The following is a 55,418-nucleotide window of genomic DNA, read 5'->3' as shown; positions in this document are numbered from 1 at the left end:
GCGCGACGGGCGGCGTCGGCAACCAGGTCGTCCAGCTCGCCTCGCAGGCCGGCGCCCACGTCATCGCGACGGGGTCCACGGAGGCGGAGCAGCAGCTCGTCCGGCGGCTCGGGGCGAGCGAGGTCATCGACTACCGCGAGGACGTCACGGCGGGTCTGCGGGCCACGCACCCCGAGGGCGTCGACGTCGTCATCCACCTCGCCGGGGACGCGTCCGCCCTCGTGCCCACGCTCCGTCAGGGCGGCACCCTCGTGTCGACCCTCGTCTTCTCGACGGAGGGCTTCCCCGAGGTGCCCGACGTCTTCGTCCCCATCGCCGCGAACCCGACGCCGGAGCTGCTCGGCCGGCTCGCCGCGAACCAGGTCGACGGCCTGACGTCGGTGACGATCCAGCGCGCCTACTCGCTCACGGACACGCCCTCCGCCCTGGCCGACTTCGCGAACGGCACGCTCGGCAAGCTCGTCGTCGACCTCGACGGTGACGGGGCGCCCGACGGCCCGTGATACTGGCGGGATGAGCGATCCCCACGTGCTCGAACCGGGCACCGCGCCGACGCCGTTCACCGCCGACGAGATCCGCGCGGGGTGTCCCGACGGACGCACGATCACCCTCCTCGTGGAGCCCGCCGAGGGACCGTCGTGGCAGCGCGTCAACCGGTTCGTCGCCCCGGACGAGGACGGAGCGACCGTGCAGCGCTGGCGGATCGGGACCGACGGCCGGCGCGACGGGGAGATCGAGGAGGGGCGCACGACGTGGCTCCAGCTCCAGGGCCACGCGTCCTTCCCCGTGTCCGCGGTGACGGTCACGCCCGACACGGTGGAGCTCCCGCTCGGCACCGTCGACGCGCTGCGCTACGCCGTCGACGACGGCGCCGGCGGCGGCGTCGCGACCTTCTGGTTCGCGCCGGGGTTTCCCGGGATGCCGGTGCGCTACGAGACCCCGGCCGAGGGCGGCGGGACGGACCGCACGACGATGGTCAGCGACGAGCTGCCGTGAGCACCCCTTCCCACGGGGCGCCGGCGCTCGAGGCCGACTGCTCGCGGTGCTTCGGCCTGTGCTGCGTCGCCCTCCCCTTCGCCCGGTCGGCCGACTTCCCCGTCGACAAGGCCGGCGGTGAGCCCTGCCGCAACCTCCTCGCCGACCACCGGTGCGGCATCCACGACCGGCTCCTCGAGCGCGGGTGGCGCGGGTGCGTGACGTTCGACTGCTTCGGCGCCGGCCAGCAGGTCTCGCAGGTGACCTTCGGCGGCGTCTCGTGGCGCGAGGCCCCTGAGTCCGCCCCGACGATGTATGCCGTCCTGCCCGTCATGCGCCAGCTGCACGAGATGCTCGCCCACCTCGGTGACGCCCTCGCGCTCGAGCCGGACGAGGCGACGCGGACCGGCCTCGCCGCGTCCGCCGAGGAGGTCAGGACCTCGACGGCCGCCTCTCCGGACGAGCTGCTCGCGGTGGACCTCGTCGCCGTGCGGTCCCGGGTCGGTGGCCTGCTGCGGGCCGCCAGCGCGACGGCACGCGCACGGCGGAGGCGGCGTGACGGCATACGCCCTCCTCCCCGGCGGATGCGGGCCGGGGCCGACCTCGTCGCCGCCGACCTCCGCGGCCGTGACCTGCGCACGGCCGACCTCCGGGGCGCGCTGCTCATCGCGGCGGACCTGCGCGACGCCGACCTGCGGTGGGCCGACCTGCTCGGTGCGGACCTGCGCGACGCCGACCTGCGCGGGGCGCGGCTCGACGGCGCGCTCTTCCTCACGCGCCCGCAGCTCGCGGCGGCGCGCACCTGACCGGACGATTCGCGCATTCGGTCCCACGGCGGCGGCCCAACGATGACAATCGACCCACTGTCCACGTCGAGCACAGGAGCCGGTCGTGCGCCGAGCCAAGGTCGCCGCAGCCCTGGCGCTGTCGGCTGCCCTCGCCCTCGCCGGGTGCTCGTCCGGCAAGCCCGAGATCGACCTCAGCCAGGTGGCCGGCTCCACGGGCACGCCGGTGCCGACCGAGACGGTGACGGTGACGGAGATCGACACCCGGACCGTGACCGCGACGACGACGGTCGTGACGACGGCGACGGTGGTGGCCACCCCGACGGTCACCGTCACGGCGCTCCCGCGACCGAGCCTGACGACGAGCACCGTCTTCAACCGGCCCGCTGCGCTGGCTGACTACTCGAACCTCGTCGTCGACGTGCGGCTGCTCGACCGGATGTCGCTGTCCGGCAACGCCGCCGCGCTCCAGCTCGACCTCATGGCCCAGCACCTCGAGCGGCTCGGCGCGAACGGACCGCCGCCGGGGCTGGACGCGCCCAGCTACTACGGCCGACTGGCGTCGCTCGGACTCTTCGCCCGGGCCGCGTCCGACGAGGCGACGGCGGGCTCGCCGGTGGCCCAGAGCCGATACGCCGTCATCCGTCAGGAGACCGGCATCCTGCTCTCGCTCGTCAACGGTGCGCTGGCGACGACCTTCACGCTACCGACGCCCGCGCCCCGACCGACGACAACGACTCCGTGAAGCCGCCCCAGGCGATCTCGCCGTCGGCGTCGTCCGCGTGGGGCCGACCGAACCAGGCCGCATAGAGCGCGACCTCGGTGAGGTCCCACCGCAGCGCCTGAGCGCGGAGGTCGTCGGTCGTGACGGTCCGACCGGTCAGCGCGGCGTAGTCGGCGAGCACCTCGTCGGCGAGGACGCCCTCGGCGCCCGCGACGTGCCAGAGGTCGCGGGCCGCGGGCGCGAGCAGGGCGGTGTCCCAGTCGACGACGTGGAGACCGTCGGCGTCGGAGAGGACGTTGCGCCAGTGCGGCTCTCCGTGGGTGATGACCCAGGAGTCGCGCTCGGCGTGGTCCCGGACGGCCCGCTCGTCCCAGACGACGAGGGCCCGCCGCACCGCCTCCGCGTGCTGGGCCAGGGCGTCCCGGGCGCGGGCTCCGTAGGGGCCGGCGCCCGGAGGCAGGTCGGCCGCGAGAGCCCGGTCGAGGAGCGCTCGACCGGGCAGCGTCAGGTCGTCGGTGCCGGCGACGCCGACGGCACGAGGAGTGGCCGCGTGCAGCCGCGCGAGCACGTCGGTCACGGCGTGCCGGTCGGCCGTCGTCTGCTCGGACGGCGACGGCAGGCGCGGCGCATCGAGCCACGGGGTCATCGACACCCACCGGTGCCGGCTGAGCTCGAAGGGGACCGCCCCGTCGCGCGCCGGGACGGGAGCGACGACGAAGTCCAGCCCGGAGTCGGCGAGGGCCCGGGCGGTCCGGAACGCCGAGCTGAGGGCGGCGCCGCGCTCGACGTCGGCCCGGGCGCCGGAGTAGTCGTCGAGCGTCACGAACCAGCGACCGTCTTCGTGCGCGTCGACCCGCCAGTGGTGGCTGCCGAAACCGACTGGCACATATGTGATCTCACGGACTTCGAGGACCCACATCTCGCGCAGGGCCGCGGCGAGCAGGTCGGTCGAGAAGTCCGCGGGCGGCGTCATCACGGCGTCATCACGGACTCGACGCTAGCGGGGCGGTCGCGGCTCCGCATGGATCCGGCGGCTCAGCCTCGAGTGCGACCGCGGTGCCGGCACCCGCGACCACACGGCTTTCTGGAGCGCGAGGGTGAGCCAGCCGGCGAGCGCCATCCCGACGATGTTGACGACGAGCTGGAGGCCGCTGCCGCGCACCTCGCCCCACGCCCCGAAGGCGAGCCCGAGCGCGACGTTGCCGGCGGCCGGGATCGTCGTCACCGAGATGAACACGCCACTGAGGCCACCGAGCTTGGCCGACGTCAGCGACAGCACGCCGGCCGCAGCCGCGAGGACCGCGACGATGAACGACCACTTGTCGGGCGAGTAGATGAAGTCGGTGGCCGGTCGGTCGCCGGAGATGTCGTCGAGGGTGATCCACCCGAGGGCCCGGCCGGCGAGACCGGCGAGGCACGTGACGGCGATGGCCACGACGAAGCCGACGACGAGCGCGCGGGCCGCGACCGCGAGCAGGAGCGGGCGTCGCCGCACGAGCGCGACGCCGAGGGCTGCGATCGCCCCGAACTCGGGACCGAGCACCATCGCCCCGATGACGAGGATCTGCGAGTCGAGGACGATCGCGATGCCGGCGATGAGGGTGGCGAGCGACATGAAGGACAGGAAGGTCCAGTTCAGCTCGCTGTCGTCGTAGGAACGCTGGGCGACCTGGGCCCAGACGACGGCGTCGGCGCTGCTCCCGGGCGTCTCCTCGTCGGCCTCGAAGCCGGCGCGCGAGACCCACGTCGTGACCGGCTCGATCTGGAGGGTCCCACCCTCGTGGACCCCGAGGTCCCGGAGCCGGTCGACGAGGACGTTGGCCCCCTCCCGGGCGACGTCGGCGTGCACGACGTCGCCCACCGGGCGCACCGCCGCGCCGCGCAGGACGGACAGCGTGCTCACGGCGCTCGAGTCGGCGAGCACGGCGGTGACCTGCTCGGTCAGCTCGCTCGGGACGGTGACCGTCAGTCTCAACATGTCGGACAGTCTGCCGCCAGGTTGACGCCGGAGGGCAGATGGCACGACAGTGACATCTGATCATCCATTCAGATGAAAGGGACGACCATGAGCACCGTCACCGGACTCGACGGCTGCGCCGCCCCGTGCGTGCACCCCGAGAAGGTCGCCCTGGCCACCGACAACGCCCCGGGCGTCGAGGAGCTCGCGCGCGTCACGAGCGTCTTCAAGCTGCTCGGCGACCCGACCCGGGCCCGGATGCTCTACGCCCTCCTCGAGGCCGGCGAGCTCTGCGTCTGCGACCTCGCGGCCGCGACCGGCACCGCCGAGACCACGGTCTCGCAGGCCCTCCGGCTGCTCCGCGCCTCGGCCGTCGTCACCGGTCGGCGCGAGGGTCGCAACATCTACTACCGGCTCTCCGACGCCCACGTCCGCCTGCTCCTCGACGTGACGCGCGAGCACGCCCTCCACGACGGCGAGCGCCACCGGTGAGCCACGGGCACGGGCACGGGCACGGGCCGGCCCAGGGCGCCGCCGCGGTCCACGCCGGGGGGCGCCACCGGTGGCGACTCGCCGTCGCCTTCGGCCTCGTCGCGGCCTTCTTCTGCGTCGAGCTCGCGGCCGGTCTCGCGTCCGGCTCCCTCGCCCTCCTCTCCGACGCCGGCCACATGGCCGCCGACGTCGTGACCCTTGGCGCCGCGCTCGTCGCCACGCGCATCGCGACGCGCGCCGACACGACCGGTCGACGCACGTTCGGCTCCTACCGTGCCGAGGTGTTCGCGTCGGGGCTCGCCGTGCTGCTCATGCTCGGGGTCTCCGTCTACATCGCCGTCGAGGCGCTCGGGCGCATCGGCTCGAGCCCCGAGATCGCCTCGGGCACCATGCTCGTCGTCGGTGCGATCGGCCTCCTCGTCAACGTCGTCGCCCTCCTCCTGCTGCGCGGGGGCGCCGGGGAGAGCCTCAACGTCCGGGGCGCCTACCTCGAGGTCGTCGCCGACACCGTCGGCTCGGTCGGCGTCATCGCGGCTGCGATCCTCGTCGGGGCGACCGGGAGCGCGTGGTGGGACACCGCCGTCGCGCTCGCCATCGCCGTCTTCGTGGCGGTGCGTGCCGTCGGGCTCGGCCGCGAGGTCGTGGCCGTGCTCGGCCAGCACGCCCCGACGGGCCTCGAGCCCACCGACCTGCTGGCCGCGCTCGGCGAGGTGCCGGGCGTCACCGAGGTCCACGACCTCCACGTCTGGACGCTGACCTCCGGCATGGACGTCGCGACCGCGCACCTCGTGACGACCCGTGCCGATGCGGCGCCCGAGGTGCTCGAGGCCGCCAGCGCCATGCTGCGCGACCGCTTCCACGTTGCCCACGCGACGCTCCAGGTCGAGACGACCGACCGGTCCGAGTGCCGAGGGGCCGACTGGTGAGCACCCCGTCCCGGCCCGTCTTCTCGCTCCTGCCGCCGTCACGGCGGGCCGCGCTCGTGCGCCGGGCCCGGCTGCTGGCCGCGGCCTCGGTCGCCTACAACGTCGCCGAGGCGGTCGTCGCCATCACCTCCGGGCGCGTGGCCGACTCGACCGCGCTCGTCGGCTTCGGGCTCGACTCGACGGTCGAGGTGATGAGCGGGCTCGTCATCCTCTGGCAGTTCGGACACCCCGTGCCGGAGGAGCGCGAGCACCTGGCCCGCCGCCTCATCGCCGCCTCCTTCTTCGCCCTGGCCGCCTACGTCACCGTCGAGTCGGTGCGCGCCGTCGTGGCTCGCGAGCAGCCCGACACCTCGGTCGTCGGCATCGCGCTCGCCGCCCTGTCGCTCGCGGTGATGCCGCTGCTCTCGCGGTGGCAGCGGCGCACGGGCCGCGAGCTCGGGTCCGGAGCGGTCGTCGCCGACGGCACCCAGACGCTGCTCTGCACCTACCTCTCGGGCGTGCTCCTCGTCGGCCTCCTCGCCAACGCCCTCCTCGGCTGGTGGTGGCTCGACCCCGTCGCGGCGCTCGTCATCGCGGCCGTGGCGGTCCGCGAGGGTCGCTCGAACTGGCGAGGCGACGCCTGCTGCTGACTCGAGGAACCACGGCATGAGTCTTGACGGCGGGTCTGGCGACCGACAGTGTGACCCACCGTGACACTTCGGGCCGAGTCCTCCTCCCTGCTGCGGGCACGCCTCGCCGCCGGCACCGCCTTCTTCGTCCAGGGCCTGCTCTTCATCTCGCTCACCACGCGCCTGCCGCAGGTCCAGGAGAAGTGGTCGCTCGACGAGCTCGCCGTCAGCGGCCTGCTCCTCATGGTCGTGCTCCTCGCGGGCGTCGGCTCGGTCGTCGCCGAGCTCGTCGCCGCACGCTCGTCGAGCGCCATGGTCGTCCGCGTGGGGCTCGTCGTGGCCACGGCCGGCTTCGCGGTGCTGCTCGTCGCACCGGCCTTCGGGGTCTTCGTCGTCGGGCTCGCGACCTACGGGCTCGCGCTCGGCCTCGTCGACGCGTCGTCGAACATGCAGGCCGTCACCGTCGAGCACCTCTACCGCCGACCGATCCTGCCCTCCTTCCACGCCTTCTGGACCGCCGGTGGCATCCTCGGCACGCTCGTCACGCTGGCGACGTCGGGCGTCGACCTCGGCCCGGCCCTGCTCCCGCTGCTCGTCTTCCCCGTCGCGGCGCTGGCCGCGCCGTACGTCCGTCGCGACCGCCTCGCCGAGACCGACGCCACCGTCGACGTGCCGTGGCGGCGGATCGCCCTCCTCGGCGTCGCGATGGTCCTCTTCTACATGGTCGACACGGCCGCGACGACGTGGGGACCGGTCTACCTCGACGGCACGCTCGACGCCCCGACGGGGCTCACCGCGCTCGCCACGCTCCCCTACCTCGTCGCGACGCTCCTGGCCCGCACCGTCGGCGACCGTCTCGTCGACCGCCACGGCGCCGTGTGGCTGCTCCGGATCAGCGGCGTCGTCGCCGCCCTGGCGCTCGCCGTCATCGTCTTCGCGCCGACGTGGGTGGTCGCCGTCGTCGGCTTCACGATCCTCGGCGGCGCCGTCGCGACCATCGCGCCCCTCAGCTTCTCGGCGGCGGGTGCCATCGCCGCCGGCGACGCCGACTCCGCCGGCGAGCGCATCGACAAGACCGACCAGGTCGTCGCCCGCTTCAACCAGTTCAACTACGTCGGAGCGCTGCTCGGTGCCGTGCTGACCGGAGCCGTCGGCTCGGACAACCTGCGCCTCGGCTTCGCCGTGCCGATGGTCCTGATCCTCGGGATCATCCCGCTCGCGACGCAGTTCGCGATCATCCGCCGACGGGGCGTCCCGGCCGGCTCGAGCTGAGGACACCCCGCAGCGCGGTGAGCGCCGGGCCGATGCCCGTCAGGGGTATGCCGCCGACCCCGAAGGCGAACCCGTGGCGGGCCGGCTGCTCGAGGTGCCGCACCGACAGCGGCTCGACGAACACCCCCACGGCCAGGGCGGCCTCGGCGATCGCCACGTCGTCGAGGTCCGGGTCGCGCAGCAGGGCGCACAGGTGCAGGCCCGCCGCCGACGGGACGACCTCGAGCCAGTCGCCGAGGCCGTCGGGGCTCGTGAGCACCTCGAGCAGCGCCTCCCGCCGGGCGCGGTAGACCTTCGTCGCGCGCTTGACGTGGGCAGCGTGGTGCCCCTCGGCGAGGAAGTCCGCGAGCGCCCCCTGGGTCACGACGTCGCCGTCCCAGACGGTGACGCGCTTGGCCTCGCGCAGGGCGGGCGTCAGCGTCGCCGGGGCGATCGCGTAGCCGACGCGGAGCCCCGGGAGCAGCGACTTGGAGAACGACCCGACGTAGACGACCCGCCCGTCGCGGTCGAGGCTCTGCAGCGGCTCGAGGGGCCGGTCGGCGAAGCGGAACTCGCTGTCGTAGTCGTCCTCGACGATGACCGCTCCGTGCCGGACGGCCCACTCCAGCAGGGCGATCCGCCGGGCACGTAACATCGCGACCCCGGTCGGGTGCTGGTGCGACGGCGTGACGTAGACGAGTCGGGCCGCGTCCGGAAGGGCGTCGACGACGATCCCCTCACCGTCGACCGGGACGCCTCGGACGACGGCGCGGTGGGTCGCGAAGAGGCGGGCCGCGGCGCTGTAGCCCGGGTCCTCGACGGCCACGACGTCGCCGGGCTCGACGAGCACCCGCGCGACGAGGTCGAGCGCCTGCTGCGCCCCCGCAGTGGTCACCACGTCGGCACCGGACGCGACGACCGACCGGGACACGCCGGCATACCTCGCGATCTCGGCCTCGAGACGGCTCCCGCCACGGTTCGCGCCGGGGTCGTCGTAGGTGCCGGCGGACAGGCGGCCCCGGCGCAGCGTGCCGCTGACGAGACGTCGCCACGTCGCGAGGGGGAAGAGCGAGTCGTCGGGTACCCCGACGGAGAAGTCGTGGAGCGCGCCCCGCGGACCGGACGCAGGCCGCACGTCCGGCTCGGTCGCCCAGAGCGACGTGGCGGTGACGGCTCCCGCCCGGGCCCGTCGCCCGGTCATCCGAGCGGGCGGCACGCACCCGGTCGCGACGAAGGTCCCGGCCCCGCGACGGCTCTCGAGCAGCTCCTCGGCGAGGAGCCGGTCGTAGGCCGCCGTCACCGTGCCCCGCGAGACACTGAGGCTCGCCGCGAGGTCACGGGAGGCCGGCACCCGGTCGCCCCCGCTGAGGCGGCCGTCGAGGACCGCGGCGCGCAGCTGGGCGTAGATCTGGGCGGTGAGGTCGCCCGACCCGGTGAGGCTGAGGTGCAGGTCCATGCCACCAGTCTGGATTGGCCCAAACAGTCTGGCAAGAAGTGGCGCTTCTGACCGGTCCACTTGGGCGGGAGTCTGGAGCCATGGCGACGACCGCACGCATCCCCGGTGCCACCTCGACCCCCGGCCACTCCACGACCGGGGGCACGCTCACCGTCGCACAGGGGGCTGCCCTGTCGGTGGGCGCCGTGCTCGGCACCGGCGTCATCACGCTGCCCGCCCTCGCCGCCGAGGTCGCCGGCCCCGCCTCGCTGCTCGCGTGGGCGGCGCTCGTGCTCCTCTCGGTGCCGCTCGCGAGCACGTTCGCCGCACTGGGCGCCCGGCACCCGGACGGCGGTGGCGTGTCGACGTACGTCCGTCGGGCCTTCGGGGACCGCGCGGCGGGCGCGGTCGGCTGGTGCTTCTACTTCGCCGTGCCCGTCGGGGCCCCACCCGCCTCGATGATGGCCGGCGGCTACGTCGCCGACGTCGTGGGCGGCGGACGCACGACGACCGTCGTCGTCGCGGCGGCCCTCATCCTCGGCACCGGACTGATGAACCTCGCCGGCCTGCGCTTCTCGGGCCGCGTGCAGCTCGGCCTCGCGACCGTGCTCGCCCTGCTCATGACCGCGACGATGGCCGTCGCCCTGCCGCACGGGAGCACGGCGTCGCTGACCCCCTTCGCCCCGAACGGGTGGGCCGCCGTCGGCACCGCGGCTGCCGTGCTCGTCTGGGGCTTCGCGGGGTGGGAGGCCGTCGCCTCGCTCGCCGGGGACTACCGCGACCCGCGCCGCGACGTGCCGCGCGCGACGGGGATCGCCGTCGCGGTCGTCGGGGTGCTCTACCTCGGGCTCGCGACGACGAGCGTCCTCGTGCTGGGACCGGCGACGGGCCACAGCCAGGCGCCGCTCTCGGACCTCATGGCCATCGCCCTCGGCGAGCAGGCCCGCGTCGTGACCGCCGTCGTGGCGGTGCTGCTGACGGTCGGGGCGATGAACGCCTACTACGCCGGCGGCTCGCGGCTGGGCGCGGCGCTGGCCCGCGACGGGGCGCTGCCGCGATGGGTGGCGCGGGGCGGCGAGGCCGGACAGGTCCCACGCCGCAGCATCGCCCTCGTCACGGCCGGCTCGATGCTCTCGCTCGTCCTCGCGGTCGCGCTCGACCTCGGCCTCACCCCGCTCATGCTGCTCGCGACGGGCTGCTTCACGCTCGTCTACGTGCTCGGCACGGCCTCCGCCCTGCGCCTGCTGCCCCGCGGCACCCGCGGCTGGTGGACCGCGCTCGTCGCGCACGTGTCCGTCGTCGTCCTGCTCGTCGTCAACGGCGTCCATGCGTTGTGGGCCCTCGGGCTCGTCGTCCTCTCCCTCGCCTACCAGTCCCGGTCGCGCCGCCGGTAGGGCGCTCCCAGCGCCGACCCCTAGACTTCGCCGCCGTGATCACACAGCGCGCGGAGCGCACACCCCTGATGCGGTGGTTCCTCGACGCCGAGGAGGCCGACCCGGGCGGCTACTACGAGCGCGAGCGCGAGGCGACCGAGCAGCAGCATGTGCAGCCGTGGTGGCGCGTCATGTGCCTGACGGGTGTCGACTACTTCTCGACGCTGGGCTACCAGCCCGGCATCGCGGCCCTCGCGGCCGGCGCGCTGTCGCCCGTCGCGACGCTCGTCCTCGTGCTCATCACGCTCTTCGGTGCCCTCCCGATGTACCGCCGCGTCGCGGCCGAGAGCCCTCACGGCGACGGCAGTCTCTCGATGCTCGAGCGGCTGCTGTCCTACTGGCCGAGCAAGATCCTCGTGCTGTGCCTCATCGGCTTCGTCGCGACCGGCTTCATCATCACGATCACCCTGTCGGCGGCCGACGCGAGCGCCCACCTCATCGAGAACCCGTACCTCAAGAGCACCCTGACCGGCCACCAGGTCGGTGTGACGCTGACGCTGCTCGTCTTCCTCGCCGGCATCTTCCTCAAGGGCTTCAAGGAGGCCATCGGGATCGCCGTCGTCCTCGTCGTGGCCTACCTCGGCCTCAGCTTCGTCGTGCTCGTGCGCGGCGTCGTCGAGATCGGCGACCACCCGACGGCGTTCAGCGACTGGATCACGGCGATGACCTCGGCCCACTCGGCCCCGTTCGGGATCATCGGCGCGTCCCTGCTCGTCTTCCCGGCCCTGGCGCTCGGGCTCTCCGGCTTCGAGACGGGCGTCGTCGTCATGCCCCTCGTCAAGGGCGACCCGACCGACACGCCGGAGAAGCCCGAGGGCCGCATCCGCAACGCGCGCAAGCTGCTGACGACCGCCGCGCTCATCATGAGCGTCCTGCTCATCGGCTCCTCGCTCGTCACGACCCTGCTCATCCCGGCCGAGGCGTTCCAGCCGGGAGGGCCCGCCAACGGCCGCGCCCTGGCCTATCTCGCCCACGACCTGCTCGGTGAGGGCTTCGGCACGATATACGACATCTCGACGATCGGCATCCTGTGGTTCGCCGGCGCCTCAGCCATGGCGGGCCTGCTCAACATCGTCCCGCGCTACCTGCCGCGCTACGGCATGGCGCCGGACTGGGCCCGCTCGACGCGGCCACTCGTGCTGGTGCTGTCGTTCATCGCCGCCGTCGTGACCCTCGCCTTCGGGGCCAACGTCGACGAGCAGGCGGGGGCGTATGCCACCGGCGTGCTCGCGCTCATGACGTCAGCCGCGATCGCCGTGTTCCTCACCGAGCTGCGGCGCGGCCACCGCGCGGCAGCCGCCTTCTTCGCCGTCGTCAGCGCGATCTTCGTCTACACGATCACGATCACGATCGAGCAGCGCCCCGAGGGTCTCGTCATCGCCCTGATCTTCATCGCCCTCATCGTCGTCATCAGCGTCTGGTCGCGCATCGTGCGCTCGACCGAGCTGCGCGTGCAGCGGGTCGTCTACGACGACAGCGCGCGGGCGATCCTCGACGACGCCGCGCTCGGCCCCCAGCCGCTGCGTTTCATCGCCAACAAGATCAACGCCGGGGACCGCGACGAGTACCGCGCGAAGTCCCTCGACGTCCGCATGCACAACCACCTCAACGCCCGGCAGGGCGCGATCTTCCTCGAGGTGGAGATCAGCGACGCGAGCGACTTCGCGACCACCGTGCACGTCGGGTCCGCCGTCGTCGGCGGCCACTACATCCTGCGCGCGACCGGCCCGTCGGTGCCCAACGTCCTCGCTGCGGTCCTGCTCGACGTCCGCGACCGCGTCAGCAAGCCGCCCCACATCTACTTCGAGTGGAGCGAGAAGGCGCCGGGGCAGAACGTGCTGCGCTTCCTGCTCGCCGGCGAGGGCGACATCCCGCCCCTGACGCACGAGATCATCCGGCGGGCCGAGCCCGACGCCGACCGTCGTCCGCAGGTGCACGTCGGCGGCTGAGCCGGCCGGACGGCATACTCAGGCGCGGTTGGCCCAGCGCTCCGGGGTGGTGCGGTAGACGCGCGACTCGTCCGCGTACCACTTCTCCATGACCCCGAGGTCGTCGAGGCCGAGGCGGCGGCACACGGCCTGCGAGGGCTCGTTCGTCGTGTGGGTCAGGGCATAGACCTCGGGCAAGCCGCCGTCGAAACCGTGTTGGATCACCGCAGTCGCCGCCTCCGTCGCGTAGCCGTGGCCCCACGAGTCGGGGTGCAGGTGCCAGCCCACCTCGACCTCGCCGTCGTCGGCGTCCGGCAGGGTCAGCAGGATGACGGAGCCGGCGACGACCCCGGTCTCACGGACCTCGACGGCCCAGAAGCCGAGCGGCGGCGCCTCGCTGCGCTCGAGGTAGCGGTCGATGCGGGCGTGCGCCTCGTCGAGGTCCTTCATGAGGACCGGCTCGCCGTCGCCGAGCCACTTCACGACCTCGATGCGGCTCTGGATGTCGAGCAGCCGCTCGGCCTCGTCGTGCGACCAGGGACGGATGGTGAGGCGGGCGGTCTCGAGGTGCATGGGCGACACGCTCGCACCTACCCGCCCCGCCCGTCCACGCCATTCCCCCGCCCGGTCCGAGTCGACGCTTCCACGGCCACCGTGGGTGCCCCCTGTGCATTGGGTCATCACGTGACTCAGACGGCCGCGCCGGGCGGTTGAGTCACCGGGCAACCCAACGCACAGCGTCCGTGACGGCACTGCGGCCCGGTGGCCCCGTGGCGGTCGTCCACACCCTCCGGGCCGGGCGACCGCTCGTCCACAGTGCCGAGCTCAGCGCCGACGGCGCGGGTGCGGAGCGGGGACCGTGGACCGATGACCGTCCCCCTCGGCCACGGCCCCGATGCGTTCGGCAACGCGCTGCGGCACGTGCGCCGGACCTACCTGCTGAGCCAGCGCGCCCTCGCGGAGCGGCTCGACGTCCCGCACAGCCGCATCTCCCGGCTCGAGAGCGGCCACCACAGCATCACGCTCGAGTCCGCGATCTCGCTCTACCGCGCACTCGGCTTCGGCGTCGGCCTGACTCACCTGTTCCCGTGTCCGCAGAGTGACGACGTGAGGCCGCGATGCCACGACTGGGAGGACGACGGCGCGGTCGGGCTCGTCGACGCGGCCAGGCGCGCGTTCCCGGCACATGGGGCCGTGTGGACGCAGGCGCCGACGTGGTGGGGTGTGCGGCACGGGTGGGGCGCCTCGGAGCGCGAGGACCTCTGGTGGTTCCACGACTACCGGTCGCCGCCGGTCCTGCGAGCACGGCAGGATGGCGGCATGTCCGACAGCGATGGAGCAGGCGCGACCGACGGGGCGAGCACCCCGCCCACCGAGCCCGTCGAGCCCCCAGAGACCAGCGAGGTGGCGCAGGCGTACGCCGCGGTCCGCCCCGAGGTCGAGGCCGCGACGGCGCTCTTCGTCGAGATGGTCACCGGCCTCCTCGACGAGGCGGGCATCAACTACCTCAGCGTGAGCGGCCGCACGAAGTCCGTGGCGTCCTTCGCCGCCAAGGCCGAGCGACGCCGTGACGGCGAGCTGCTCTTCCCCGACCCGCTCGCCGACATCACCGACCAGATCGGCGTGCGCGTCATCACCTACGTCCACGACGACGTCGCCGCCGTGGCCGAGCTGCTGGCCGAGGAGCTCGCCGTCCTCGACGACCGCGACATGGGCCTCGAGACCGCACGATCGGGACGCTTCGGCTACGCGAGCCGGCACCTGCTCGTGGCCGTCGACGCGAGCCGCACCGTCCCGACGGCCTACGAGGCGCTCCGCCGACGCAGCGCGTCCGTGCAGATCCGGACGGTGCTCCAGCACGCGTGGGCCGAGTTCGAGCACGACATCCGCTACAAGGGCACCGTCCCCGAGGAGCACGCGCACGACCTCGACCGCCGCTTCACCCTGGCCGCCGGGCTCATCGAGCTCGCCGACCGCGAGTTCTCGGCCATCCGCGACCGGCTCCAGATGGCCCTGCCGGCGAGTCCGCCCGACGCGGTCGCGCAGGACTCCCGCATCAGCACGCAGGACCTCGCGAAGTTCCTCGCCGCGAAGTACGCCGACGCCGGCTGGTCGCGCACCGACCACTACACGTGGGTGTCGGGCCTGCTGCTCGAGCTCGGCATCACGTCGGTCGACGCCCTTGCCGAGGTCATCGCCCCCGTCGACGGCACCGCCCTCATCGAGCGGATGGGCTACAAGTACCCGCCCGGCGCGGTGCGCCGACTCGACGACGCGCTGCTCGCGACCTTCGGCACGCGCTACCTCGACCTCGAGGGCAACGCCCACCGCCGGGCCTCGCTCGAGGGCCGCCTCGAGCGTCTCGGGGGGAGCTGACCGAACCGGCCCGAGATTCTCGGGACCGCGTGTCGATTCCCATCCGGCGAGTTCGTCAGGATGATGTGGCGAGAGTCGCCACCCGCGCAGATCTCACGGCTGCGCGCCTGTTCGAGAAGGAGCCGGCCATGGCCGACACATACGTCTACCTGATCCACGAGGGCGACTGGGACTCCGACGCCTACCTCGGTGGCGAGCCCACGACCGACGCCGGCCCCGCCGGCAAGGACCCCAGCGCCGCTGCGGCGTCCGACATGGACGCGTCGTTCCCCGAGCACAAGGCCTTCCAGCAGGCCGTCGCCGACCTCGGGGCCCGCATCATGGGTGGCGCCGCCCTGCAGAACTCCCGCTACGGCGGCACGGTGACTCCCGGCTCCGGAGACCGCGCCGTCGAGGACGCGGTCTACACCGACGGGCCCTTCACGGACACCTCGGAGGTCATCACGGGCTTCTACCTCGTCGAGACCGACGACGAGGACACGGCCCGCCGGATCGCCGCCCTCGTGCCGACCACCAGTCGGATCGAGTGGCGCAAGGTCTTCCCGACGGGGATGTGAGTGCCGCTCGGGACGGGTGAGTTCGAGGAGGCGTGGCCGCGCATCGTGCGCGCCCTCGCCTCCTTCACCGGGAGCCTCGACGACGCCGAGGAGTATGCCGCCGAGGCCGTCGCACGAGCCGCCGCGCACGAGCGCGCCGGCGGGGCGCCGATCGAGTCGTATGCCGCGTGGTGCACCTCGGTGGCCCGGCGCGCCTGGCTCGACGACGCCCGACGGCGGACGACGCTGCGCCGGCTCGCCCCCGAGCTCGCCCGTCCCGAGGCGGACCACGCCGCCATGGATGCCGACGACCTGTCCCTGCACGGACACGAGGGGCTCGACGACCGCCTCGCCCTGCTCTTCGTCGCGTGCGACGAGGCCATCTCACCCGCTTCCCGCATGGTCCTGGCCCTGCGCGTCGTCTGCGGCCTGACGATCCCTGAGATCGCGGGCCACCTCGGCGTGCAGGACACCGCGGCCGCAGCCCGGCTCACGCGCGCCAAGCGGGCCCTCGCCGAAGCCCGGGGCACCTTCCACGTGCCGGACGCCACCGAGCGCGGTCGGCGGCTTCCTGTCGTCATCGCCTGCGTCTCAGGCATGTTCACGGTCGCGCACCGGACGGTCCTCGACCCTGCCGATGCCCTGGCCGACACCGGGCGCCAGACGCTGTCCATCGCCGACGCCCTCGTCGCGGCCTACCCCGATGACACCGAGGTGCGCGGGCTGCGAGCCGTCATCCGGCTCGGCCTGGCCCGTCGGCCCGGCCGCGTCGACGACACCGGGACAGGGCTCGCGCTCGACGAGGTCGACCGCAGCCGGTGGGACGGCGCCCTGCTCCGGGCCGGGCTCGCCGACGCGACGGTCGCCGCGGCAGGAGACGGTCGCTTCGCCATCGAGGCGGCGATCGCCGGACTGCACTCGAGCGTGTCGTCGTTCGAGCGCACCGACTGGAGGCGCATCGTCCAGCTCTACGGCGCGCTCGAGCACCGGTGGCCCTCCCCTTCCGTCCGGGTCGCTCGACTCGTCGCCACGGCCCAGGGCATCCTCGCCGCCGACCCCGGTGGGTCCGTCGCCGAGGTGGAGGCCGAGCTGGCCGCGATCGAGGCCGGCTCACCGGCCTACGCCAGCCGCGACGCGAGCCTCGCCCTCGCCGACCTCGAGTGGCGCACGGGACGACGCGAGCACGCGGCGCAGCGCTACCGCGACCTCGCCGAGGTCATGCCGGCGGAGCCGCTCCGTCGCTTCTGCCTCCGGCGGGCCGTCACTCCCCGGTGACGCCGTCGACCGCCTCGCGGAGGAAGTCCGCGTGGCCGTTGTGGCGGGCGTACTCCTCGATCATGTGCAGCAGGATCCAGCGGAGGCTGAACGTCTGGTTCTCCTTGCGCGACAGCGTCGCCGAGCGGAACTCGAGCCCACCCGCGGCGAGCGCCGCGTCGATGTCGCGCCGGGCCTGCTCGACCGACTCGTCCATGATCCGGCGCAGCTCCTCGGGGCTGTCGTCGCGCGCCGACGTCATCTCCCAGTCGCGGTCGGCGTCCCAGTCCGCGCTCGCCCACGGCTCGGGCATCGGACGTCCGTGCAGCACCTCACCGAACCAGCTCGCCTCGTTGAGCGCGACGTGCTTGAGCAGGGCCCCGAGCGTCAGGGTCGACGGCGCGAGGGGCTGGGCGAGCTGCTCGGCCGTGAGGCCCTCGGTCTTCAGACGGAGGGTGTCGCGGTGGTAGTCGAGGAAGGCCACGAGGGTGGTGGCCTCGTCGGCCGCGAGGGGCGGGTCGGTGCGCTCGGTCCGAGCAGGTGTCGTCATCCCCCCGACGCTAGTGTCCGAGCCTCGAAAACCGCCTGCCCTTTGTCGGCCGCCGGGAGCACACTGGTCCGGTGCCGTCATCGAGCCAGTGGGTCGCGTTCCTCGTCGCGTCGATCCTCTTCATCCAGGTCCCGGGCCCCAGCCTGCTCTTCACCATCGGTCGTGCCCTGACCGTCGGGCGACGCGAGGCACTGCTCTCGGTCGTCGGCAACGCCGTCGGCGTCACGGCGCAGGCCGTCTTCGTCGCCGTCGGCCTCGGCGCGGTCGTCGCCGCGAGCATCACCGCGTACACCGTCATCAAGGTCGCGGGCGCCGCCTACGTCATCTACCTCGGCGTCCAGGCCATCCGCCACCGCCACGACGCCCGGGAGGCCATGGAGGCGCACGTGTCGGCGAAGCGCGGACACGCGCTGCGCATCGGTGCCGTCGTCGGCCTCACCAACCCGAAGACGATCCTCTTCTTCGTCGCCTTCCTCCCGCAGTTCGTCAACACCGGCGCGGGCCACGTGGGCGTCCAGATGGCCGTGCTCGGCGGGGTCTTCGGTCTCATGGCCATCTGCAGCGACAGCATGTGGGCGCTGCTCGCCGCGCGGGCCCGGGAGTGGTTCGCCCGCAAGCCCGCCCGGCTCGACACGCTCGGCGCCACCGGCGGGGTCATGATGGTCGGGCTCGGCGCCGCGATGCTCGCTCGCGAGTAGTCGCACATCCCGAGCGCACCCGATCCGGATCTGTTTGACTGACATGGTGGCAACCCCTCAGGTCACGTCTCCTGCGGATCGGCACGATCCCCTCCAGCGGGTCCGCGAGCACGAGCGTGCACTCGAACAGGTGGGGAGGGCGTATGCCGCCCTGCCGCCCGACCGGCCCGTCCGGCTCGCGAAGCGCACGTCCAACCTCTTCCGCGACCGCAGCGCCACCGACTCCCCCGGGCTCGACCTCTCGGCCATGACCGGCGTCGTCGAGGTCCGTCGCGGCGTCGACGGCGGTCCGGCGACCGCGCTCGTCGGGGGTCTGACGACGTACGAGCAGCTCGTCGACGAGCTCCTGCCACACGGCTTCGTGCCGCTCGTCGTGCCGCAGCTGCGCACCATCACGATCGGCGGGGCCGTCACGGGTCTCGGCATCGAGGCGGCGTCGTTCCGCAACGGCCTGCCGCACGAGTCGGTGCACGCGATGCGGATCCTCACCGGGGACGGCGCGGTCGTGACGGCGACGCCCGACGGCGACCACGCCGACCTCTTCCACACCTTCCCCAACTCCTACGGCTCGCTCGGCTACGCGCTCGACCTCGTCATCGAGCTCGAGCCCGCCCGGCCGTACGTCGCCCTGCGGCACGTGCGGTTCGACTCGGTGCGCGCACTCACCGACGCGGTCGACGTCGTGCTGTCGTCCCAGACGTGGGACGGCGACCGGGTCGACTTCGTCGACGGCGTCGTCTTCGGCGCCACCGAGGCCTACCTCTGCCTCGGACGCTGGACCGACCACCTCGAGGGCCAGGCCCGGCCGAGCGACTACACGGGCGAGCACGTCTTCTACCGCTCGATCCAGCAGCGGCGCACCGACGTGCTGACCGCCCACGACTACCTCTGGCGCTGGGACACCGACTGGTTCTGGTGCAGCCGGGCCTTCGGCGCCCAGGTCCCGGCGATCCGCCGGCTCTGGCCGCGGCACCTGCTGCGCAGCGACGTCTACTGGCGGATCGTCGCCTTCGAGAACCGGCACCGCGTCATGGGCCGGCTCGACCGGCTGCGCGGACTGCCCGACCGCGAGCGCGTCGTGCAGGACGTCGAGATCCCGCTCGCGCGCACGGCCGAGTTCGTCGACTGGTTCCTGCGCGAGGTGCCGATCGAACCGGTCTGGCTGTGCCCGATCCAGCTGCGCCCGGCTCCGGGCGCGGCCCCCGACGAGACGCCGTGGCCGCTCTACCCGATGCGCCGGGACGAGCGCTACGTCAACGTCGGCTTCTGGTCGACGGTCGCCATCGAGCCGGGCGCGGCCGACGGCGACGTCAACCGCCGCATCGAGGCCGAGGTGACCCGGCTCGGCGGCCACAAGTCGCTCTACTCCGACGCGTACTACGACGAGGGGACCTTCGCCGCCCTCTACGGCGGCACGGCATACGCCCCCGTCAAGCGCAGGTACGACCCGGGGGGACGGTTCCCGACGCTCTACGAGAAGGCGGTGCAGGCTCGATGACCTTGACAGTGGGACAGGCATTCGACCAGGTGTTCGGCCCCGGGGCCCCGGTGCGGGTCGTCGCGTGGGACGGCTCGGAGGGCGGCAGCCCCGACGGGCTCGTGCTGCGCCTGACCAACCCCGACGCGCTCAACCACCTCCTGACCGCGCCCGGCGAGCTCGGCCTCGCCCGCGCGTACCTGCTCGGTGACCTCGTCATCGACGGGATCGACGAGGCCGACCCCTACGACGTGCTGCGCGTCGTCGGCGACGGGCTCACCCCGCGCCGCCCCTCGCGGCACGAGGCGACGGAGCTGGCGCGCTTCGTCGCCCACCACCGGCCGCACGCCCCGACCCTGCCGCCGGAGGAGACGCCGGGGCAGCTGCGTCGGCTGGCACACGGGTTGCGGCACGCCCGGACACGCGACGCCGAAGCCATCAGCCACCACTACGACGTGTCGAACGCCTTCTACGAGAAGGTCCTCGGCCCCTCGATGACCTACACCTGCGCGTGCTTCCCCACCGACGAGGCCTCGCTCGAGGACGCCCAGGCGTACAAGTACGACCTCGTCGCCCGGAAGCTCGGCCTGCGGCCGGGCATGCGCCTGCTCGACGTCGGGTGCGGCTGGGGCGGCATGGTGCGCCACGCGGTGCGGCACTACGGCGTCACGGCGCTCGGGGTGACGCTCTCGCGCGAGCAGGCGACGTGGGCGCAGGCCGCGATCGAGGCCGAGGGCCTGGCCGATCGGGCCGAGGTCCGGCACGGCGACTACCGGGACGTCTCCGAGCGCGGCTTCGACGCGATCAGCTCGATCGGGCTGACCGAGCACATCGGGGTCGGCAACTACCCCGCCTACTTCCGCTTCCTGCGCGAGCGGCTGCGGGACGAGGGCCGCCTGCTCAACCACTGCATCACCCGCCCCGACAACCAGCACCCGGGACTGCCGCCCCGCGGCTTCATCAACCGCTACGTCTTCCCCGACGGCGAACTGACCGGCAGCGGCGACATCGTGCGGGTCATGGAGGACGAGGGCTTCGAGGTGCGCCACCACGAGAACCTCCGCGAGCACTACGCCCGCACGTGCGCGGCGTGGAACGCCAACCTCGCCAAGAGCTGGGAGGACTGCGTCGAGATCGCCGGTCTCGGCACCGCTCGGGTCTGGGGCCTCTACCTCGCGGGGTCGCGGCTGGCCTTCGAACGCAACGAGATCCAGCTGCACCAGGTGCTGGCCTCGCGCACGAGCACGGAGGGGATGTCGGGCTTCACGCTGCGGCCGCGGTTCGAGCCCAGCGCCTGACCGACAGCCCTAGCCCGAACCACCGAGGTCGACGTCGTAGGCCTCGTAGACGAGGTCGCCGCCCTTCTGGCGGTGGCGCACGAGCCGGCCGACGAGGACCGTCAGCTCCTCCCGGAAGACGGGCAGGTCGGCCATCGTGCCGCCGTGCTCGAGCACCGCGAGGTAGCCGTGCAGGGCCTCGCGCAGGTCGCGGTGCTCCTCGAGCAGCCGCTCGACGCGGACCGAGAGCCGCGGCGCGCTGCGCCGGGCCCGGTCGTAGATGCCGCCCGGGCTCTCGGTCAGCGCGACGTGGTCGTCGAAGTCGTGCGCCAGCTCGGCGAGGGCCGCCCGCACCCGCTCGCGCCACATCCCGCCGCGGGCGATCGGCGCCTCGAGCGCGAGGTCGACGGCGGCGACGGAGTCACGCAGCTCGGACCGGTGTCGCCGCACTCGTTCGAGATGGACGGCGAGGTCGGCGGCGGTCTCGACCCGACCACGATCGAAACCCTGCGCATCGAGCTGGCCCGCCGGGGCGAGGGGCGGGATGGCGGCATTCGGCTGGACGTTCATGGCGCGACCTCCGTGCCCTCCATGGTCGCGCCGCAGTGCCCGGTTCGTCCAGAGTCCAGCAGGCCACGATTCGAGATCGGATACCCCCTGGGGTATTATCAGGGGCATGGAACACATCATCATCGGCGGCGTCGCGGGCGGCATGAGTGCCGCCACGCGCCTGCGCCGGCTCGACGAGGACGCCCACATCACCGTCGTCGAGCGCAGCGGGCACGTGTCCTTCGCCAACTGCGGCCTGCCGTACCACGTCGGCGGCGTCATCGAGGACCGCGGGTCCCTGCTGCTCCAGACGCCGACGTCCCTCGGGCGCCGCTTCGGGCTCGACGTACGCGTCGGCACCGAGGCCGTGCAGATCGACCGCGAGCGCCGGATCGTCGTCGTGCGCGAGCTCGCCACCGACACCGTGTCCGAGCTGCCCTACGACCACGTGCTCCTCTCCCCCGGCGCGCGGCCGGTCCGGCCGCCGATCCCGGGCATCGAGCGCGCCCTCTCGCTGCGCGACATCGAGGACACCGACGCCCTCGTCGCGGCCAGCACTCCGGCCCGCACCGCCGCGATCATCGGCGGCGGATTCATCGGGCTGGAGCTCGCCGAGAACCTCACCCGCCGCGGCATCGCCGTCACGGTCGTCGAAGCCGCCGACCAGGTCATGACGCCACTCGACGCCGAGATGGTCGCCCCCGTCCACGACCACCTCCGCGCCTCCGGCGTGGTCCTGCGGCTCGGTGCATCCGTCACGGCCGTCGGACCCGACACGGTGACGCTCGCGACCGGCGAGCACGTCCCCGCCGACCTCGTCGTCTCGGCCGTCGGCGTCCGGCCCGACACGCGCCTGGCCGACGACGCCGGACTCGAGACGGGCCGCCTCGGCGGCATCCTCGTCGACAGCAGGTTCCGCACGAGCGACCCGCGGATCCTCGCCGTCGGTGATGCCGTCGAGAAGCGCGACGCCCTCGACGGGGAGCCCGTCCTCGTGCCGCTCGCCAACACCGCGAACCGACAGGGCCGCATGGCTGCCGACGTCATGGCCGGCCTCCCGGCCCACGACCGGCCCGTGCTCGGCACCGCGATCGTCGGCGTCTTCGGCCTGCAGGTCGCGACGACCGGCTGGAGCGAGAAGCGCCTCGTCGCCGCCGGGCGCCCGCACCGCGTCGTCCACACGCACCCGGCGTCGCACGCGACGTACTACCCCGGCGCCGAGGGGATGAGCCTCAAGCTCCTCGTCGACCGCGACACCGACGCGATCCTCGGCGCGCAGGGCGTCGGCCGCGAGGGCGTCGACAAGCGCATCGACGTCATCGCGACCGCCATGACCGGCGGTCTGACGGCGTCAGCCCTCGCCGACCTCGAGCTGGCCTACGCCCCTGCGTTCGCCTCGGCCAAGGACCCCGTCAACATGCTCGGCTACGTCGCCGACAACCTCCGCACGGGCGTCAGCCGCTCGGTCCAGTGGCACGAGCTGGCGGACGCCGTGGCGGACGGCGCGGTCCTCGTCGACGTGCGCACCCACGAGGAGCACGAGTCCGGGGCCATCCCGGGCGCGGTCCTCATCCCGGTCGACGAGCTCCGCGGACGCCTCGACGAGATCCCGCCCGGCCCGGTCGTCGTGCACTGCGCGGTCGGCCAGCGCGGCCACACCGCCGCCCGGGTGCTCGCGCACGCCGGTCGCGAGGTGCGCAACCTCGACGGCGGCTACCGCACCTGGCTCGCCGGCACGGGCCTCCGCCACCCGGTGCTGGCCCACTGACCTCAGGCCAGGGAGAGGAAGAGCTTCTCCATCTGGGCGACGTCCATCGTCTCGCCGTCCGGGTTGGTGATGCACTCGCGCAGGCCGGTGGCGATGACGGCGAAGCCGGCCCGGTCGAGCGCCTTGGAGACGGCGGCGAGCTGGGTGACGATGTCCTTGCAGTCGCGCCCCTCCTCGATCATCTTGACGATGCCGCCGATCTGGCCGCGGGCGCGGTTGAGGCGACGGATGACCGACTGCATCTCGTCGAGGTCGAGCTCCACGGCATCCTCCTGGGGTCGTTGCGGGAACGCCCCATGATACCCCCGGCCGTATGCCGTCACGAGCATCCAAGAGGCACCGCTCAGCCCGAACGGGGTGCGTACATGATGAGTGCGACGCCGACGAGGCACACGAGGGCGCCGGCGACGTCCCACCGGTCGGGTCGGAAGCCGTCGGCGACCATGCCCCACACGAGCGAGCCGACGACGAAGACGCCACCGTAGGCGGCGAGGATGCGCCCGAAGTTCGCGTCGGGCTGGAGCGTGGCGACGAAGCCGTAGAGGCCGAGAGCGACGACTCCCGCGCCGGCCCAGATCCAGCCCCGGTGCTCCCGCACCCCCTGCCAGATGAGCCAGGCGCCGCCGATCTCGGCGAAGGCGGCGAGCACGAAGAGCAGGATCGAGCGGGTGACGGTCATGCTCAGAGGTCCCCGGCCGCGCGCCGCTCGTCGTCGCTGCGCAGGATGCAGAACTCGTTGCCCTCCGGGTCGGACATGACGACCCAGCCACGACCGTCGTCCGTGCGGCAGTCCTGCACGACGGCCGCCCCCAGCCCCGTGACGCGCTCGACCTCCTCGTCCCGCGGTCGGTCGGTGGGGCGCAGGTCGAGGTGGACGCGGTTGCGCACCTGCTTGGCGTCCTCCACCTCGATGAAGAGCAGCCGGTGCGACTCGTCGGGCGAGAAGATCATGCACTCCTCGTGCCCCGGCTCATTGGGGTCGGCGGGGTCCTCGTGGTAGCCGAGGAGGTCGGCCCACCACACGGACTGCGCGTGCGCGTCGAGGGCGTTGACGGTCGTGTGCGAGAGCTCGAGTGCCATGCCGCCATCCTGCTGGGCGCGCACCGGTCGGGCCACTCCTGCGCAGGCGGCCCCCCGTCAACATTGGTTGACGGACCCGGCCACGCGACCTACGCTGTCAACAGAAGTTGACACGGCACGGGAGGTGACCGCGATGACGAAGGAGGTCGACGACATGCTCCAGCTGGCTCGGGCCACCGGTGACGACGACCCGCGCGCCGCCCTCGCCGCGGCGCGCGAGCTGCGGCGCACCGCCGACCGCACCGAGGCCGCCGTGGTCCGGCGCGCCCGCAACCAGGGCCTGGCCTGGGCCGAGATCGCCGAGCAGCTCGGCGTCAGCCGCCAGGCCGTCCACCAGAAGTACGGCAAGCGCTAGGGCAGGGCGCTCAGCCCTCGCGGTGCAGCACGACCACGGTGTCGAGCGCGACGCGCTCACCGTCGTCGGTCGCGACCGGACGCTCCCGGATGCCCGACTGCAGGGCCGCGACCGGAAGCCCCTCGGCCCGGTCGAGCACCTCCTCGGGGTCGTAGAGCACGGCGCGGTCGCTCGGGCCGCCCCAGCCCTCGGCGAGGTTGCGACCGGCGTGGCCGACGACGACGACCAGGCCGCCCGGGCGCACCGCCTCGACGGCCGAGCGCAGCGCCTGCCGCCACTGCTCGGCCGGCAGCTGGAGGTAGCAGAGCAACGCGAGGTCGTAGGCGGCCGGGCCGCCGGGCGTCGACAGCGTCGCGTCGGCGACGACCGCGGTCAGCCGGCCTAGGTCGTCGCCGAGACGGTCGGCCGCGAGCGACCGCATCCGCTCCACGGCCACCGGCGAGTAGTCCGACGCCGTGACCACCCAGCCCTGCTCGACCATCCAGATCGCGTTGCGCCCCTCGCCCGCGGCGAGGTCGACCGCGTGACCCGGCGTCAGCGGGCCGATGATCTCGGCGACGAAGCGGTTCGGCTCGGCCGACCACACGAGGTCGTGGGCGGCATACCGCTCGTCCCAGTCCTTGGCGTCCACGGTGACTCTCCTCGTCGTCGGCTGGCGACCCGGTGGAGGCCGCGAATCCCATTGTGTCGCGGCACGTCTCGTGCGTCACGATTCGGACGCGCCCACGCACGCCGCGCGTAGCGTGGATGGCGGAAGGGATCCATGATGAACGTCCTCATCGTCCACGAGTCCATGTTCGGCAACACCCGCGAGATCGCCTCGGCCATCGCCGACGGGCTGCGCCGTGGCAGACCGGTCGAGGACGGTGACGTCCGGCTCGTCCACGTCGACGACGCCCCGACCGTCATCCCCGACGACGTCGACCTGCTGCTCGTCGGCGGACCCACGCACGCCCTCGGCATGACCCGCCCGAAGACGCGCGAGGACGCGACGACGAAGGGCGGCACCGCCGCACACGAGGGCGTCCGCGAGTGGATCGAGTCCGTGACACCGCGGCCCGAGCTCCCCGTCGTCACCTTCGACACGCGCGTGCACGTCAAGATGCTGCCGGGGTCGGCCGCGAGCGCCGCGGCGAAGTCCTTGCGGCACCACGGATTCGGTCGCGCCGAGCGCGGCGAGACCTTCTGGGTCCAGGGCACCCCCGGACCCATCGAGGCGGGCGAGCTCGACCGCGCCCGCGAGTGGGGCACCGAGCTGGCCTCACGCGTCACCCACGGCGTCGCCTGACGCCGGCGGGTCCCTTCAGACGAGGGAGTCGAGCCAGGGCTCGAGGTGCCCGAGCACGTCATCGGGCGCCTCGAGCTGAGGCGTGTGGCCCATCCCGTCGAGCCAGGCCGTGCGCCAGGCCGGATTGAGCCGCGCGGCGCGGCGGGCGGCCGAGACGGGCACGAGGCGGTCGCTGGTGCCGTGGATGAGCAGCACCGGGCGGTCGAGGTCACGCATGATCCGGTCGTACTCGCGGCGCCCGCGGAGCACGCGCAGCAGCGACCGCGCGGCACCGAGGAACTCGCCCTCGGGGTCCGGGAGCGACCGGCGCCAGGCGGCGAGCTCGATCCCGGCCTCGACGACGTCGTCGTCGGCACGTGACGGGTCGGCGAAGCACAGTGCCACAGTGCCGAGCACGCGCTGCCGGTCCGAGACGCTCTTGTTGTAGCGGGTGAGCACGAGCTCGCCGACGCGCGGCACGGCGTACATCGCGAAGGTGGCGGCGACCTGGGGGTCGGGCCGCGCACCGGGGTTGGGCAGCGCGGGGTCGACGAGCGCGAGACCCACGACCTGCTCGGGGCGACGGTCGGCGAGCAGCAGGCTCACCATGCCGCCCATCGAGTTGCCGACGAGGACGACGGGGCGGCCGAGCACCTCGTGGACGAAGCGGCTGAGCAGGGCCGCGTTGTGGTTGACGCTCGTCGCACGACCGAGGGCCGGGCTCAGCCCGAAGCCCGGCAGGTCGATCGCGACGACCCGGCGACGGGCGGCGAGCGCCGGGGCGATGCCGACCCAGTTGAGGTGCGAACCGCCCAGACCGTGGACGAGGACGACCGGCGGCGCCTCGGGCACCTCCGGATCCGCGTCGGGGCCGCCGAAGTCGACCCAGTGGACGGGGCCGTCGAGGTCGATGGTGCGGCCGACCCCTCCCCACGGGGACGCGATGTCGGTCGGAGCGGTGGACGGCGGGGTCGTCATGACCGCAGGTTACCGCCGGTCACCTGTCCGCGCCGCAGCTCCGGCAGCTCTGGCGGCACGGGCCAGCAAGTGGCGCGACTCGGGCCCGTTGTCGCTGAGCCCGGCGGCCCGGTCCCACTCGGCGGCCGACTCCGGCCACCGCGCGAGACGACCGAGCAGCTCGGCCCGCACGACGTGGAGGGCGACGTAGCCGTCGAGGTCCAGACGGTCGAGGAGGGCGAGCGCGGCCTGTGGACCGTCGAGCTCGGCGACGGCGACGGCCCGGTTGAGCCGCACGACGTCGGTCGGCGCGAGGCGCAGCAGGTGGTCGTAGAGCGCGACGACCTGGGACCAGTCGGTCTCCGCCGCGGTGCGGGCATCCGTGTGCACGGCGTTGATCGCGGCCTGGAGCTGGTACGGGCCGGGGGCGCCGCGCCGCAGGCACCGGTGCACCAGCGCCTGGCCCTCGTCGACGAGCGCGCGGTCCCAGCGGGAGCGGTCCTGCTCCGCCAGGACGACGAGCTCGCCCGCGGCGTCCGTGCGCGCCGGGCGCCGGGCCTCGGTCAGCAGCATGAGGGCCAGCAGGCCCGCGGCCTCCGGCTCGTCCGGCATCAGCTCGACGAGCAGCCGGGCCAGCCGGATCGCCTCGGCGGCGAGGTCCGGTCGGCCGAGGTCGGCGCCGGCGGTGGCCGTGTGACCCTCGGTGAAGACGAGGTAGAGCACGGCGAGGACCGAGGCGAGCCGGGCGGGCAGGTCCTCGTCGCGCGGCACCCGGTAGGGGATGCCGGCCGAGCGGATCTTGCTCTTGGCCCGGACGATCCGCTGGGCCATCGTCGACTCCGGCACGAGGAAGGCGTGCGCGATCTCGGGTGTCGTCAGGCCGCCCAGCAGCCGGAGCGTCAGCGCGATCTGGGCCTCCCGCGAGAGGGCGGGGTGGCAGCAGGTGAAGACCAGGCGCAGTCGTTCGTCCCTCACGGGTCCCTCCTCCGGGAGTCCAGAGCCGTCGTCCGGCGCGTGCAGGGCGAGCGCCTCCGTGTGGCGGGCCTCCCGCGTCGCCTCCCGGCGCAGCCGGTCGATGGCCCGGCGCCGCGCGGTCGTGATGATCCAGCCGGCGGGACTCGGCGGCATACCGTCGCGGGGCCAGCGCTCCACGGCCACGGTGAATGCGTCCTGGACGGCGTCCTCGGCGAGGTCGATGTCACCGAGCGCGCGGATGAGCACGGACACCGCGCGGCCGTGCTCGGCGCGGAAGACCCGCGCGATGTCCGCGCCCGAGACCGTCATGACGTGCGCGCCGTCACTGGTCGGTCGGCGCCTGGCCGGGGTCGCCGTCGCCCTGGAACGGGCGGACCTCGACGGGCAGGCCCGTGGCTCCGGCGATCCGCTCGGCCCAGCCGAGGACGACGTCGTAGTCGTCGGAGCGCAGGATCGTCAGGCCGCCCAGGTGCTCCTTCGCCTCGGCGAACGGCCCGTCGGTGAGGACGGCGTCGGCCACCCCGTCGCGCGGTCTGCGGATCGTCGTGGCGCTGGCCTGGTCGGCGAGGCCGCCGGCGAACACCCAACCCCCGGCCGCGCGGATGTCGGCGTTGACGACCTCGAGGTCGGCCATGACCGTCGTGAGGTCGAGGTCCTCCGGCGGCGGCCCGTCGGGCGAGAAGAGGCTGATGAGGTAGGTCTTCACGATGATCTCCTCCTGCCGGCGCTGCCGGCTGGTCGGTGGTGCACCCGGTGTGCACCCTGCACCACCTACACGAAAGGGGTCACCCGGAATCGACAGATCGCCCGGTCACGCGTCGGTCAGCCGCGCGGTCGCTGCTCGACGAGTCCGACGAGGTTGCCCTCGGAGTCGACGACGAACGCCATCCACTCGTCGGTGCCGGCCGGCCCCAGGATGTCGTCGTCGTGCCCGAAGATGACGTGCGGCTCGGCGCGCACCCCGACGCCGGCCGCTCGCAGACGCTCGACCGTGGCGTCGATGTCGTCGACCCGCAGGTAGTGCAGGGCGCTCGGCGCGCCCTGGTCGAGGAGCAGTCGCACGCCGCCGACGTCGAAGAAGACGAGCCCCGGAGGGTCGAACGTCGCGAGCGGTTCGGACCCGAGCAGGTCGCGGTAGAAGGCGGTGGCCCGGCCGAGGTCGTCGGCGTGCTGGGCGATCTGGACGAGTCCCATGCCCCGACGGTAGACCCGCGGGGGCCGCGTGCGTCAGTCCTTCGAGCTGCTGAAGGCCGCGTCGAAGGAGGCGGTCGGGCGCTCGAAGTTGAGGCCCCGGACGTACTCGAGTGCCCCGGGCGCACCGACGAGACGGTCCATGCCGGCGTCCTCCCACTCGATCGAGATCGGGCCGTCGTAGCCGATCGCGTTGAGCGTGCGGAAGCAGTCCTCCCACGGCACGTCGCCGTGACCCGTCGACACGAAGTCCCAGCCGCGGCGCGGGTCGCCCCACGGCAGGTGCGAGCCGAGACGACCGTTGCGGCCGTTGCCGATCCGCTTGCGGGTGTCCTTGCAGTCGACGTGGTAGATCCGGTCCTTGAAGTCCCAGATGAAGCCGGCCGGGTCGAGGTCCTGCCACACCATGTGGCTCGGGTCCCAGTTGAGGCCGAACGCCTCGCGGTGCCCGATCGCCTCGAGCGTCGCGACGGTGCTCCAGTAGTCGTAGGCGATCTCGCTCGGGTGCACCTCGTGGGCGAACCTCACTCCCACCTCGTCGAAGACGTCGAGGATCGGGTTCCAGCGGCGGGCGAAGTCGGCATAGCCCGCCTGGATGACGTCGTCACCCACGGGCGGGAACATCGCGACGTACTTCCAGATCGCCGACCCCGTGAAGCCGATGACGGTGTCGACGCCGAGCCGTGCCGCGGCGCGGGCCGTGTCGGCCATCCGCTCGGCCGCGCGCTGCCGCACGCCCTCGGGGTCGCCGTCGCCCCAGACGGCCGACGGCAGGATGTCCTGGTGCCGCTGGTCGATGGGGTCGTCGCAGACGGCCTGGCCGACGAGGTGGTTCGAGATGGCCCAGACCTTCAGGCCGTGGCGCTCGAGGATCTCGTGACGTGACTCGATGTAGCCGTCCTCGGAGAGGGCCCGGTCGACCTCGAAGTGGTCGCCCCAGCAGGCGATCTCGAGACCGTCGTAGCCCCACTCCCCCGCGAGGCGGCACACCTCCTCGAAGGGCAGGTCGGCCCACTGTCCGGTGAAGAGCGTGATCGGTCGGGCCATCGTGGATCTCCTTGCTGCTGCTGTGAGGGCTGCTGTGAGGGCTGCGGTGAGGTGCTGGGTCAGTGGTGGGTGGCTGCGGCGACGGGGACGCCGGCGGCCTCGAGGACGAGGTCGTGGACGTCCGCTGCCGCCACCGTCTCACGGCGCAGGCTCGCGTCCGAGGTGAGGACGACGGGTCCGTCCGCGGGGTCCGCGGGCAGCCGTCCGTGGCTGCCGCGCACCCACCGCGGATCGAGCGGGACGACCTTCATGGCATACCGCAGGCCGAGCTTCTTGCGCACGAGGCCGAGCCCGGCGCGCGCCTTGGCGGAGCGGTCGGCGGGGTCGAAGAAGAGCTCGGCGGGGTCGTAGCCGGGCTTGCGGTGGATCTCGACGCCGCGCGCGAAGTCGGGTGCGCGCTCGTCGTCGAGCCAGTAGTAGTAGGTGAACCAGGCGCGTGGCTCGGCGACGAGGACGAGGTCGCCGCTGCGCTCGTGGTCGAGGCCGTATGCCGCCTGGCCGGCCCGGTCGAGCACCTGGTCGACGCCGGGGGTCGCCTCGAGCAGCGCGCGCACCTCCTCGAGCCGGTCGGCGTCCTTGACGTAGACGTGGGCGACCTGGTGGTCGGCGACGGCGAAGGCCGCCGACGCCCACGGGTCGAGGTACTCCATCCCGGCCTGGGTGTGGACCTCGAGCAGCCCGGCTCGGCGCAGCACCCGGTTGACGTCGACGGGCTGGTCGACGGCGGTGATGCCGTACTCGCTGACGACGACGACACTGACGCCGAGGCGCTCCGCGTCGTCGAGGAGCGGCGCCAGGGTGGCGTCGAGCTCGCGCGCCGCGGCGCGGGCCTCGGGCGACTCCGGGCCGAAGCGCTGGAGGTCGTAGTCGAGGTGCGGCACGTAGGAGAGCGTCAGGTCGTGCTCGGGCAGCAGGATGCGGGTCGCCTCGACGATCCAGCGGGACGAGGCGATCGACGCGGTGGGGCCCCAGTAGTGGAAGAGCGGGAAGGCACCGAGCCGGTCGGTGAGCCGGTCGTGGAGGGCCGCCGGTCGCGTGTAGCAGTCGGGCGACTTGCGGCCGTCGGCGTGGTAGACCGGGCGCGGCGTGACGATCGAGTCGACGTCCATGCCCATGGCGTACCACCAGCAGACGTTGGCGACCCGCGCGCCGGGGTGCGCGCGGCGCAGGGCGTCCCAGACCTTCTCGCCCTCGACGAGGGCGTGGTGCTGGCGCCAGAGGAAGACCTCGCCGAGGTCGCGGAAGTACCAGCCGTTGCCGACGGCCCCGTGGTCGGCGACGGGGCGACCGGTGAGCATCGTCGACTGCACCGAGCACGTGACGGCGGGCAGCACGGTCCCGAGCGACGACTGCCAGCCGGAGGCGGCGAGCCGGGAAAGGCGTGGCATGTCCGCGAGGGCGCGCGGCGTCAGGCCGACGACGTCGAGGAGCAGCACCTTCGTGGGCTGCGTGGTCGGGGTGGGCTGCGTGGTCGGGGTGGTCATGCGGACTCCTTGAGGCCGAGATCGATGAGGGTGTCGCGCAGCCAGGCGAGCTCGCCGGCGATGCTCACGGCGAGGGCCGCGTCGTCGGTCGGGCGCACCGCCTCGGGCACGACGGTCCACGTGTAGGTCTCCACCTCGAGGTGGTCGGTCAGGGCGGTGTCACCGCCGACGAGGACGTCGAGCGAGTGCCGCAGGTCGCCGGTCGTCGCGGAGAGCGGTGGCTCGGGGGCGTGGTCGAGCGGCACGTGGAAGTGGACCCGCCACGGACGCTCGGTGCCACCCGGGCACGGGTCGAGGGGGCGCGGGCCGCCGAGCGCGTCGCCGAGGTCGTCCCGGGCCCGCAGCTGGTGGCCCTCGCCCGGCTGGCCCGGCGAGCGGGTCTGGTGCAGGAAGCGGTTCTCGTCGAAGGCGGCGAGGGCGCTGCGGGTGGCGTCGTCGCCGGGGTGCTCGACGTGCAGCGCAGCGGAGACCTGCGCCTTGACGACGCGACGGCCGGCGGCGGCGAGCCGAGGCACGGCGACGGCCGCGTCCTCGAAGCCGACCGCGAGGTGGCAGAGGTCGAGGCAGACCCCGAGCACCTCCTGATCCCACCCCGCCATCCGGTCGACGAGCTCGGTCGTCGTCTCGATGACGCAGCCCGGCTCGGGCTCGAGGCCGACGCGGATCTCGCGGCCGGTGCGGCCGCGCAGGGCGTGGAGGTGGTCGGCCAGCCGGTCGAGCTGCTCGGCGGCGAGGACCTGCCGGTCGCCGAACCACGGGTGCCGCCACCCGAGGGGAAGCGTCGAGATGCTGCCCCGGGCGGCGTCGTCGGGCAGCAGGCGGGCGAGCACCTCGGTGAGGTCGGTCGTGTAGGCGAGGCGGGCCGGCTCGGTCCAGTCCGGGTGGTAGACGCGGTGCTTGACGACCTCGTCCTGGAAGCCGCGGTAGGGGAAGCCGTTGAGGGTGACGACCTCGAGACCCCGCGCGTCGAGGGCTGCGCGCAGTCGGTCGGCCTGCCGGGGGTCGTCGGCGAGGCCACGGGCGACCGGCGCGCTGAGCCAGAGACCCAGGCCGAGGAGGTCGGCGCCGAGGTGGTGACGCACGGGCAGGGCGAAGCGGTCGAGCTGCCCGATGATCGTGTCGAGGTCCTCACCCGGGTGGACGTTGGTGCAGTAGGCGACGTGGACGGTCTGGCCGTCGGCGTGGAGCAGGCGCACGACTCACTCCCTCGCGCCGCGGAGCACGGAGTTGCCCATGAACGTCGCGCCGGCGCCGACGAGCTCGGTCTCCGGCGCCTCGGTCTCGGGCAGCTCGAGCCGCCCGCTCTGGGCGTAGAACTCGACGGGGTTGCGCCACAGCACCCGGTCGACGTCGTCGGCCGTGTAGCCCGCGGCGAGCATCGTCTCGCCGACGCGACGGGTCTTGAGCGGGTCGCTGTTGCCCCAGTCCGCGGCCGAGTTGACGATCATCCGCTCGAGGCCGTGGTGGCGGAGGATCTCGACCATGCGGTGCTCGTCCATCTTCGTGTCCGGGTAGACGGAGAAGCCCATCCAGCAACCGGACTCGGCGACGACGCCGACCGTCATCTCGTTGAGGTGGTCGACGAGGACGGCCCCCGGCTCGAGCGCCGACTCGCGCACGACGTCGAGCGTGCGGCGCGTCCCGGCGAGCTTGTCGCGGTGCGGCGTGTGCACGAGGGCCGGCAGCTCGTGCTCGGCGGCGAGCGCGAGCTGCGCGGCGAAGACGTCGTCCTCCTCCGGAGTCATCGAGTCGTAGCCGAGCTCGCCGACGGCCACGACGCGGTCCTTGGCGAGGTAGCGCGGCAGGACGTCGAGCACCTCGCGGCAGCGGGCGTCGTTGGCCTCCTTGGGGTTGAGGCCGATCGTCGCGTGGTGCGCGATGCCGTACTGCGACGCGCGGAACGGCTCCCACCCGAGGAGCGCGTCGAAGTAGTCGGTGAAGGAGCCGACGCTCGTGCGCGGCTGGCCGAGCCAGAAGGAGGGCTCGACGACGGCCCGGACGCCGGCGGCATGCATGCGCCGGTAGTCGTCGGTGGTGCGCGACGTCATGTGGGTGTGGGGGTCGAAGATGCGCACGGCTGCTCCTCAGTCGGCTCGGTGGGCAGGGGACAGGTCGAGGACCGTTCGGGCGTCCGGCGGCACGACGCGCCCGGCGGCCTCGCGCTCGGCGGCGTAGTCGCGCACCATCCGGGCCAACTCGTCGTCGGCGCGGTCGGCCAGGCCGGCGACCTGCTCGACGGGGATGCCGGTGAAGAGGACCTTGAGCACCGCCTGACGCCAGGCGTCGTCGTCGAGGTGCGCGGCGGCATACGGACCCAGCGCAGCTGCGACGAGGCGGGTGTCGTTGGTGCGCAGGGCATCCCGGACGATCGGGAGCGCGCCGTCACCGATGGCGTTCGCGCGGTCGGGTGCGTCGAGCGCGGGCAGAGCGAGCAGCACCGCACGCCGCTCGGCCGCGTCGCCGTGGTCGTAGACCCGACGCACGACGTCGACGACGTATGCCGCCGCGCCGGGCACAGCGAGCAGCAGCGCCTCGCGTGCCGCGTCGCCGTCGAGGCCCTCACGGGCCGCGGTGCGTGCAGCGGCCGGGAAGTACCGGTCGATGGCGTCGGGGTCGGACGCCACCTGGGCGATCGCGTCCTGAGTGGTCACCGGGCTCATCGGCCCACCTCCTGGGGTCGTCGGGCGGCGTCGCGGAGGAACGTGAGGCTCGAGGCGGCCAGCGACGGGGCGGCGTGCGAGTGGCGGGGCAGCTCGACGGCGACGAGGCCGGCGAACTCGATGGCCTCCAGCGCGGCGAGCACCGGGGGGACGTCCACCTCGCCCTCCCCGAAGGGCAGGTGCTCGTGGACGCCGTGCCGCATGTCGTCGATCTGGACGTTGGCGACGAGGTCACCCGCACCGAGGATGCAGGCTGCCGGTTCGGCGTCCTCGGAGCAGCGCAGGTGACCGACGTCGATCGTCAGGCGCAGCCGGTCGGGTGAGTCGAGGCGACGTCGCAGCTCGAGCACGTCGGCGATGCGCTCGACGAACATGCCCGGCTCCGGCTCGAGGGCCAGGTCGACACCGTGGGACTCGGCGACGGGCAGCAGGGCGGCGACGCCGGACTCGACGCGGGCCCAGAGCTCCTCCCGGCTCGTGCCACGCGGGGCGATGCCGCTCCAGAAGGACACGACGGGCGAGCCGACCTCGGCGGCGACGCGGATCGCTCGCTCCAGCAGGTCGATCCGTCTGTCGCGGCCTGTCTGGGACACGAGGGTGGGCTCGTGCTTGTGACGCGGGTCGAGCACGTAGCGGGCCCCGGTCTCGACGACGACCGCCAGCCCATGACGCTCCAGCAGGGCCCCGGCCCGGGCCGCGCGGCCGGCCAGGTCGGGCGCGAAGGGGTCGAGGTGGGCGTGGTCGAGGGTCAGGGCGACGCCGTCGTAGCCGAGGTCGGCGAGGAGCGCGAGCGCATCGCCGAGCCGGTGGTCGGTGAAGCCGTTGAGGCCGTAGCCGAAGCGCAGGCTCATGTCGCCGACACCCGCCTCATCGCGGCCGCACCGACCGGCGCCGATGCGGCGAGGGTGAGGGCGGCCGCGTGGTGGCCGGTCGCCGCGAGAGCCGCGCCCTGGAGCGGCACGAGGCCACGGATGCCGGCACCCGTGGCCCGGCGGACCGTGCCGGCGTCGGGGGTGCGCGCGGCGGCGAGCTGGGCGCGGAGGACGCCCACGGCATACGCCCCCGTGAGGGCGACGGAGACCGCGGCGCCCAGCGCTCCCCCGGCGCGTCCGCGTCCGGCGACCGGGACCTGGCGCAGCGCCGAGGCGGTGGCGACGGCCGCCGTCGCGACGACGCAGGCACGGGCGAGACCGGTCGAGCCGCCGTGGACCTCGCCGCGGCTCAGGGCCGTGACGCCGGCGGTGTGGACGGCGACGAGGGCGGCCGGGACGGCCGCGGCGCGCAGGCCGGACAGGCCGCCGGCACTGGCGCCGAGGAGGACGTCGAGCCCGCGGGTCGAGGCCATCGTCGCGACGCTGAGCGGACCCTGCTTCGGGGAGAGGTCGTAGGCCCAGACCGCGGCGGCGAGGACCGCGGCGGTGGCGGCCGAACGACGCCCGCCGGCAGCCGCCGCGACGGCGACACCGGTGACGGTGAGCCCGGTGGCGACGGCGAGGGCCGTCCGCGCCGGCACGCGACCGGACGGGATGGGTCGCTCCGGACGCTCGACCGCGTCGGTGCGCCGGTCGGCCCAGTCGTTGAGCGCCATCCCCGCCCAGTAGAGGCACGTCGACGCGACCGGCAGCGCCGCCGAGCGCGCGCCGGCCGGCCAGCCCGCGCTCGCCGCACCCGCGAGGGTGTCGCCGGGCACGGTGAGGGCGGCCGGTGCGCGCACCAGCTCCACGAGGTCGCGCAGGGTCGTCACGACGCGGTCGCCCAGGCGGTCAGCACCCGCTGCTGCTCGAAGAGGCGGTGCTCCTCGGAGCCGACGGGGTCCTTGAAGAAGAAGCCGAGGGCCGGCAGCGGGCCCACCTCGCCGCGACGCAGGGCCAGGTCGACGAGGCGCGCGAGGTCGATGACGAGCGGCGCGGCGAGGGCCGAGTCGCAGCCCTGCCACGTGAACTGCATCGACATCCGCGTGCCGAGGAAGCCGGAGAACGTCAGGTGGTCCCAGGCCGTCTTCCAGTCGCCGAGGTCGGCGATGTTGTCGATGTGGACCGGGCCGTCGACGGGGTGGCCGAGCATCGCCTCGAGGCCGCGGGCCTTGCTGCGGGCCTTGCTCTCCATCGCCTCGGGGTCGGCGAGCGTGGCACCGTCACCGCCGCCGAGGAGGTTGGTGCCGGCCCAGGAGCGGACCCGGAGCGCGCGGGCGGCGAACATCGGCGCGAGGACCGACTTGACGAGCGTCTCGCCCGTCTTGCCGTCGCTGCCGCCCCACGGCACGCCGTGGCGCCGGGCGAGCTCCTCGAGCGCGGGCAGGCGCGCACCCGTCGAGGGGGTGAAGTCGACGAACGCGGCTCCCGCCGTGAACGCGGCCGCCGCGTAGACGGCGCTCGGTGGGAGCGGGGACTCCCCTGCGGCCCAGGCCTGCTCGAGCGCGTCGAGCGAGGCGTGCGCGGGGTCGTCGCTGACGACCGGCTCGGTGGAGCTGACGTTGACGACGACGACGCGTGCCAGCGACTCGGCCTGCGCGAACGCGCGGATGTCGGCCGCCAGCCGCTCGACGGCGTCCGCCTGACGCTCCTCGGCGTCCCGGTGTCCGTGGCGGATCCGGCTGCAGGTGCGGTCGAGCTCGTCGGACACCAGCGCGAGAGCTGTGTGCGGGATGACGCCGGCGTCGGCGAGCTGTGCCGCGCGCTTGACGAGCGGCACGTCGGCGACGTCGTGGCCGCCGACGACGAGGTGGTCGAGCGGGACGAGGCCGGCGCCGGCCAGGTCGGGTTGCTCGGTGACGAGCCCGTCGGGTCCGGCACCGCCGGCGGTGATGAGGGCGAGGCCGGTGGCGACGGTCGTGGCGACCGAGCCGCGTGCGCCGACGAGCCAGAGTCCGGTTCGTGCGTCCGTCATGGTCGTTCTCCTCTACGTGGTGGGGCCGGTGGCCCGGCGGCGGGGGCGTGTGCCCGCCGCCGGGCCACCGGGATGGGTCAGCGCAGCGATGCGATGACCGCGTTGGCGTCGCGCTGCAGGGCGGCCGAGGCCGCCGCGTCGCGGACGTTGGAGCTGGACTTCGCTGCCGCGACGAAGCCCTCGAGCTGCGAGATCGCTGCCGCGGTGCGACCACCGGCGACGTGCTTCTCGGCCTGCTGGAGACGCTTCTCGAGCTCCTTCTCACCCGTCGGGGTGACGAGTCCCTCGCGGGACAGCCGCTCCGTCAGGGCGGTGAGCGTCAGCAGCGACGTGCGGGTCGTGAAGGTCACCGTCGTGCTGCGCTCGAGACCGGCCTTGTCCTTCGCCGTGACGACGAGGGTGTGGCTGCCCAGCGAGAGCGTCCACAGGGCGAGCGGCTTGTCGGCCGCGACCGGGGTGCCGTCGACCGTGGCGGTCACGGTGTCGATGCCACTCGTCGCGTCCGTCGCCGTCCACGTCACGTCACCGGAGTTGCCGACGGTGGCGCCGTCGGTCACCCCGGACACCGCGACCGCAGGCTGGGTCTTGTCGAGCCTGACCGTCACCGAGCCGACCTGCGAGACGTTGCCGCCGTTGTCGGTGGCGCGGTAGAGCACGGTCGTCGTGCCCTCGGTCGAGATCGTCAGCGCCGTGTTGGCGTTGACCCACGTGGCCCCGCCGTCGGTGGAGCGCTGGCGCGAGGCGACGGTGCCGTTGTCGGTCGCGTTGACCGTCACGGTGACGTTGCTCGTGTACCAACCGTTCGCACCGTTCGGCGTCGCCGGGTTCAGCGTCGCCGAGACGACCGGGGGCCTGACGTCGGCGACGCCGTTGCCCACGAAGGTGAGGGAGTCGAGGACGACCCCGCCCGACGAGGTGACGTAGAGCTTGCCGGTGCCGGTGGGCTTCGACGACAGCGTCGCTGCCGCGTCGCTCCAGCCGGAGCCGTTCACCGCGATGGTCCCGAAGGGAGCCGCCGTCGGCGAGTCCCACCGGAGCGACAGGGTGCCGCTGCCGGAGGCGCGGGCCGTCACACCGGTGACGCCGACGAGGTTCGCCGGGTCCCAGGCCAGCCAGTCACCGGCGTCGAACGAGGTGACCTTGCGCAGGCCGCTCGCCGAGTCGTCGTTCGTGATCTCGACGCCCTGGGTCGCGTCGGCCCACTCGGCCTCCTGCTTCTTGGGATTGAGGATCAGCTGCTCGGTGGTGGTCGCACCGGGCAGGCCGTTGGCGCCGTTGTCGGTGTAGGTGATGACGACGACGCCGAAGATGTTCTCCGTCTCGCCGTGCTGGGTCGCGTCGGCGGGGGTCGGGATCGCGAACTGGCAGCCCGTGCCCTGGCTCAGCGGGTGGGCGTGCGCGTCGTGGCCCAGGCCGAAGGTCCAGGTCACGCGGGAGCACACCGTCGCCGTCCCGTCCTCGGGGTCGGCGGTCGTGACGGTGAACGGCACGGCCTGGCCCCAGTCGAAGAAGGCACCGTTGGGCGGCGTGGCGATGGTGACGGTCGGGGCGACGTTGCCGACGCTGATCGACGTGCTCGTCAGCCCACGACGGCCCTCGGGGTCGGTGACACGCAGTCGTGCCGTGTACTTCCCGAGCTGGGTGTACGTGTAGCTCGCCGTGGCGCCGGTCGCGTCGAACGTGCCGTTGCCGTCGAAGTCCCACTCGTAGGTCAGGGCCCCACCCTCGGGGTCGACCGAGCCGGACGCGTCGAACCGGACCGTCAGCGGCGCGCTGCTGCTGCTGATCGGGTTCGCCGCGATCTTCGCCTGGGGCGCCTTGTTGCCGGGCGAGTAGTCGATCCGGTAGAGGCCGGCGTCGGGGTTGGCCCGGAAGAAGCCGTCGCCGTAGTCGAGGACGTAGAGCGACCCGTCCGGACCGAACTCGATGTCGATCGGGCTGTCGGTGATCGGCTGGCCGTTCGTCTCGAGGTCCCGGTTCGGCAGGAAGTGCGTGATGTGGTCGACGGGTCCGTTGGGCCACTGCACGTCGAACACCGCGAGGTAGTCCTGCGAGAACTCGGCGAAGAACGCCTTCTTGTCCCAGTAGGCCGGGAACTTCGTCGTCGACGGGTTGGTCGCGTCGTAGTGGTAGACCGGGCCGCCCATCGGGCCCTGGCCGCCCTGCGGGTCGAAGTCGGTCAGCTCGGGCCAGGGCTGGTGCGTGTTGTTGTCGCCGTAGTAGAGCGTCGGCGCGGTCGCCGGGGGCACCTGGGCGAGACCGGTGTTCCACGTCGAGTTGTTCAGGGCGCCGGCGCTGCAGTCGAACCACGGACCGGGCGTCGCCGTCGCGAAGTTCCACTCGTTGTAGTTCGCGTTGGGCCCGTGGCAGTAGGGCCACCCGCCGTTGACCGGCTTGGTGATGGCCGTCGACTGCCACTCGACGTAGCCCATCGGGCCGCGCTGCGCGTCGGGGGCTCCGGCGTCGGGACCGTAGTCGCCCCACGACACGGAGTTCGTGATCGGGTCGACGTCCATCCGGAACGGGTTGCGCACGCCCATGACGAAGATCTCGGGCCGCGTCTTGGCCGTGCCCGGCGCAAAGAGGTTGCCCGGCGGGATCGTGTAGGACCCGTCGGCCTCCGGGTGGATGCGCAGGATCTTGCCGCGCAGGTCGTTCGTGTTGCCGGCGCCGCGACGCGAGTCGAAGCCGGGGTTGAAGCCGGGCGCGTTGTTGTTCGGCGCGAAGCCGTTGGCGCCCGGCGCGCTCGCCGGCGTGTTGTCGCCGGTCGAGAGGTAGAGGTTGCCGTCGGCGTCGAAGTCGACGTCACCGGCGACGTGGCAGCACTGGCCGCGCTGGGTCTCCACCTTGAGGATGACCTGCTCGCTCGCGAGGTCGAGCTTGTCGGCGGCGTCGTCCCAGCGGAAGCGGCTCAGCTGGTTGTAGCCCTTCCACTGGTCCCAGTAGGAGGCGTCCGCACCCGCGGGCAGGCTGTTCGGCGCCGACCCGGTCGGGGTCGTCGTCACGTACGGCGCCGTCATGGTGCGCGGTGCGTAGTAGAGGTAGACCCACTTGTTCGTGTCGAAGTCGGGGTCGATGGTGACGGTCTGGAGACCGTCCTCCGAGTTGTTGTAGACCGGGAGGGTGTTGACCACCTTGGTGACGCCGGTGTCGGGGTCGACCAGGCGGACGTCGCCGTTGCGGGCGGTCGTCAGCACGCGGCGGTCCGGCAGCACGGCCATGTCGATCGGCTCACCGGTGTCCTTGGTGAGCGTGATCTTCTCGTAGTTCGACCAGTCGAGCGCCGGCTCGGAGCCGTGGTCGACCCCGTCGTGCGCCTGGGCGGGGAGGGTGGCCACGGCGCCGAGCGCCGTGCAGGCGAGGACGGCTGCCGCAGTTGTGGCAACCAGCCTCCTCGCCCTGGATCGCGAAGTAGCATTCATCGGTACGTCCTTCTTGACAGAGACGGGCGAAGCCGGTCCCCGGGGAGCGCGCCGCTGCAACGGCACTGCACTCCCCGGGGGTCGGCGTTTCGTGCTTCAGGCCCCGTGGGGAACGGGACGGCGTCAGCCGCGAAGGGCGGCCATGTTGTCGTAGCTGACCTTCGAGAGCTCCATCGACTGGTTCGGTGCCGTCGTGGCGTTGCCCGGTGCGGTGTCCATCTCCCACATCGGGTTGTGCGAGCCCTTGGCACCGACGCGACGCAGGAACGTCGAGTAGTCGATGTCGCCCTGGCCGAAGGGGGCCATGACGTAGCCGTTCGCCTGCGTCGTGTCGATCTTGCCGTCCTTGGCGTGGAAGAGCGGGAAGCGGTTCGTCTGGGCGGCGACGACGGCGGCCGGGTCGAAGAGTGACGTGACGACCGATCCGTCCGGAGCGGTGTACGCCTTGTGCTTGTACTGCGCGACGTGCGCCCAGTAGATGTCCATCTCGAGGTAGACGTGCTTCGGGTCGGTGTTCGCGAGGAAGTGCTCGAGGCGACGGATGCCGGACGAGCGCGTCGGCCGGCCGGTCGCGTCGAGCGGCCCGCTGTCGAGCAGGAAGCTGTAGGCGATGTCGTGGTTGTGCGTGTAGAGCTTGAGGCCGTGGCGCGATGCCCGCTCGCCGTAGAAGTCCCAGCGTGCTGCGGCGGCCTCCCAGTCGGCGACGTAGGCGCTGCTCGTCGGGTCGCTGCCCGTGCCGATGTGGCCCATGCCGAGGATGTTGGCGATCTCGCAGGCCGTGTCGAACGCCGCGATGTTGGCGTCCGTGATCGTCGACGGGACGGAGCCGTGGTTGCCCTCGGCCTGGAGGCCGAGGTCGTCGAGCCACGAGCGGAGCAGGGTCGCACCCTCGACGGTGTTGAGGTTGGCACCACCCTCCGAGTTGGCGTTCTGGGTGAGGCCGGCGAACTCGATCTGGCGGTAGCCGATCGAGGACAGCTCGGTGAGCACCTCCTTGAAGCCGGAGGCGTACGGCGAGGTCAGCGGGTTGCGGCTGACGGCATCGCGCACGGTGTAGAGGATGATGCCGCGGCGGGGCGCCGGGATGAGGACCCCGTTGGCGCCGGGGGCGGCCTGGGCCGCGGCGGCCCCGGTCACGGCGACGGCGGCCGCCATGCCGGTCGTGGCTGCGAAGAACTGGCGACGGTTGAGGCCGAGCTTGCTGACGAGCTTGAGCGGGTTGACGTCATTGTCGTGCATGTGAGCTTGCTCCTTCAGGGGGTGACAGAGACGAGACGTGCGGTTGAGCCGAATCTCCTTGTCTTTGGGCGAGGTCGGGTGCACCACCGCAGCGTTCAGGACATGGCCGGTGACGTCGCGTGGGCCCCGTCGATCGGGGTCCAGGACCCCTCCCGCTCCACGCTCGTCTCGACCGCCGACAGGATCCGCTGCACCTGGAGCCCGTCGGAGAAGGAAGGCCGGGGGTCGGTGCCCTCGGCGATGGCGGTCAGCAGGTCGACCGCCTGGTGGGTGAAGCCGTGCTCGTAGCCGAGCACGTGACCGGGTGGCCACCAGGACGCCACGTAGGGGTGGCTGGACTCGGTGACGAGCACCCGGGTGAAGCCGGCGTCTCGGCTGGGGACACGTCCGTCGAAGACGTGCAGGACGTTCATGTCCTCGAAGTCGAAGGCGAGCGAGCCCTCGGTCCCGTTGATCTCCAGCCGGATCGCGTTCTTGCGGCCGTTGGCGAAGCGGGTCGCCTCGAACGTGGCGAGGGCGCCGCCGCTCATCCGCGAGACGAGGACGGCGGCGTCGTCGACGGTCACCGGACCGGTGGTGGCCGAGCCGTTCTGGGCGGCCGAGGCACTGATCCCGCCGGTGCCGACCGTCGTCGGGTCGGCGACCGGCCGCTCGCGCACGAACGTCTCGGTGAGCGCGCTGACGCCGGTGAGGTGCTCACCCGTCACGAACTGGGCGAGGTCGACGATGTGCGCGCCGATGTCGCCGAGCGCCCCGGAGCCGGCGCGCTCCTTCTGGAGCCGCCAGGTGAGCGGCGACTGGGGGTCGACGAGCCAGTCCTGGAGGTAGGCGCCTCGGACGTGGAGGATGCGACCGAGGCGTCCCTCCGCGACGAGGCGACGCGCGTACGCGATGGCCGGGACCCTGCGGTAGGTGAAGCCCACCATCGAGCGGACCCCCCGCGACCGGGCCGCCTCGGCCGCCACGACCATCGCCTCGGCCTCCCCGACCGAGTTGGCGAGGGGCTTCTCGCAGAGCACGTGCTTGCCGGCCTCGAGCGCGGCGACCGCGATCTCGGCGTGGGTGTCGCCCGGCGTGCAGATGTCGATGATGTCGATGTCGTCACGCTCGAGCAGGCGTCGCCAGTCGGTCTCGACCCCGGCCCAGCCGAAGCGGTCGGCCGTGTCGCGCGCAGCCGCCTCGTTGCGCCCGGCCACGGCGACGAGACCCGGCGCGGCCGGCACGTCGAAGTAGCTGCGCGCGTTGCGCCAGGCCTGGGAGTGGGCCCGCCCCATGAAGGCGTAGCCGATCATCCCGACCCCGAGGGTGGGCTTGGTGGGTGTGCTCATGACGTCCTCACATCCGACGTGGGGTGGTACCGCTGACGGTTCGGTCCTGCGTGCGGTGCGGTGCCCGCGTCACCGGTGCGGCGGCGCGGGCACCGACCGGTCAGGACTCGAAGCCGAGAGGCAGGTACTGCTCGACGTTCTCCTTGGTCACGACGGGCGCGTTGAGGACGACGCGGTTGGGCACCTCGACCTGGACGAGGTCGCTCAGACCCTTGTTCTGGGCGATGAGGCGCGCGAGCTTGATGCCGTCAGCAGCCTGGGTCGGCGGGTAGATGACCGTGGCCTCCATCTTGCCCTCCTGGATCCAGCGCATCGCGTTGGCCGAACCGGCACCGCCGATGAAGGCCATCTCGTGGCGGTTGGCCTGGTCGAGGGCAGCCATGACGCCGACACCCTGGTCGTCGTCGTGGTTCCAGAGGACGTCGATCTTCGGTGCGGCCTGGAGCAGGTTGGATGCCTGCTTCTCACCGGACTCGACCGTGAACTCGGCCGCGACCCGGTTGTCGACGGTCTGGTTGCACGCCTTGAGCGCGTCGGCGAAGCCCTTGCTGCGGTCCTGGGTCAGGGGCAGGGCGTCGATGCCGGCGATCTCGGCGATGACCGGGTTGGTGAGGTTCTTGTCCTTGACGATCTTGCAGGCGTAGGTGCCGGCCGAGACGCCCATGCCGTAGTTGTCACCGAGGATCGTCGCGCGGGCGGCGAACGGGCTCGAGAACTCACGGTCGACGTTGATGACGGGGATGCCGGCCTGCATCGCCTTGGTCGCGATCTCGGTGAGCGCAGCGCCGTCCGTCGGGAGCAGCACGATGGCGTCGACCTTGTCGTTGATGAAGGTCTCGATCTGGGCGATCTGGGCGCTGGCGTCGTTGGTGCCCTCGGCGGCCTTGAGCTCGATGTCGCTGTACTTCTTCGCCTCGGCGAGGGCCGAGTTGTTGACGGCGGCGAGCCAGCCGTGGTCGGCGGCCGGTCCGGAGAAGCCGATGACGACCTTCTTGCCGGGGGCGTCGTTGTCGCTCACGGCGTTGCTGGCCTGCTGGGTCGAGGCCGCGGGAGTCGTGGCCGGGTCGTTGCTCGTGCACCCGGCGGCGACGAGTGCCGAGCTCAGGGCGACCGCCAGGACGGCGATGCGCTTGGTCGAACGGGAGAGTGATGCGGACACGCTGACTCCTATGTGAGCGAAGAGGGGTGGTGCGGTGTGAGTGGTGCTCTGCCGTGCTGGTGGTGCTGTCGACCGGGCCGTTCGGCTAGCCCGACCTGGTGCGGGAGACCCGCTGCTGGAGCAGGACTGCGGCGACGATGATCGCCCCCTTGGCCACCGCCTGCGTCGACGTGTCGAGGTTGTTGAGGGTGAAGACGTTGGTGAGCGTCGTGAAGATGAGGACGCCGAGGACGGTGCCGACGATCGTGCCGCGACCGCCGCTGAGGAGCGTGCCTCCGATGACGACGGCCGCGATCGCGTCGAGCTCGTAGAGGGTGCCGTGCGTCGAGGTGCCGGTCGTCGTGCGGGCCATGATCATCACCGCCGCGATGCCGCAGGCGACACCGAGCAGGATGTAGAGGTACATCGTCTGGCGCTGCACCCGGATGCCCGCGAGGCGAGCCGCTTCGGGGTTGCCCCCGATGGCCAGCGTGCGTCGGCCGAAGGTCGTGCGGTTGAGCAGGACCCAGCCGACGACGGCGACGATCGCGAACATGATCACGAGGACGGGGATGCCGAGGACGCTGCCGCCGAAGAAGTCGATGAAGCCTCGCTCGCGGATGATCTGGGTGCGGCGCTTGGCGATGATCTCGGCGAGCCCTCGGGCGGCCGCGAGCATCGCGAGGGTGGCGATGAACGGCGCCATCCGCCCGTACGCGATGAGCACCCCGTTGACGAGACCGCAGACCGCACCGACGACGAGCGCCGCGAAGACCAGGACGATCCAGTGGTAGTTCGCGGCCATCGTCTGCGTCGCCACCGTCGTGGCCCAGACGGACGAGAGGGCGACGATGGCGCCGACCGAGAGGTCGATGCCGCCTCCGGAGATGACGAACGTCATGCCGACGCTGACGACACCGATGACCGAGCCGAGGCGCAGGATCGTCAGGGCGTTCTCGGGGCTGGCGAAGCGGTCGCCCGCCGTGATGATGCCGACGACGATGAGGAGCAGGAGGGCGAGCACGAGGCCCGCGTTGCGCCCGGCCGGTCCGCTGAGGAAGCCGGCGAGGCCCCCTTCCCGGCGGGGGGCGGCACCACCGACCGGTGGTCCGCTCGGGGTGGCCGTGGCCTCCCCCTCGGTGCGGCCGGCGACGGGCTCCCCTGCCTGGTCGACCTTCGTGACGTCGGCGCTCATGCCGCGTCTCCCTTCAGGATGATGTCGAGGACGGCGTGCTCGTCGAGCTCGTCGGCCGGGCCCTCGTGACGGACGGTGCGGTCGGCGAGGACCAGCACCCGGTTGGACAGCCCCAGGACCTCGGGGATCTCGCTGGAGACGACGACGACGGCGACGCCCTCGTCGGTGAGGCGACGGATCAGTGCATAGATCTCGGAGCGGGCGCCGACGTCGACGCCACGGGTGGGCTCGTCGAGGAGCAGTACCTTGCAGCCGCGGAGCAGCCAACGGGCCAGGACGACCTTCTGCTGGTTGCCGCCGGAGAGGGTGCGCGACTCGCGGTGCACGCCGCGGGGGCGGACGTCGAGCGACTCGACCAGCTCCTCGGCAGCCTCGACCTCGGCTGACCCGTCGAGCAGGCCGCCTCGTGAGAAGCGGGGCAGCGTCGCGAGCGTGATGTTCGAGGCGAGCGAGGCGCCGAGGACGAGCGCCTGGCTCTTGCGCTCCTCGGGGCACAGGCCGATCCCGGCGGCGACGGCTGCGGCGACGGACCCGCCGCGCACCACCGTGCCGTCGACGGTCACCGTGCCGCCCGTGGCCTTGCGGGCGCCGAAGATCGTCTCGACGACCTCGCTGCGCCCCGAGCCGACGAGGCCCGCGAGCCCGACGACCTCACCGGGTCGGACGTCGAAGCTGACGGAGCCGAACTCGCCCGCCCGGCTGAGGCCCTCGATGCGGAGGACGGGCTCGGCGTCGGCGACGACCTCGGGCTTGGCCGGGAAGACGTACTCGATGGAGCGACCCGTCATGAGCCGGATGAGCTCCTGGGTCGGCGTGGACTTGGCGTCGAGGCCGGTCGCGACCGTCTTGCCGTCCTTGAGCACCGTGACGCGGTCGCCGATCTCACGGATCTCCTCGAGACGGTGGGAGATGTAGACGACGGCGATGCCCTGGTCGGTGACCTCGCGGATGACCCGGAAGAGCTGGTCGACCTCGCCGGCGTCGAGCACCGCGGAGGGCTCGTCCATGATGATGAGCTGCGCGTCGCGCGAGAGGGCCCGGGCCATGCTGACGATCTGGCACGACGCCGCCGAGAGGGTGCCGACCTCGGCGGCGGGCGAGATCTCGGGGTGGCCGAGGCGGGCGAGCAGCCGAGCGGCCTCGCGGCGGGCAGAGGTGCGCTGGGAGAACCCGAAGCGCGTCGGCTCGTGCCCGAGGAAGATGTTCTCGGCGACGGTGAGGCCCTCGACGAGGTCGAGCTCCTGGTACATCGTCGCGACGCCGAGGTCCATCGCGGCCTGCGGGTGGTGCAGGGTGACCGCGTCGCCGGCCCACTCGATGGTGCCCTCGTTGGGCTCGTGGACGCCGGCGAGCACCTTGATGAGGGTGCTCTTGCCCGCGCCGTTCTGGCCGAGCAGGCAGTGCACCTCGCCGGACTGCACGTCGAGGTCGACGCCACCGAGGGCCACGACCCCGGGAAAACGCTTGACCACGTTCGTCATTCGCAGGAGAGGGGCGCCTGCTACATCTCGCCGTCGAGATTCCATGCGTCACACCGTGACCCACTTTTGTCGGGACGTCAAGCAAAAGTTTTCTCGTTGAGACATCAAAGCCTGATGCATGACATACCGAAGCCGCGTGTGCTTGACTTGAAACGTGCGTCCAGAGCCATCGTCGTCCGCGTATGCCGCCACCGCCGTGAGCGGCGCCGGCGAGCTGCTGCAGCTGCTGCGCGACGAGACGCCACGCACCCGCGCCGAGCTCGCGAAGCTCACCGGACTCGCCCGCTCGACGGTCGGCGCGCGCGTCGACGCGCTGCTCGCCACCGGCCTGCTCGCGCCGAGCGGTGAGGCGGTGAGCACCGGCGGCCGACCGCCCGTCCGCTTCGCCTTCAACCCCGAGGCCCGCGTCGTCGTCGGCGCCGACATCGGCGCCACGCACGGCCGGGTCGCCCTGACCGACCTCAGCGGTCGTCCGATCTGCGAGATCGGCGAGAACCTCGACATCACCGACGGCCCCGAGGTCGTCCTCGACTGGCTCGTGGCGACGACCCGCCGGCTCCTCGAGCAGGCGGGCCGCGAGCCCCGAGACCTCATCGGCATCGGCATCGGCGTGCCCGGGCCCGTCGAGCACTCGAGCGGACGCCCGATGCGACCGCCGATCATGCCCGGCTGGGACGGCTACGACGTGCCGGCCCACGTGCGCCGCGACTTCGACGTGCCGGTCCTCGTCGACAACGACGTCAACATCATGGCGCTCGGCGAACACGCGATGGCTCACCCCGACGTCGAGCACCTCCTCTTCGTCAAGGTCGCCACGGGCATCGGCGCCGGCATCATCAGCGGCGGGCGCCTGCACCGCGGGGCCGTGGGCGCCGCCGGCGACCTCGGCCACGTCGCGGCGCCGCACGCCCCCGAGGTGCTCTGCTCGTGCGGCAACGTCGGCTGCCTCGAGGCGGTCGCCAGCGGGCCGGCGATCTCCAAGGCGCTCAAGGAGATCGACATCGTCGCCGAGTCCAACAAGGACATCGTCGACCTCGTCCGGGGCGGCAACATCCCCGCCGCCCTCGCGGTGCGTCAGGCCGGGCGCACCATCGGCGAGGTGCTCGCCACGTGCGTCAGCCTGCTCAACCCCTCGGTCATCGTCATCGGCGGCTCGCTCGTCCAGGCGGGCGAGAGCCTCATCGCCGGCGTGCGCGAGGTCGTCTACGGTCGCTCGCTCCCCCTCGCCACCGGCGTGCTCCAGATCGTGCCCGCCACCACCGGCGTGCAGGCCGGCGTCATCGGCGCGGCCACGATGGTCATCCAGCACGCCCTGACGGCCGACCGCGTCGATCTCGCCATCGCCCAGTCGGCGTCCTGAGGCGTCGGCTCGCTTCGCTCGTCAGTCCAGGCGTGAGGCACGCCGGACCTGCGGCACGGCGGCCCGACCCGCCACAATGGGGTCCATGACCGATCACCGGCCCGTCGAGACGTGGCTCACCGACATGGACGGCGTCCTCGTGCACGAGGAGGACGCGATCGCCGGAGCCGCCGAGTTCGTCACGGCGCTCAAGGAGTCCGGCCGGGGCTTCCTCGTCCTGACGAACAACTCGATCTTCACGCCGCGCGACCTGCGCGCCCGACTGCTCCGCAGCGGCATCGACGTGCCGGAGGAGGCGATCTGGACCTCCGCCCTGGCGACGGCCCAGTTCCTCGCCGAGCAGCGCCCCGGCGGCTCGGCCTACGTCGTCGGCGAGGCGGGCCTGACAACGGCGATGCACGACGTCGGCTACGTCATGACCGACCGCGACCCCGACTACGTCGTGCTCGGCGAGACGCGGACCTACTCGTTCGAGGCCATCACCCGCGCGATCCGTTTGATCGAGAAGGGCGCCCGCTTCATCGCGACGAACCCCGACCCGAGCGGCCCGAGCCCGGCCGGCACCCTCCCCGCCACCGGCTCGGTCGCCGCCCTCATCTCGACGGCCACCGGTCGCCAGCCCTACTACATCGGCAAGCCGAACCCGCTCATGATGCGCAGCGCCCTCAACCGCCTCGACGCGCACTCCGAGACGACGATCATGGTCGGCGACCGGATGGACACCGACATCATCAGCGGGCTCGAGGCGGGCCTGCGCACCGTCCTCGTCCTCACCGGCTCGACGAGCCGCGAGCAGGTCGAGCACTTCCCCTACCGCCCGAGCCGGATCGTCGACTCCGTCGCCGACCTCGTGCGCTTCGTCGCGCACGAGGACTCCCAGCGGCACTGAGCCGCAACGGAGCCCACGACGACGTATGCCGTCACGCCCGTCGGTGACGGTCGTGACGGCATACGTGCTGCTGGCCCGTCGGGGCCGGCTGGTCAGGGCAGGTAGTACGTCGGGTTGGGCAGCTTGACCGCACGGTCGGCGTGGCCGCCGATGAGGTCGCTGTACTGGTCGCCGAGGTTCGCGACGACGTCGTAGCCGAGGTCCTGCTCGATGTGGGCGCGGGTCGTCGACTTGTACTCGATGGTCGTGCACGTCGGGTAGGCCTTGCAGTGGCCCTGCATGTAGGCCGGCGGCGTCTCGCTCGAGCGCCACTTCGTGAAGTAGAGGTCGTCGCTGAACTGCGGGTAGCCCTGCTCGTGGAGGTTGGCGAGCGTCGCGGCCTTCTGGCCGGTGTTGCGACCCGTCAGACCGATGACCGTGCAGCCGGAGTCGGCGACGGCCTTGACGACAGAAGGCATCCCGGGCGTCGCCGGGAAGAGCTTGTTCTGGACCCAGTAGTCCTGGCGCACGGGGTTGAAGACGAACTTCATGTCCGCCACCTCCATGTCGTAGGTCCACAGGGTCGTGTCGTCGGCGTCGAAGACGACGGCCGGCTTCGAGCCGGAGCGGGCGCCCTGCCGGCACTCGTTGACGAGCCGCTGGGTCGTGCGACGCTCGAGGGCGGCGAGCTCGGTGATGTACGGCGAGCTCGTCTTGTCAGCGATGCCGGTGCCGGGGTCGCCGTAGTAGGTGGCGATCGTCTTCTTGACCGAGTCGATGTTGGGGATGCCCTCACCGCTCTCGGTGAGGCCGCTCGAGCCGTCCGGCTTCATCGTGAAGTGGGTGCGCGGCGCGAGGCGGGGCTCGCTGACCCCGGGCAGGTCGGGCGACGGGAGGTAGTACGTCGGGTTGGGCAGCTTGACGTTGCGGTCGGCGTGCCCGCCCTGCAGGTCGGACCACTGGTCGCCGATGTTGAGGACGATGTCGTAGCCGAGGTCCTGCTCGATGTGCTTGCGCGTGCCCGCCTTGTACTCGACGGTCGTGCACTTGGCGGTGGCGCACGTGATGTACGCCGGCGGCGTCGACCCGGCCCACTTCGTGAAGTAGTGGTCGGGGGTGAAGGCGTTGTAGCCGACGTCCTTGAGGTTGCCGATCGTCGCGTCCTTCTGGGCCGCGCCCCGGCCGGTCAGGCCGAAGATCGTGAAGCCCATGGCGTCGGCCTCGTTGACGAGGTCGACCATGGTCGGCGTCGCCGGGAAGAGCTGGTGCTGGACCCAGTAGTCCTGGCGCACGGGGTCGAAGACGAACTTCATGTCCGCGACCTCCATGTCATAGGTCCAGAGCGTCGTGTCGTCTGCGTCGAGCACGATGGCCGGCTTCGTACCCGCTCGCTCCGCGGCGGCATACGTCCGCTTGAGCTGGGCCCGGAGACCATCGGTGATCCGGCCCATCTCGGAGATGTAGGGCGAGCTCGTCCGGTTGGCCAAGCCCGTGCCGGGGTCTCCGTAGTAGCTGTAGATCGTCTTCTTGACCGAGTCGATGTTGGGGATGCCGGCGCCGTCGGCGCGGGCGCCGCTCGAGCCGTCGGCGGCCATGACGAAGTGGGTGCGCGGGGTCAGGGTCTGGTCGTGGCGGCCGCCGGCGTCGCCGTGGGCGAGGGCCGGGGACGCGCTGGCGATTACCAGGGAGCCGATGATCGAGCCGACGGCTGCGACGGCGAGGCCGGTGGATCTGGGGGTGGGACGCCTCATGGGTTCACCTCTGGGGCTGCTCGGGGTGCGGGTGGGCCGCTCGACCGTAGTCCCGGGCATGCCCCCGCGGGGGTCTGGCGACCCGCCGCGAGGGCATTCCCATCGAAATGGCATGGAACTCCCAGACTTCACCCAGACTCACGCCAGGTGGTGGGTCTCCGCGAGGGCGTAGACGGGGGTGTCGATGCCCTCCATCCGGGCCTTGAGCTGCATCGCGAGGTAGCGGGAGTAGTGCCGCGACTGGTGCAGGTTGCCCCCGTGGAACCACAGGTTGTCCTGTCGCGTGGGCTTCCACATGTTGCGCAGCTCGCCCTGCCAGGGACCCGGGTCCTTCGTCGTGTCGGAGCCGAGCCCCCAGCACTTCCCGACCGCGTCGGCGACCTCCTGGCTGATGAGCCGGGCGGCCCAGCCGTTCATCGAGCCGTAGCCGGTGGCGTAGACGACGGCGTCGGCCTCGAGCTCGGTGCCGTCGGTGAGGACGACGGCGTGCTCGGTCAGGTGGTCGACCTGCCCGCGCACCAGCCGGATCGCGCCCTTCGCGACGAGCTCGGAGGCGCCGATGTCGATGTAGTAGCCGGAGCCGCGACGCAGGTACTTGAGGAAGAGGCCCGAGTCGTCGTCGCCGAAGTCGAGGTCGAAGCCGGCCGCCTCGAGCGCGGCGTAGAAGTCCTTGTCCTGTGCACGGATCGCGTCGAAGGCCGGTCGCTGGAAGTCGGCGAGGATCTTGTAGGGGATCGAGGCGAAGACGAGGTCGGCGGTGTCGTGGTCGATCCCGCTCGCGACGGCCTCCTCGGAGTAGAGCGGGCCGAGGACCTGGTCCATGAGCGAGTCGGACCGCACGATGTGCGTGCTCGACCGTTGGAGCATGATCGGCTCGGCGCCGTTCTGCCACAGGTCGGCACAGATGTCGTGGGCCGAGTTGTTCGAGCCGATGACGACGACCTTCCTGCCGGCGTAGCGCGCGCCGCCCGGGTGCTTGCTGCTGTGGTGCTGGTCGCCCTGGAAGACGTCCTGCCCGGGCAGCGTCGGCACGTTGGCGATGCCGCTCATGCCGGTGGCGAGGACGAGCTGCGCCGGGTGGAGCACGACCTCGCGCCCCTCGCGGGTCACGTGCACGGTCCATGCCCCGGTCTCGGGGTCGAAGGTCGCCGACGTCGCCTCGCTGTTGCTCCAGTAGTCGAGCTCCATGACTTTCGTGTAGCTCTCGAGCCAGTCGCCCATCTTGTCCTTGGGGGTGAAGACGGGCCAGTGGTCGGGGAAGGGCAGGTAGGGCATGTGGTCGTACCAGACCGGGTCGTGCAGGCACAGCGAGTGGTAGCGGCTGCGCCACTGGTCGCCGGGCCGTGGGTACTTGTCGACGACGAGCGTCGCAACGCCGAGACGCTTGAGCCGCGCGGCGAGGCCGATGCCGCCCTGGCCGCCGCCGACGACGAGGACGTAGGGCTCGGCGTCGACGCCGAAGGACTCGACCTCCTGCTGCCGTTTGTCGAGCCAGTTCTCGGTCGAGACGTTGACGCCGTGCTCGGCGCCACGGGGCCGACGCGTGCCGGACGGCTCTGGGTGGTCCTTGAGCGACTGCGCGCTCGTCAGCAGGGTCCAGGCCAGGCCGTCGCGGACGCGGACCAGGCCCTTGCCGGTGAAGGTGGCGTTGCCGTAGGTGAACCACGCCTCGTGGACGCCGTCGGCCTCGGACTCGCTCGTCGCCACGATGTCGGTGGGCCACGCGCCGGGCTCGATGCCGGTGAGCATGTCGCCGATCTGCCCGCGCCCCTCGGACGTGTGGATGTTCCACGTCATGCTGATGAGGTCGCGCCAGTAGCACTCGTCGCCGAAGAGACCGGTCACCCGGTCGACCTCGCCGGAGGCCAGCGCGTCCCCGAACCTCCCGAGCCACTCGCTCGCCGTCAACTGCTCACCCATCGCCAGCTCCTTCGTCCACGTGGTGGGGTCGTGGGGCTGACGCTAGGAGCGCGTGGGGTCGCCGGACAGGGTTGCAGAACGTTGCAGGTCGTCCCCGCTGGCGTATGCCGGGTGCTCAGGTCGCGTCGGTCCGCACCGTCGCGGGCGTGGTGAGGCGGTAGGGCCGGCTCTCGACGAGGCCGCCGAGGCGCTTGCGCAGGCGCGACATCTCGGCCCGGATCGTCACGGGCGTCGTCGCGCCGTCGAGCAGGGCCATGAGGGCGGCGGTGTCGAGCCCGGCGGGATGGTGCGCGAGGAGGGCGACGATCTCGGCATGCCGCTCGGACAGGGCGATCTCGACGGTCGACCCCGCGGTCGTGACGAGGAGGCGCGGGCTCGGGTGGCGCACCACCTCGACGGACGCCGGGGCGCTGACCGCCTCGTGGAGCACCCAGCCGCCGGTGATCGCCTCGGCCCGGACCTGCCCGATCTCGGGCACCCACACCGTGCCCTCGCGCAGGCTGCCCGGCACCCAGACACGCTCGCCGACGCCGTAGCCCTCCGCCCGGGCCACCCACCCGTGACGGTCGACGACGACGAAACGGCCCGACCCGGCATACGGCTCGCTGGCGCGGGCGACTCGGCGCAGGTCGCGCTCGTGCTGGCCGGCGAGCGTGTCGACGGCCTCACGGACGGCCATGGTCACGAGCATGAGGGTGTGCGGGTGGGCGGTGCGGAAGGCCCCGCTCAGCGTGACGACGCCGAGCGGCGTCCGCGCCCGGCGGTCGAGGATGGGGGCGCTCGTGCACACCCACGCGTGCTGGTCCTCTCGCGCGTGCTCGGGGCCGAAGATCTGGACGGGGCGGCGTTCCTCCATCGCGGTGCCGAGCGAGTTGGTGCCGACGTCGCCCTCGCGCCAGCGGGCGCCCTCGACGAAGCCGAGGCCGTCGCTGCGCCGGCGGATCGGCGACGGGCCGAACATCCACAGCGGGTAGCCCTCGTCGTCGCTGATGACGAGCTCGTTGCCGGCCTCGTGGGCGAGGGGGAGGAGCCGGTCCTTGAGGACGGGCACGACGGAGGAGAGCAGGCGCGAGCGCTCGCGGCGGGCGAGCAGCGCGTGGTCGGAGATCGGCGTCGAGATCTTGTCGCCCTCGGGCGTCTGCCGCAGCCACGAGCGGGCGACGACGCCCCGGGCGCCGGCGGGCACCTCGTGGGTGTGCGCCCACGCCCGGTGCAGGCGCAGCAGGTCCCGGGCCTTGGCTGCGGGGTCCTCGAACGCAGTCAGGGCCGCTTCGAGTCCGGAGGCTGTGGACATGCGCACCTTTGCGACGGGTGGCCCCGCGCGAGGTCGTACGCGTGGGGTCACGGCTCCTCGTGATCGTGACACGCGGGCGGCCGGTTGGGTAGGGCGCGTTCAGCCCCGGTCGGCGTCAGTCAGCGCCCGAGGAGACGACGCCACCAGGACGGGCGCGTCTCGGAGGCAGCGGCACGAGCCGCGGCAGCCTTGGCCTCCCGGGCTGCGCGCTGCTGCTCCTCGAGCGCGGCGCGCAGCGGCCGCCAGCGCCCGACCATCTCATCGACGTCGAGGGTCTTGGCGATGAGCGGCGGCAGGTTGCCGACCGCGGGTCGCAGCCGGTCGGCGAGGACGCGCTTGTTGTAGTCCTCGATGACCTCGCGGACCTGCGCCTCGGTGCGGACGTCGACGAGCGACTCCGGATAGCCCGCGGCCTCCTTGCGCAGCCCCAGCGCCCCCGGCAGGGCACCCCCGAGGTCGAGGTTCTCGCGGGCCGCGAAGCGCTTGACCCACCAGTCGGGATCGCCCGAGTCGCTGAGGTCGAGGGGTTTGCCGGCACCCGGCAGGTTGTCGAACTCCCCACGCTCCTGCGCCTCGCGGATCTGCTTGTCCACGGGGCTCTCCCAGTACGGCTGGCCCGTCATGCGATCCACGCTAACCGACGCCGGACGGCTCTCGTGGCCTCAGCCCGGCTGGACGCTCGGGCGCACGAGCACGGCGAGGGCCTCACCGTCGCCGAGCTCGAGGCGGTCGCCCGTGACGACGAAGGCCTGGGGTGCGTCGAGGAGGGCGAGCAGCCGCTGCTCCTGCTCCATCGCCTCGGGCGGGCCGGCCATGCGGGTCGTCGCGGCGTCGACCACGGTGAGCAGTCCCTCGGCGACCTCATAGCGCCCCATCACCCGGTTGACGCCGGTGGTGCCGGTGAGCCGGCCGTCGTCGCCGAACGCCAGCTCGGGCTTCGGGTCGGACAGGACGCCGCCGCCGAGCTCCTGGACCACCCACGACGTGCCGACGATCGCGTTGTCTGCCATGCGCCCCACGTTAACGGGATGCGCCCTGGGGGTGGGTCGGGTCGGTCGGAGACGAGTCAGCGTCCACGACGACAGGGGAGACCGTGCTCGGACTCGTGGCATGCCGCTGACGAGTCGGAGGACGGCACGCACGAGGAGCTGATGGCCGCCGGGGCGCCTATACCGAGCTCTTCGAACTGCGGGCGCGGTCGTGTCGCTGAGGCGTGTGCTTTGGCGAGAACGTCTGCGCTGCAAGGGAATTGGTGTGGACAACTCTTGTTCGGTCACTCGAACACCAGTTCTGCATATCTGCTTGGGTGAAGTAGGATCTGTGGATGACCGCGAATCCGGTTCGGGGAGTGGACTACCCGTCCACCTACCAGCAGCTGCTGGAGTGGTTCCCGGACAACCAGTCCTGCCTGGACTACCTGGCCGGACTGCGCTGGCCCGACGGGTTCGTGTGCCCGAAGTGCGAAGCCACTGAGTTCTGGCGCACCGGTGCCGGGCTGTGGATGTGCCGGGCCTGCGGGCG

The 55,418-nt window shown here is 72.6% G+C and carries 55 protein-coding genes (1 of these 55 running past the window's edge); 22 read left to right on the top strand and 33 right to left on the bottom strand.

All coding sequences use genetic code 11. The features are described from left to right. The 4 genes from AC1DW8_RS21690 to AC1DW8_RS21675 form a co-directional block, all read left to right on the top strand. Window positions 1-503, top strand: partial view of an NADP-dependent oxidoreductase gene (locus tag AC1DW8_RS21690; protein ID WP_478095833.1) — the 3' portion only. The gene continues 454 nt to the left of window position 1, outside the view; the window shows 503 of its 957 coding nt (coding positions 455-957); its start codon lies beyond the left edge, outside the window; its stop codon occupies window positions 501-503. Window positions 504-513: 10 nt separating this feature from the next. Further along, the gene (locus tag AC1DW8_RS21685; RefSeq protein WP_478095832.1) at window positions 514-996 is read left to right on the top strand and encodes a hypothetical protein; all 483 of its coding nucleotides are present in this window, start codon (window positions 514-516) and stop codon (window positions 994-996) included. Continuing rightward, a complete protein-coding gene (locus AC1DW8_RS21680; RefSeq protein ID WP_478095831.1) occupies window positions 993-1,781 on the top strand; it encodes a pentapeptide repeat-containing protein in 789 nt (262 codons plus the stop codon). The genes AC1DW8_RS21685 and AC1DW8_RS21680 overlap by 4 nt, the downstream gene beginning before the upstream one ends. A gap of 85 nt (window positions 1,782-1,866) precedes the next feature. Further along, a complete protein-coding gene (locus tag AC1DW8_RS21675; protein ID WP_056778876.1) occupies window positions 1,867-2,505 on the top strand; it encodes a hypothetical protein in 639 nt (212 codons plus the stop codon). On the opposite strand, the gene AC1DW8_RS21670 is transcribed toward AC1DW8_RS21675, so the two are convergent. Further along, window positions 2,459-3,460 carry an aminoglycoside phosphotransferase/kinase family protein gene (locus AC1DW8_RS21670; RefSeq protein ID WP_478095830.1) on the bottom strand — a complete coding sequence of 334 codons (1,002 nt, stop codon included), beginning with the start codon at window positions 3,458-3,460 and terminating at the stop codon, window positions 2,459-2,461. The genes AC1DW8_RS21675 and AC1DW8_RS21670 overlap by 47 nt on opposite strands. 21 nt (window positions 3,461-3,481) lie before the next feature. Then, window positions 3,482-4,462, bottom strand: coding sequence for a DUF389 domain-containing protein (locus AC1DW8_RS21665; RefSeq protein ID WP_056778884.1), 981 nt, complete (start codon window positions 4,460-4,462; stop codon window positions 3,482-3,484). Window positions 4,463-4,549: 87 nt separating this feature from the next. Here AC1DW8_RS21665 and AC1DW8_RS21660 point away from each other — a divergent pair, with 87 nt between their 5' ends. From AC1DW8_RS21660 to AC1DW8_RS21645, 4 genes are read left to right on the top strand one after another with little or no spacing between them, the layout of a single operon-like run. Next, a complete protein-coding gene (locus AC1DW8_RS21660; RefSeq protein WP_020141942.1) occupies window positions 4,550-4,933 on the top strand; it encodes an ArsR/SmtB family transcription factor in 384 nt (127 codons plus the stop codon). Further along, a complete protein-coding gene (locus AC1DW8_RS21655) occupies window positions 4,930-5,859 on the top strand; it encodes a cation diffusion facilitator family transporter (RefSeq protein WP_056827383.1) in 930 nt (309 codons plus the stop codon). Before AC1DW8_RS21660 ends, AC1DW8_RS21655 begins: the two co-directional genes overlap by 4 nt. Then, the gene (locus AC1DW8_RS21650; protein WP_056778889.1) at window positions 5,856-6,488 is read left to right on the top strand and encodes a cation efflux transmembrane domain-containing protein; all 633 of its coding nucleotides are present in this window, start codon (window positions 5,856-5,858) and stop codon (window positions 6,486-6,488) included. The genes AC1DW8_RS21655 and AC1DW8_RS21650 overlap by 4 nt, the downstream gene beginning before the upstream one ends. 60 nt (window positions 6,489-6,548) lie before the next feature. Next, window positions 6,549-7,739: an MFS transporter gene (locus AC1DW8_RS21645; RefSeq protein ID WP_056778891.1), complete on the top strand. Its 1,191-nt coding sequence runs from the start codon at window positions 6,549-6,551 to the stop codon at window positions 7,737-7,739. On the opposite strand, the gene pdxR is transcribed toward AC1DW8_RS21645, so the two are convergent. Further along, window positions 7,702-9,174 (bottom strand): MocR-like pyridoxine biosynthesis transcription factor PdxR, encoded by a 1,473-nt coding sequence (pdxR, locus tag AC1DW8_RS21640; protein ID WP_478095829.1) that lies wholly within the window; start codon window positions 9,172-9,174, stop codon window positions 7,702-7,704. The genes AC1DW8_RS21645 and pdxR overlap by 38 nt on opposite strands. 80 nt (window positions 9,175-9,254) lie before the next feature. Between pdxR and AC1DW8_RS21635 the strand changes: the two genes are divergently transcribed. Together AC1DW8_RS21635 and AC1DW8_RS21630 are read left to right on the top strand one after the other, a co-directional pair. After that, window positions 9,255-10,547 (top strand): APC family permease, encoded by a 1,293-nt coding sequence (locus AC1DW8_RS21635; RefSeq protein WP_478095828.1) that lies wholly within the window; start codon window positions 9,255-9,257, stop codon window positions 10,545-10,547. Between the two features lie 68 nt (window positions 10,548-10,615). Beyond that, the gene (locus tag AC1DW8_RS21630; protein WP_056778901.1) at window positions 10,616-12,535 is read left to right on the top strand and encodes an APC family permease; all 1,920 of its coding nucleotides are present in this window, start codon (window positions 10,616-10,618) and stop codon (window positions 12,533-12,535) included. Window positions 12,536-12,553: 18 nt separating this feature from the next. On the opposite strand, the gene AC1DW8_RS21625 is transcribed toward AC1DW8_RS21630, so the two are convergent. Next, window positions 12,554-13,087: a GNAT family N-acetyltransferase gene (locus AC1DW8_RS21625; protein ID WP_478095844.1), complete on the bottom strand. Its 534-nt coding sequence runs from the start codon at window positions 13,085-13,087 to the stop codon at window positions 12,554-12,556. A gap of 294 nt (window positions 13,088-13,381) precedes the next feature. On the opposite strand from AC1DW8_RS21625, the gene AC1DW8_RS21620 reads away from it, so the two are divergent. The 3 genes from AC1DW8_RS21620 to AC1DW8_RS21610 all read left to right on the top strand — a co-directional run bounded on the left by AC1DW8_RS21620 (window position 13,382) and on the right by AC1DW8_RS21610 (window position 16,701). After that, a complete protein-coding gene (locus tag AC1DW8_RS21620) occupies window positions 13,382-14,890 on the top strand; it encodes a helix-turn-helix domain-containing protein (protein WP_082619953.1) in 1,509 nt (502 codons plus the stop codon). 128 nt (window positions 14,891-15,018) lie between these two features. Beyond that, complete coding sequence (locus AC1DW8_RS21615; RefSeq protein ID WP_442297742.1) at window positions 15,019-15,447, top strand: YciI family protein; 429 nt, start codon at window positions 15,019-15,021, stop codon at window positions 15,445-15,447. Further along, on the top strand, window positions 15,448-16,701 hold the full coding sequence (locus AC1DW8_RS21610) for a DUF6596 domain-containing protein (protein ID WP_478095827.1): 1,254 nt from the start codon (window positions 15,448-15,450) through the stop codon (window positions 16,699-16,701). It begins immediately after the preceding gene. On the opposite strand, the gene AC1DW8_RS21605 is transcribed toward AC1DW8_RS21610, so the two are convergent. Beyond that, window positions 16,688-17,230, bottom strand: a complete 543-nt coding sequence (locus AC1DW8_RS21605) for a DinB family protein (protein ID WP_056778911.1) — start codon at window positions 17,228-17,230, stop codon at window positions 16,688-16,690. The two genes, AC1DW8_RS21610 and AC1DW8_RS21605, sit on opposite strands and share 14 nt — an antisense overlap. A 71-nt stretch (window positions 17,231-17,301) precedes the next feature. On the opposite strand from AC1DW8_RS21605, the gene AC1DW8_RS21600 reads away from it, so the two are divergent. Genes AC1DW8_RS21600 through AC1DW8_RS21590 form a run of 3 tightly spaced genes read left to right on the top strand, consistent with a single transcriptional unit; the run spans window position 17,302 to window position 20,703 of the window. Next, complete coding sequence (locus AC1DW8_RS21600) at window positions 17,302-17,928, top strand: LysE family translocator (RefSeq protein ID WP_056827391.1); 627 nt, start codon at window positions 17,302-17,304, stop codon at window positions 17,926-17,928. A 46-nt stretch (window positions 17,929-17,974) separates the two neighbouring features. Further along, window positions 17,975-19,426: an FAD-binding oxidoreductase gene (locus AC1DW8_RS21595; protein ID WP_478095826.1), complete on the top strand. Its 1,452-nt coding sequence runs from the start codon at window positions 17,975-17,977 to the stop codon at window positions 19,424-19,426. After that, the gene (locus tag AC1DW8_RS21590; RefSeq protein WP_478095825.1) at window positions 19,423-20,703 is read left to right on the top strand and encodes a class I SAM-dependent methyltransferase; all 1,281 of its coding nucleotides are present in this window, start codon (window positions 19,423-19,425) and stop codon (window positions 20,701-20,703) included. The genes AC1DW8_RS21595 and AC1DW8_RS21590 overlap by 4 nt, the downstream gene beginning before the upstream one ends. 9 nt (window positions 20,704-20,712) lie before the next feature. Here the strand turns inward: AC1DW8_RS21590 and AC1DW8_RS21585 are convergent, their stop codons facing one another. Further along, window positions 20,713-21,252 (bottom strand): hemerythrin domain-containing protein, encoded by a 540-nt coding sequence (locus tag AC1DW8_RS21585; RefSeq protein WP_056778926.1) that lies wholly within the window; start codon window positions 21,250-21,252, stop codon window positions 20,713-20,715. A 106-nt stretch (window positions 21,253-21,358) separates the two neighbouring features. Here AC1DW8_RS21585 and AC1DW8_RS21580 point away from each other — a divergent pair, with 106 nt between their 5' ends. Further along, the gene (locus tag AC1DW8_RS21580; protein ID WP_478095824.1) at window positions 21,359-22,999 is read left to right on the top strand and encodes an FAD-dependent oxidoreductase; all 1,641 of its coding nucleotides are present in this window, start codon (window positions 21,359-21,361) and stop codon (window positions 22,997-22,999) included. A 2-nt stretch (window positions 23,000-23,001) separates the two neighbouring features. Here AC1DW8_RS21580 and AC1DW8_RS21575 read toward each other — a convergent pair whose 3' ends face one another. The 3 genes from AC1DW8_RS21575 to AC1DW8_RS21565 form a co-directional block, all read right to left on the bottom strand. Further along, window positions 23,002-23,262, bottom strand: a complete 261-nt coding sequence (locus AC1DW8_RS21575) for a metal-sensitive transcriptional regulator (RefSeq protein ID WP_020141925.1) — start codon at window positions 23,260-23,262, stop codon at window positions 23,002-23,004. Window positions 23,263-23,342: 80 nt separating this feature from the next. Further along, window positions 23,343-23,678 (bottom strand): YnfA family protein, encoded by a 336-nt coding sequence (locus AC1DW8_RS21570; RefSeq protein ID WP_056778930.1) that lies wholly within the window; start codon window positions 23,676-23,678, stop codon window positions 23,343-23,345. A gap of 2 nt (window positions 23,679-23,680) precedes the next feature. After that, window positions 23,681-24,079, bottom strand: coding sequence for a VOC family protein (locus tag AC1DW8_RS21565; protein WP_056827395.1), 399 nt, complete (start codon window positions 24,077-24,079; stop codon window positions 23,681-23,683). A 133-nt stretch (window positions 24,080-24,212) separates the two neighbouring features. Here AC1DW8_RS21565 and AC1DW8_RS21560 point away from each other — a divergent pair, with 133 nt between their 5' ends. Continuing rightward, entirely contained in the window at window positions 24,213-24,434 is a 222-nt protein-coding gene (locus tag AC1DW8_RS21560) for a helix-turn-helix domain-containing protein (RefSeq protein ID WP_056779684.1), read from the top strand. 10 nt (window positions 24,435-24,444) lie between these two features. On the opposite strand, the gene AC1DW8_RS21555 is transcribed toward AC1DW8_RS21560, so the two are convergent. After that, window positions 24,445-25,065: a class I SAM-dependent methyltransferase gene (locus AC1DW8_RS21555; RefSeq protein ID WP_056778939.1), complete on the bottom strand. Its 621-nt coding sequence runs from the start codon at window positions 25,063-25,065 to the stop codon at window positions 24,445-24,447. Window positions 25,066-25,200: 135 nt separating this feature from the next. On the opposite strand from AC1DW8_RS21555, the gene AC1DW8_RS21550 reads away from it, so the two are divergent. After that, a complete protein-coding gene (locus tag AC1DW8_RS21550) occupies window positions 25,201-25,722 on the top strand; it encodes a flavodoxin/nitric oxide synthase (protein ID WP_235508798.1) in 522 nt (173 codons plus the stop codon). 15 nt (window positions 25,723-25,737) lie between these two features. On the opposite strand, the gene AC1DW8_RS21545 is transcribed toward AC1DW8_RS21550, so the two are convergent. The 18 genes from AC1DW8_RS21545 to AC1DW8_RS21460 all read right to left on the bottom strand — a co-directional run bounded on the left by AC1DW8_RS21545 (window position 25,738) and on the right by AC1DW8_RS21460 (window position 46,704). Beyond that, window positions 25,738-26,679, bottom strand: coding sequence for an alpha/beta fold hydrolase (locus AC1DW8_RS21545; RefSeq protein ID WP_056827397.1), 942 nt, complete (start codon window positions 26,677-26,679; stop codon window positions 25,738-25,740). 9 nt (window positions 26,680-26,688) lie between these two features. After that, window positions 26,689-27,942, bottom strand: coding sequence for an RNA polymerase sigma factor (locus AC1DW8_RS21540; RefSeq protein ID WP_478095823.1), 1,254 nt, complete (start codon window positions 27,940-27,942; stop codon window positions 26,689-26,691). A 13-nt stretch (window positions 27,943-27,955) separates the two neighbouring features. Next, on the bottom strand, window positions 27,956-28,339 hold the full coding sequence (locus AC1DW8_RS21535) for a YciI family protein (protein WP_056778950.1): 384 nt from the start codon (window positions 28,337-28,339) through the stop codon (window positions 27,956-27,958). 116 nt (window positions 28,340-28,455) lie between these two features. Continuing rightward, the gene (locus AC1DW8_RS21530; protein ID WP_478095822.1) at window positions 28,456-28,827 is read right to left on the bottom strand and encodes a VOC family protein; all 372 of its coding nucleotides are present in this window, start codon (window positions 28,825-28,827) and stop codon (window positions 28,456-28,458) included. 33 nt (window positions 28,828-28,860) lie between these two features. After that, window positions 28,861-29,871, bottom strand: a complete 1,011-nt coding sequence (locus tag AC1DW8_RS21525) for a sugar phosphate isomerase/epimerase family protein (RefSeq protein ID WP_056827400.1) — start codon at window positions 29,869-29,871, stop codon at window positions 28,861-28,863. A gap of 59 nt (window positions 29,872-29,930) precedes the next feature. Further along, window positions 29,931-31,355 carry an alkaline phosphatase family protein gene (locus AC1DW8_RS21520; protein ID WP_478095821.1) on the bottom strand — a complete coding sequence of 475 codons (1,425 nt, stop codon included), beginning with the start codon at window positions 31,353-31,355 and terminating at the stop codon, window positions 29,931-29,933. Further along, window positions 31,352-32,551 (bottom strand): metabolite traffic protein EboE, encoded by a 1,200-nt coding sequence (eboE, locus tag AC1DW8_RS21515; RefSeq protein WP_478095820.1) that lies wholly within the window; start codon window positions 32,549-32,551, stop codon window positions 31,352-31,354. The genes AC1DW8_RS21520 and eboE overlap by 4 nt, the downstream gene beginning before the upstream one ends. A gap of 3 nt (window positions 32,552-32,554) precedes the next feature. Next, a complete protein-coding gene (locus AC1DW8_RS21510; RefSeq protein ID WP_478095819.1) occupies window positions 32,555-33,430 on the bottom strand; it encodes a TatD family hydrolase in 876 nt (291 codons plus the stop codon). Window positions 33,431-33,439: 9 nt separating this feature from the next. Next, the gene (locus tag AC1DW8_RS21505) at window positions 33,440-34,015 is read right to left on the bottom strand and encodes an EboA domain-containing protein (RefSeq protein WP_056778967.1); all 576 of its coding nucleotides are present in this window, start codon (window positions 34,013-34,015) and stop codon (window positions 33,440-33,442) included. Then, entirely contained in the window at window positions 34,012-34,866 is an 855-nt protein-coding gene (locus tag AC1DW8_RS21500; RefSeq protein WP_478095818.1) for a sugar phosphate isomerase/epimerase family protein, read from the bottom strand. Before AC1DW8_RS21500 ends, AC1DW8_RS21505 begins: the two co-directional genes overlap by 4 nt. Further along, window positions 34,863-35,759, bottom strand: a complete 897-nt coding sequence (locus tag AC1DW8_RS21495) for an SCO3242 family prenyltransferase (protein WP_478095817.1) — start codon at window positions 35,757-35,759, stop codon at window positions 34,863-34,865. Before AC1DW8_RS21495 ends, AC1DW8_RS21500 begins: the two co-directional genes overlap by 4 nt. Beyond that, window positions 35,756-36,901 (bottom strand): inositol-3-phosphate synthase, encoded by a 1,146-nt coding sequence (locus AC1DW8_RS21490; protein ID WP_478095816.1) that lies wholly within the window; start codon window positions 36,899-36,901, stop codon window positions 35,756-35,758. Before AC1DW8_RS21490 ends, AC1DW8_RS21495 begins: the two co-directional genes overlap by 4 nt. A gap of 77 nt (window positions 36,902-36,978) precedes the next feature. Continuing rightward, window positions 36,979-40,239, bottom strand: a complete 3,261-nt coding sequence (locus AC1DW8_RS21485; RefSeq protein ID WP_478095815.1) for a PQQ-dependent sugar dehydrogenase — start codon at window positions 40,237-40,239, stop codon at window positions 36,979-36,981. Window positions 40,240-40,446: 207 nt separating this feature from the next. Further along, window positions 40,447-41,562 (bottom strand): sugar phosphate isomerase/epimerase family protein, encoded by a 1,116-nt coding sequence (locus AC1DW8_RS21480; protein ID WP_056778981.1) that lies wholly within the window; start codon window positions 41,560-41,562, stop codon window positions 40,447-40,449. Between the two features lie 95 nt (window positions 41,563-41,657). After that, entirely contained in the window at window positions 41,658-42,890 is a 1,233-nt protein-coding gene (locus AC1DW8_RS21475) for a Gfo/Idh/MocA family protein (RefSeq protein ID WP_478095814.1), read from the bottom strand. A gap of 100 nt (window positions 42,891-42,990) precedes the next feature. Next, complete coding sequence (locus AC1DW8_RS21470; RefSeq protein ID WP_056778988.1) at window positions 42,991-44,049, bottom strand: substrate-binding domain-containing protein; 1,059 nt, start codon at window positions 44,047-44,049, stop codon at window positions 42,991-42,993. 85 nt (window positions 44,050-44,134) lie between these two features. Further along, the gene (locus tag AC1DW8_RS21465) at window positions 44,135-45,223 is read right to left on the bottom strand and encodes an ABC transporter permease (protein WP_056778990.1); all 1,089 of its coding nucleotides are present in this window, start codon (window positions 45,221-45,223) and stop codon (window positions 44,135-44,137) included. Continuing rightward, the gene (locus tag AC1DW8_RS21460) at window positions 45,220-46,704 is read right to left on the bottom strand and encodes a sugar ABC transporter ATP-binding protein (protein WP_478095813.1); all 1,485 of its coding nucleotides are present in this window, start codon (window positions 46,702-46,704) and stop codon (window positions 45,220-45,222) included. The genes AC1DW8_RS21465 and AC1DW8_RS21460 overlap by 4 nt, the downstream gene beginning before the upstream one ends. Before the next feature lie 154 nt (window positions 46,705-46,858). On the opposite strand from AC1DW8_RS21460, the gene AC1DW8_RS21455 reads away from it, so the two are divergent. Then, on the top strand, window positions 46,859-48,064 hold the full coding sequence (locus AC1DW8_RS21455) for an ROK family transcriptional regulator (protein ID WP_056778995.1): 1,206 nt from the start codon (window positions 46,859-46,861) through the stop codon (window positions 48,062-48,064). 76 nt (window positions 48,065-48,140) lie between these two features. Further along, a complete protein-coding gene (locus tag AC1DW8_RS21450; RefSeq protein WP_478095812.1) occupies window positions 48,141-48,953 on the top strand; it encodes an HAD-IIA family hydrolase in 813 nt (270 codons plus the stop codon). A 92-nt stretch (window positions 48,954-49,045) separates the two neighbouring features. Here the strand turns inward: AC1DW8_RS21450 and AC1DW8_RS21445 are convergent, their stop codons facing one another. The 5 genes from AC1DW8_RS21445 to AC1DW8_RS21425 form a co-directional block, all read right to left on the bottom strand. Next, a complete protein-coding gene (locus tag AC1DW8_RS21445) occupies window positions 49,046-50,683 on the bottom strand; it encodes an HAD family acid phosphatase (RefSeq protein ID WP_478095811.1) in 1,638 nt (545 codons plus the stop codon). Window positions 50,684-50,821: 138 nt separating this feature from the next. Then, window positions 50,822-52,603 carry a flavin-containing monooxygenase gene (locus AC1DW8_RS21440; protein WP_478095810.1) on the bottom strand — a complete coding sequence of 594 codons (1,782 nt, stop codon included), beginning with the start codon at window positions 52,601-52,603 and terminating at the stop codon, window positions 50,822-50,824. A 115-nt stretch (window positions 52,604-52,718) separates the two neighbouring features. Then, window positions 52,719-53,897 (bottom strand): helix-turn-helix domain-containing protein, encoded by a 1,179-nt coding sequence (locus tag AC1DW8_RS21435; RefSeq protein WP_478095809.1) that lies wholly within the window; start codon window positions 53,895-53,897, stop codon window positions 52,719-52,721. A gap of 119 nt (window positions 53,898-54,016) precedes the next feature. Beyond that, window positions 54,017-54,520: a DnaJ family domain-containing protein gene (locus AC1DW8_RS21430; protein WP_478095808.1), complete on the bottom strand. Its 504-nt coding sequence runs from the start codon at window positions 54,518-54,520 to the stop codon at window positions 54,017-54,019. A gap of 39 nt (window positions 54,521-54,559) precedes the next feature. Next, the gene (locus AC1DW8_RS21425; protein ID WP_478095807.1) at window positions 54,560-54,907 is read right to left on the bottom strand and encodes an META domain-containing protein; all 348 of its coding nucleotides are present in this window, start codon (window positions 54,905-54,907) and stop codon (window positions 54,560-54,562) included. Window positions 54,908-55,221: 314 nt separating this feature from the next. Between AC1DW8_RS21425 and AC1DW8_RS21420 the strand changes: the two genes are divergently transcribed. Then, on the top strand, window positions 55,222-55,418 hold a 197-nt coding region (locus AC1DW8_RS21420; RefSeq protein ID WP_478095806.1), incomplete at its 3' end, for a transposase.

It is taken from the genome of Terrabacter sp. P2_E3, from assembly GCF_056403915.1.
This window is presented reverse-complemented; position numbering and strand designations above follow the sequence as displayed.

Coding starts and splice junctions, on each gene's coding strand:
- AC1DW8_RS21685 (WP_478095832.1), top strand. CDS start 514: ATGAGCGATCCCCACGTGCTCGAACCGGGCACCGCGCCGACGCCGTTC.
- AC1DW8_RS21665 (WP_056778884.1), bottom strand. CDS start 4,462: ATGTTGAGACTGACGGTCACCGTCCCGAGCGAGCTGACCGAGCAGGTC.
- AC1DW8_RS21660 (WP_020141942.1), top strand. CDS start 4,550: ATGAGCACCGTCACCGGACTCGACGGCTGCGCCGCCCCGTGCGTGCAC.
- pdxR (WP_478095829.1), bottom strand. CDS start 9,174: ATGGACCTGCACCTCAGCCTCACCGGGTCGGGCGACCTCACCGCCCAG.
- AC1DW8_RS21635 (WP_478095828.1), top strand. CDS start 9,255: ATGGCGACGACCGCACGCATCCCCGGTGCCACCTCGACCCCCGGCCAC.
- AC1DW8_RS21630 (WP_056778901.1), top strand. CDS start 10,616: ATGCGGTGGTTCCTCGACGCCGAGGAGGCCGACCCGGGCGGCTACTAC.
- AC1DW8_RS21625 (WP_478095844.1), bottom strand. CDS start 13,087: ATGCACCTCGAGACCGCCCGCCTCACCATCCGTCCCTGGTCGCACGAC.
- AC1DW8_RS21620 (WP_082619953.1), top strand. CDS start 13,382: ATGACCGTCCCCCTCGGCCACGGCCCCGATGCGTTCGGCAACGCGCTG.
- AC1DW8_RS21615 (WP_442297742.1), top strand. CDS start 15,019: ATGGCCGACACATACGTCTACCTGATCCACGAGGGCGACTGGGACTCC.
- AC1DW8_RS21605 (WP_056778911.1), bottom strand. CDS start 17,230: ATGACGACACCTGCTCGGACCGAGCGCACCGACCCGCCCCTCGCGGCC.
- AC1DW8_RS21590 (WP_478095825.1), top strand. CDS start 19,423: ATGACCTTGACAGTGGGACAGGCATTCGACCAGGTGTTCGGCCCCGGG.
- AC1DW8_RS21585 (WP_056778926.1), bottom strand. CDS start 21,252: ATGAACGTCCAGCCGAATGCCGCCATCCCGCCCCTCGCCCCGGCGGGC.
- AC1DW8_RS21580 (WP_478095824.1), top strand. CDS start 21,359: ATGGAACACATCATCATCGGCGGCGTCGCGGGCGGCATGAGTGCCGCC.
- AC1DW8_RS21570 (WP_056778930.1), bottom strand. CDS start 23,678: ATGACCGTCACCCGCTCGATCCTGCTCTTCGTGCTCGCCGCCTTCGCC.
- AC1DW8_RS21565 (WP_056827395.1), bottom strand. CDS start 24,079: ATGGCACTCGAGCTCTCGCACACGACCGTCAACGCCCTCGACGCGCAC.
- AC1DW8_RS21560 (WP_056779684.1), top strand. CDS start 24,213: ATGACGAAGGAGGTCGACGACATGCTCCAGCTGGCTCGGGCCACCGGT.
- AC1DW8_RS21550 (WP_235508798.1), top strand. CDS start 25,201: ATGAACGTCCTCATCGTCCACGAGTCCATGTTCGGCAACACCCGCGAG.
- AC1DW8_RS21545 (WP_056827397.1), bottom strand. CDS start 26,679: ATGACGACCCCGCCGTCCACCGCTCCGACCGACATCGCGTCCCCGTGG.
- AC1DW8_RS21540 (WP_478095823.1), bottom strand. CDS start 27,942: ATGACGGTCTCGGGCGCGGACATCGCGCGGGTCTTCCGCGCCGAGCAC.
- AC1DW8_RS21530 (WP_478095822.1), bottom strand. CDS start 28,827: ATGGGACTCGTCCAGATCGCCCAGCACGCCGACGACCTCGGCCGGGCC.
- AC1DW8_RS21525 (WP_056827400.1), bottom strand. CDS start 29,871: ATGGCCCGACCGATCACGCTCTTCACCGGACAGTGGGCCGACCTGCCC.
- AC1DW8_RS21520 (WP_478095821.1), bottom strand. CDS start 31,355: ATGACCACCCCGACCACGCAGCCCACCCCGACCACGCAGCCCACGAAG.
- AC1DW8_RS21505 (WP_056778967.1), bottom strand. CDS start 34,015: ATGAGCCCGGTGACCACTCAGGACGCGATCGCCCAGGTGGCGTCCGAC.
- AC1DW8_RS21500 (WP_478095818.1), bottom strand. CDS start 34,866: ATGAGCCTGCGCTTCGGCTACGGCCTCAACGGCTTCACCGACCACCGG.
- AC1DW8_RS21490 (WP_478095816.1), bottom strand. CDS start 36,901: ATGACGGACGCACGAACCGGACTCTGGCTCGTCGGCGCACGCGGCTCG.
- AC1DW8_RS21480 (WP_056778981.1), bottom strand. CDS start 41,562: ATGCACGACAATGACGTCAACCCGCTCAAGCTCGTCAGCAAGCTCGGC.
- AC1DW8_RS21475 (WP_478095814.1), bottom strand. CDS start 42,890: ATGAGCACACCCACCAAGCCCACCCTCGGGGTCGGGATGATCGGCTAC.
- AC1DW8_RS21465 (WP_056778990.1), bottom strand. CDS start 45,223: ATGAGCGCCGACGTCACGAAGGTCGACCAGGCAGGGGAGCCCGTCGCC.
- AC1DW8_RS21460 (WP_478095813.1), bottom strand. CDS start 46,704: ATGACGAACGTGGTCAAGCGTTTTCCCGGGGTCGTGGCCCTCGGTGGC.
- AC1DW8_RS21450 (WP_478095812.1), top strand. CDS start 48,141: ATGGGGTCCATGACCGATCACCGGCCCGTCGAGACGTGGCTCACCGAC.
- AC1DW8_RS21445 (WP_478095811.1), bottom strand. CDS start 50,683: ATGAGGCGTCCCACCCCCAGATCCACCGGCCTCGCCGTCGCAGCCGTC.
- AC1DW8_RS21440 (WP_478095810.1), bottom strand. CDS start 52,603: ATGGGTGAGCAGTTGACGGCGAGCGAGTGGCTCGGGAGGTTCGGGGAC.
- AC1DW8_RS21435 (WP_478095809.1), bottom strand. CDS start 53,897: ATGTCCACAGCCTCCGGACTCGAAGCGGCCCTGACTGCGTTCGAGGAC.
- AC1DW8_RS21430 (WP_478095808.1), bottom strand. CDS start 54,520: ATGACGGGCCAGCCGTACTGGGAGAGCCCCGTGGACAAGCAGATCCGC.
- AC1DW8_RS21425 (WP_478095807.1), bottom strand. CDS start 54,907: ATGGCAGACAACGCGATCGTCGGCACGTCGTGGGTGGTCCAGGAGCTC.